This window comes from Polycladomyces abyssicola, from assembly GCF_018326425.1.
In the GTDB taxonomy this organism is placed as follows: domain Bacteria; phylum Bacillota; class Bacilli; order Thermoactinomycetales; family JIR-001; genus Polycladomyces; species Polycladomyces abyssicola.
In genome coordinates this window covers 1398089-1455759 of the sequence record NZ_AP024601.1, presented here as the reverse complement: position 1 = coordinate 1455759, position 57671 = coordinate 1398089, and the positions used below count along the sequence as shown (strand labels likewise).

The following is a 57671-nucleotide window of genomic DNA, read 5'->3' as shown; positions in this document are numbered from 1 at the left end:
CTCGTCGATTTACTATTAGACCAGGCGAAGTTTTAGTTGTTATTTGTGCTAGAACAAGACGAGTATTCGTTTTCTTCTGTAGAGGATTTAGAATCAGAAGAACAATTGTAGGAGTTGTACCTGAAAACACGGTTGTTACCGTTAGATGTTTATAAAATCAACACTGAATCCCCAAGCGAATCCTAGGCTTTCTGATCCGGCTAACCAATCGTAACCGCGATTGGTCTTTTTACTTTTAACGTTTTCGATATGCCCGCTGGCGGTAAGCGTTCGAACAATATTTTGCGTCTCTTCGAGTAGGAACAAACTCACGGGCACATTCTTTGCAAACCATTAGATCCCCCAACCAAATACTCACATCCCGATATATTACCGTTTCCCGTATACAAATAAGGTTTTTTTAGCAGAACAACTCTGTAAAGAAGAGGTTTCTCTTGTCTCAAAAAGGATCGTTTTTGAGACTTCTCAACGGAGCCCCTTGTGTTACCGTCAAACAGGCTTTCTTTCGGTCTCAAAACTCAGTATCAAAATCAAAGTCTCAATAGCGACTGTTTCAACGAGTTATGAGACATCCGCTAGGTTGCAAGCCCTAGACGGGTTTGCTGGCGGAGGGAAGTTCTTGGAAACCTCTCTTTGGAATCGGTATGAAAAACCAGCGACATAGTCGCTGAGTTGGGTTATTTTTTAAAGGTTTAAGATACACTTAATAACCAAAGACATAAAATGGAGAGTGCAACCGAAAGAATCGCTTGGAAAAGTTTCCATTTCTTCTCTTTTTCTATTTTTGAAAGAATTGATTGGAAAAGTTTCCATTTCTTCACTTTTTCTGCTTTATTGTAATAATCCAACCAATAAAAGATTGCAAGTAAACCCCAACCAACTGAACCGAACCACAAGCGTTTCGCGTCTGTAAAGATAAGAGAAGCTAGCAAAAATAGTAGAGCGAGAGTTTTCATTAAGATATTCCTCCACATTATAAAGCTCACTTTCACTACTATCATAGTTGGATAGAAAATAGTTTACAACAATAGTATTTTAAATAAAGTGTACTTTTACTCTGTTGATAACCTTTATCATTCATGCCGATGAACTTAGAAAAGGCGCCGGGAACTTACCCTACGATAAACCTCAGATCAACGAACAATGTTTTCCAACGTTTTAACTCCGGTGGTTAATACAAAGATCTATGTCCCATATGGGCATGGTCTATTGATACGCTAAGCGCAGAACGGTAATATCAGATTAGCAAGCGCCCCAATAACATGTCCCAAAAATATATTACAACAGGAGGATACAAATGACGGTTTACGGCTATGCCCGTATCGACCAACCACCAAGACATAACGCCGCAGATCGCGGAATTGAAGCGGTATGGTTACGAGGTAATCTACCAGGAGAAGGTGAGCGGTAAAAACGCGACGGGTACCGTCCGCGTATCCTCAAGTTAATTGCTTACCCAGAGTTGAGCCTATAATATTCAACCAAACATAGTTACGTTTCTTCCATAGTGAAAATAAAAAACGCCACTTTTGTGGCGTGAAACTGCTGACAAAGGTAGCAGGTCAGCAGAGAAAAAAGAACACCTCAGTTGTGGGAAACAATTTTTTGGATCTATATTACACCCTAATTACAAGAGATATTCACCTTAACCCATCACCTAGATGTGAAATGGTAGGACCTAGCAGGTTTCTGAACATGCAATGCAAGAGCTAAGTTCGCATTTTTTTCAAACAGGAAAAACCCCTTTATGAGAGAAAAGACTATAATGAGGGATGGTCTTCTGGTTTTTCTATGAAAGGGGGAAATAGATGAGAAAAATCAAGCTGGCTTCTCCACTAAGGTGGAGTTTCTTTTGTATAATCTTGACATTTGGATATTGGCTTCTTCCTTGGTCTTGGACTCATGATAACGTATTATTTAGTCTACTATCCCTGTTCATCGCTACATTTTTCGCATATGTCATAGCAAAAGAAAGAGAAGTTTCTCTCATCCAAGCTATTTGCATTGTAGGATGTAGTTTTCTTTTCGGAGTCGTAGTTGCTCTCCTCTTTGGTCCTAAGTAAAAAATTCCCCAAAAGTTTATCGCTTGCATCCATTCTTGGTTTGTTGGCACCATGTTACACGCCAAGTCCCTGGCACGAATAGCCCCCGTCCTCTTGTTGACGGCCCGGGCTTCTCCCGCTCAGCGAAGAAAGGTGATTTATAGTCAGTGTCAGGTTAAGGGGCATATCTGCTTTAGCTATGGGGGTGAGAGCGAGCATCGGACGAGGTTGACCCTTTTGCAAGTTCGACTCTTCTAAGCCTTTGTTTTCCCAGCCAAACATTCGGCTGGGGGTTGAGCTTGGTCTGTAAGATTTCGCAGTTTTCAATTAAGACTAATTTTCCTAATTAATGAAAAGAAGCAGTTGAGTAAGGGATTATTCGGGAATCCCCTGTCCTTGAGGATGGGGGAGTGGTCAAATTTAACGAAAGGAAAATGAAGTATGAAACAGGAAAAAATAAATCAATTAAAATGGGGAATTTGGAGTATTTTATCGTTCATGATCGTGTTCTTTGGTATTTTAGCTTGGGTGTTACCCAATGTCATAGCGAAATTAGATTATGGTTTTGATCAAGGTATTCCTCTATGGGCCTTAACAATCTTTGTGAATCCGGTCGGAGTTATTTTCGGGGTCATTGGTGTAATAAGAAATAATCGCTTTTCCTTATTATGGACAATAGTAAATGCTTTTTTAACTATAAGTTTTATACCGATGTTTTATCTTATTACTTGGCTTTATGGACCTTAATCCATGTTGAGGGTATTGAGGGATTACTCTCAACTCCTTGTTTAAGCCGTACAGTTTCAGTCTGATAGGCTGCCGCTTTGGCGCAGTGTTCCCGCGCCTTTTTCTTTATCGTGTTCGGATGATGTTTCTGCAAAAGTCCCGGACAAAATCCCCTGGAGTGTACACCGCTAAATACTCTTTGATTTCGTCCGTATGAACATCCTTGTCCCCTGAGATCAAAATATCCGGCTGGGCGAGAATTGCGGAGGCTAAAATAGGCTTGTCCTTTTCATCCCGAATATGTGGTACAGGAAAGTCAATTTCTTGCGGAGTGTAGATTAATTCAAAATCCATCCTGGTAAAAAGACGGTCCCAGGCAGGTAAAGCCCGGGGGAATTCTCTTTTAAGAACGTTAAATACCTCGTGTATGGCGTCCTCTGATAAAAGAATGTGGTGACAATCCATTAGACAGTTTAGGCATTTTCGTGCTTCGGAATTCGGCCAAACAACTGCTGAGATCAAAACATTGGTATCGAGAAACACACGGAAATGATTATTTCCCGTATCGCTCACGATACCGCTCCTCTCTCACACGCTCCAAGGCGTCTAAAAGCTGCTGCTCAGTGATCCCCTCTTCTTCCGCCATGCGCGCAATCTCATTGGCTATACTGTTGAACGCCAGGGTGCTGGCTTTAGTAATGGTGATTTTCCCGTCCTCATCCTCTACAAAAGCGACTTTATCCCCTTCCTTTAGGTTCAATCGCTCCCGAATACTTTTGGGTATGGTCACTTGTCCCTTGGCGCTCATCCTGGACATTTCCATACTGATACCCATTTATCTACCCTCCTTAACCGTCTTTACCTTCTTTACTTTTACAACTAGTATACCAGATCCAACCGAAAATATCCATGTCACGGAAGAAGTCTGCATTCAAACCTCCTCTAAAAAAAGCTTGGACGGAATAACTATCACAATCAATCCGACAGCCATCTATCCTCAAGTTGCTGAAGGTATTGCTGTGGATTCTTTTTAAAACGCAAGTGTTTCCGATGCTCTTGTATTCGGTTGTGCCAGCATTCCCATTCTTTATGGTAGTCTCGATAGTTGACAGCCTGTAAACGGGCCATCAAGTTGGGAGCTTGGATGGCATTTTCCACAAAGACAATCAGTTCTCCGTATCGCTGGATATATCGATTCCATTGCCGCAAGCCGGTGATCCTGCAATGCTTTCGTTTAATTCCTTTGATAAACAACTCTAAATCATTGTTGGTTCGCGGAATTAGGGAGTGATCGTACCAGGTGAACAATCCTTTCCAAAATCCCTGACTGTATCGTTTGAGGTTGTCGACAAAGGGTTGATCAAACGGCTGGGTAAGGATGGCTTCCGTTTCGATGAGGTACCGGGACAACTGTTGTTCCACACTTTGACTGGTCTTATGAGGCGTTGGTTCCAAGATTCGTCTGATGTCGAGGGATGTCGACCCTCACCATTTCAGTAGTGCACCGACGCCGAATCTTCAGGCTAATGAAGATCCGGCCTGGGTCCGGGTGGGGTTGCCGTACAGGATCGGCGCGGGTCTCGCCGGTGGTGACTGGGAGGAGATCCGGACCATGCTGGAGCGTTGTTCGGAGGAGTTTGGAATGGAGATCGAGCTTTATCGGTTGAACTGGGACAGGTGGGGTGACGGCAGCAGATTCGGATGTCCGCTAAATATCATTAGCGGACATTAAAAGAGGACTTTGCTCGTTATTCCCTTCTGTGACAGTCGATCATTAGTTATGCGATCACTGCCCACGCAAAGTGTACATGTTCGAACGCATGATAACCATCCGTGCGTCCCTGAAAGTAGCGTGCTTCGATGTCGGATGGACCTAAATTCTCATGAAGATGTAAACCAATACTTGCGAGGTCTGCGGCAAGCGTGGACGGATCAAAGCCTGTTTTCATCGGTTCGCCTGCCCGTCGTACAATCTCCTGCATCCGTTGCACACGTTTAGCCGCTCTCTCGGGGACGAAAGCGTCAGTATCCAGGTAATCGAAAATGATCGTGCTACCCACAGGTGCGATATCGGTAAGAGAACGCAACGTGTCGAACACCACGTCGCGGGTCAAGTAATAGGTGACGCCTAACCAGCTAAAGAAGCTTAATGTATGCTGATCATACGATGAACGCTTGAGTGCCGTTACCAGACTCTCCTTCGTGAAATCCACCGGAACGAAGTGCAGTTGCGCTGGATATTCCCAGCCCAACCTAGAGAGGCGATGACGTTTTAAGGCTTGTGTGGCGGGGTGGTCAACCTCGAACACCTGAAGCTGCCTTAACATCTCCGGTCGCCGAAACGCAAAGGTATCCATTCCTGCCCCGAGGATCACATATTGCTGCACCCCCTGTTTGACGGCTGTCTCAAGGCTATCTTCCGTGTATCTCGCTCGACTGAGGGTTATGGGTGTGCTCTGGGTTCGCATTACCCACGCCAAGGCGGTCTCCTGGTCAGGGCACGATGCAGCACGTTCAGGGTCAAAAAACTTGAGAGCCCCCGCCAGATTCCGTCCCATATTTGTGAACTCCTCATCCGTAAACAAATGATAGGCGAGAAAGTCATTAAAGATCTTTGGGGAATCGTACATAGCATGATACGCACGAGCGTAGGCAGATATCAGTGCGGTAAGGCTAACTTGGTTTTCTTCCATCGAAAATCCTCCTTTTTAGAAAGGTCGTGATCTGGAAAAAAGCATCATCTTTATCTGATTAAATCATCAGATGTAATTACATATAATATGTATCACATTTTTTAATTTTATGTCAATAAAATTTTTATTATATCATAATTTTATATATTTGTCAAGTATTACTTTCATGTTTGCTGTGACCAAGTGTAAATAACGAGAAACTTATGGTTGATACTTAGTATTACTTAATGTCCGCTAAATACCATTAGCGGACATTAGCTCCCCACAAAATCACCTCTCAATGTCCGCTAAGGTTTCGGATATCCTCAAAATATCATGTCCACTAAGGTAACAGCAAAATCAACGGAGCGATTTTGTGTTCGGTACAATTGCTGGCCGAGGCCAGCCACCAAACCGGCGTGGCTTCTACCGATAATTATCCCCATTATAAGATGCAGCTTGTACTTAGGCTTCATCGAGTTCGAGTCTACGATCTACCGTACATTAGAGGAGTTTTAGGTCACTTAAATAGAACGGAGGAATCAATCTCCCTTGTTTAGCGTAGGATTTTTTTAAATTACCATCGGTACCTTTTATGGCGGAACAATCGCTTATAAGTATTAATTTTAAATGTAAAGGGGAATGGAAAAATGGCGGGAAATCGAGCAGTGGTTTATACAGGACCGGGAAAGGTTGAAGTTCAGACAATTGACTATCCTGAACTTGTGTTGAGGGATGGTCCAGGAGTAAATCCTTTGAATGTAGGACGAAAATGTGAACATGGAGTGATTTTAAAGGTTGTTTCAACTAATATTTGTGGCAGTGACCAGCATATGGTCAGAGGACGCACAACAGCTCCTTCCGGGCTTGTTCTTGGACATGAAATTACGGGTGAAGTCATTGAAGTAGGACGGGATGTTGAGTTTGTCAAAAAAGGCGACCTTGTGTCGGTTCCGTTCAACATCGCTTGCGGTCGTTGCCGTAATTGTAAAGAACAGAACACACACGTGTGCTCGAATGTTAATCCCGACCGACCGGGATCGGCATATGGATATGTTGATATGGGTGGGTGGGTCGGTGGACAAGCGGAATACGTAATGGTTCCTTATGCAGATTTTCAACTGCTTAAGTTTCCGGACAAAGATCAGGCAATGGAAAAAATTCGAGACCTCACAATGCTTTCTGATATTTTCCCGACCGGTTATCACGGCGCATTAAGTGCAGGTGTCAAGCCGGGCTCAACGGTTTACGTGGCTGGAGCCGGACCGGTAGGACTTGCTGCAGCACATTCTGCTCAACTTCTAGGAGCTGCGGTAGTCATCGTAGGCGACCTTAATGAACAAAGGCTGGCCCAAGCACGCAGCTTTGGATGTGAGACGATTGACGTAAGTAAACACGATAATATTGCAGAGCAAATTGAACAGGTACTTGGCGTTCCGGAAGTGGATGCTGCTATTGACTGCGTAGGTTTCGAAGCACACGGGCATGGGCCGAATCATACGGAAGCGCCAGCCACCGTATTGAATTCAATAATGGATATTACCCGTGCCGGTGGTCGTCTCGGCATCCCCGGTTTGTATGTAACAGGGGATCCTGGTGCTGTGGATGAAGATGCCAAAATTGGCACGCTGAAAATCCGCTTCGGTCTCGGTTGGGCCAAAGCCCATACCATTGTCACTGGCCAAACACCGGTGATGAGATACCACAGGGATTTGATGATGGCTATTTTAAGCGGAAGAGCGAAAATTGCCAAAGCTGTCAATGCAACTGTCATTTCGCTTGATCAAGCTCCGACAGCTTACCGGGATTTTGATAAGGGCGTTTCCAAAAAATTTGTCATTGATCCGCATGGAATGATTAAACAGTAATCTTCTTTGGAATGGAGACTGTTTTCAATTTGAGTAAAGGTTTGGGTATGTAATGGTCGAAAAAACACCGCTGATCTGTTAGCGCAAGGTGGTGGGCGGTAGGTGCAGTAGCGCAGTGGCTAGCATGCTCTTTTTTACAGCCACCCTCTTTTAGGGTGGCTTTTTGGTTCAATCAACTCCCAAGTAGTCCGACAAAGGTAGTAGGTCAACAGTATTACTACTTTTTTCATTGCTTCGCATATCCCCAATCACCGATGGCGGAACCGGCGGGGAGAACTTGTACCGGTGAAGGATTGGCCAAGTCCATCGTGTAAGTTCCGTCACTGGGACTCGTAAAGGCGATTTGATTTCCGTTGGGATTGACCGCCATCCGTGTAATCCAACCATTTCGGCTGTACAAAGGAGATAAAGTTTTTGTAGTCAAATTAAATTGATAGATCCCAAACTGATAATTGGGAGAAGTGACCGTATCGTCACGGATAAAGAAAATCGTATCATTTGCTGTCCACTTGGGATGATACTCATGTTTGTTATCGATCATCAAAGGTTGAGGATTGGTTCCGTCGGCATTGGCAATGAACAGATCCCATTGGTTGCTGGCGAACTGACCCGGTTTCCAATACGCTGAATAGACGATTTTTGTACCGTCAGGTGACCAGTCTGCCGATTCCTCATATACATCGGGCGTGTTTGTGAGATTGGTAAACGTGTTGGTATTGATGTCGTATACCCATAAGTCGCTGGACGTATCCCCTCCGGAACAATGTTCGAAGTCGGTACCCATGCATGCGCTGGAAAACAGGATTTTGCTTCCATCAGGTGACCAAACTGGCTCCACATTTCTCATTCCGTTGTGTGTAATTTGTACTTTGTCGCTGCCGTCGACATTCATGACCCAGATTTCGTAACTTCCCCCGTTCCAATCGGAAACATAGGCGATTTTCTTCCCATCGGGAGACAACACGGGCTCATCTGCCTGATTGTGGGTCTCATCCAAACTAGGGGTTTGGGTCAACTGTTGTTCACCGGTTCCATCAGGATTGGCAATAAACACCTCTCTGCCACCCATATCCCCCACTGCTTTGGAATACACGATCTTCTCCTGAAGGCCCTCGGCCGATGCGGGTGACGCAAAGGACATACCCGTCAACAAGGTCAACAGCATGACCCATGTCCCCCACCAAATTCGACGCTTCATCCTCTCATCCTCCACGTTTTGATGTGAACAAAACAAAGTCTTATATTCTACGAAATTTTTTCATTTCCTCCCGAATGAACAGGTATATGCATGTGGTAAAAGGGAGTTAAATGAAGATCCGGCCTGGGTTCGGGTGGGGTTGCCGTACAGGATCGGTGCGGGTCTCGCCGGTGGAGACTGGGAGGAGATCCGGACCATACTGGAGCGTTGTTCGGAGGAGTTTGGAATGGAGATCGAGCTTTATCGGTTGAACCGGGACAGGTGGGGTGACGGCAGCAGATAGATAAAAAAAGACCTGGCATTATGTGTTGGGGAAGAGGGGAAACCCTCTCTTTTTTTGTGTGTGGATGATGTTTACTTTGCGAAATACATCACATATTATTTATAGGTTGTAGAAAATAAGATTTGGATAACAGCGCGATATAAGAAAATCACTGTCATAATATCGTCACTTATTTTGTGCAATTTATCACAAATTCTTTTACAATCCTTTTATATACTGAAAATGCAAGACATCTTCCAATGGAAACTCTTCAAAGTCCAATGTCGACCCTCACCTTCCCTAGTAGTGCACCGACGCCGAATCCGTGAAAACGCATTGTGCCCGCCTTCATTTTCTGAGCCGGGGTTTTCCCCGGCTTTCAACACCTTCACAGCCCCAAAATTTTGGCCTCTGACGTCATCAATGCGTATTTTCGTGCTGAGATTCAGCTCGTTGACAGAAAACGCTAGGATTCACTTGGGGATAGTTTTATAAACATCTCACGGTAACAACCGTGTTTTCAGGTACAACTCTTCTGATTCTAAATCCTCTACAGAAGAAAACGAATATTCGTCTTGTTCTAGCACAAATAACAACTAAAACTTCGCCTGGTCTAATAGTGAAGTGACGAGTACGAAGTGATGTCCTTTCACAACGTACTGTTCGAGTTTCTCCATGACGTTATTGCCTGTTCCACAGATACTTCCTCTTCCTGAGAGGTAATTCTTGTAGGATTTGTCATAGAATCCTTACTTCCAATCTTTGGTGATATATTCTATTAATCTCGAAATATTTTGTTTGTGTTAGAAAATATATTTATATCCCGTGGGGTAGGCCTCCCACGGTGATGAGATAGGCTATTTTGGCGATAGAGGACAGAAAAGAACCCAGCATAAAAGCCGGGCACTATTGAGACTAAAGCCCGTGAGTTTTCGTTCTTAATTAACAAAAAATTCATTGATTAATGAATTGGGAAACGGGTATAAATGAGGGGAGACTAAGAAATGGAGGACCATTCATGGACAAACAATTCAACTTTGATTTGTTTGCGCCGGATTACAAAGATTTTGCCTACTCGTTGTATGAGGAATTACGCGAAAACGCTCCGGTTTACCGGATAAGGATGCCAAACGGGCTGGATGGCTGGATTATCACTCGTTACGAAGATGCAGTGAATGTGTTGAAGGATCCTCGTTTTCTGAATCGAGGTCGCACCGTGCTGGGGGAAGAGCGATTTTCGCAGTTGATTGCTGCCCCGGAGATAGAATTGTTGCTTCACCATATGTTGGCGATGGACCCGCCAGATCATACGCGATTGCGCGGCTGACCGGATCCAAGCCATTGCGGATGAACTTTTGGATCGGGTGCTAGAGGCGGGGCGTATGGATTTGATCCATAATTATGCCTTCCGCTTCCGATTATCGTCATCAGTGACATGTTGGGAATTCCACTTGATGACCGCATGAAGTTCCGTGATTGGTCCAATGCTATCGTGGATGCTTCCAACCATCCGGAAAAGATGCGGCAAGCGGTTCCACAGATCAAAGAGTTTGTAGCGTACTTAAGTGATTTGATCGAAAATCGCCGGCGATACCCGGCGGAAGATTTGATTTCGGGCCTTGTGCATGCGGAAGCCGAAGGGGAGAAGTTGACGGAAAAAGAGTTGTATGCCATGATTTTCCTGCTGATCGTCGCCGGCCATGAAACAACGGTGAACCTGATCGGAAACGGCGTGTTGGCCTTGTTCGAAAATCCTGAGCAATTGGAGCTTCTCAAAAATCACCCTGAATGGATGCCATCGGCGGTGGAGGAATTTTTGCGTTATTACAGTCCGGTCGAATTTGCCACCAACCGTTTTGCGGGTAAAGAGGTCACCATGCATGGCCAGACAATCAAAAGGGGCGATATGGTGCTTGTGGCACTCGCTTCGGCTAACCGGGATCCGAGACAATTTGCCGATCCGAACCGTTTGGACATCACCCGCAAGCATAATCCCCATATCGGGTTCGGTTATGGCATCCACTATTGCCTTGGGGCTCCGCTTGCCCGATTGGAAGCAAAAATCGCCATTTCCACCCTTATAAAGCGCATTCCCGGTCTTGCGCTTGGCGTGCCACGAAAACAGCTTGAGTGGCGATCCAGCTTTTTGGATGCGAGGACTGAAGATGTTTCCGGTGGTTTACTGAGGGTACTGGCTCCTTTCAACAAGGGGCTCTGTTGGGAAGTCTCAAAAAACGATCGTTTTTGAGACTCGAATTAGACCAAAAAGCCCAGCAATAAAGGCTGGGCAAAATCCACAATGTTATGTCCAATCAATTTACTATTGGAAGTTACGTACGGGGATACGAACGCCCAGATGACATGCTCCTTTAATACACCATATCGACTTCTACTTTTGGCAAGATATCTCGAATCGTCTTACCGTTGATCCTCACCGTTTCCAAGAGCTCTTTGGGCGTTTCGAAATTCTGGGGGTGATCACTGCCGAACAAACAGAACTAAGCAAATACTTAATACGAAATGGCTCATAATCTCAGTTGTCCGTAGATTTGATGTTTATGACCATTACCCAAGGATTAGCTAAAACATAAGGTTCGCCGTCCAAACCAATGAACCATACGAGATCATGGGAATGAGAATGCTGATCACGATAAGGATCCAGTTTCTGATTTCGGATCTGAGCAGGAATTTAAACACAGCATTGATCAAGAAGATCACTAGAGCGGCTATGAAGATGAGATAATATACATGATATTGTGAATAATCGGTCCCCTGTTCAAAATGCTGCATGAAATAAAAATAATCAAATGCATTAATAAGAATGCCCGAAATAAAGAGAAAAACAGCATTCAAGATCAAAAATGCCCCATAACGTTTGATAATCTTCATGCTCTCCTCCATAAAGGTATCTACCAGATATTGTCCTACAAACACCTCAGATTCCCTTCAAATTTCGCCTCTGAGGTGCTTATTGTCCTTTTCAAGAGGGGCCAGGAGATCCCAGCACCAAGTTGTTACGGGAATGGAAGGAGTGGGATGCGAGGTGAAGAACGAAACCAGCTGAAAGTGGTGGCCATCTATGACATCCACGGCAATCTGCCGCCACTATGTGGCTTGGGACCGGATCCTGACCCTGCCGACAATTCGCCCGTCAATCCTGGGAGAATTAGGCAATACAAGGGGTGTCCCCTGCTCTTATGTAATTCAGGGCTTCCTCCAATACTTTACGTATGAATTCCCTCCACTTTACCGTAAAGTCTCAAAAACGACGCGGCTCCATCAAAACCGGATTCACCCCGAAATCAGCTCCCGCTCCATCACCCAGACGACCCGTTCTCCCGCATGATCTTCCGGCAGGTTGAAGAGTTCCTTCATCTCCACCTTGCGGAAGCCGAGGCGGGTCCAGGCGGCTTGGGCGGGGTGGTTGCCGAGCAGGACGCCGAGGCGGACGGAGGTCCATCCAAACCGGCGGCGAGCGAGATCCAGGAAGTGTTCGGTGACTTCACGGCCCAGGCCTTGGCCGTGTAGATCCCGCCGGAAGATGAGGAAACCGATCCAGGGGAAGCCGTCCCTGGGGTTACGCTTCAGGTAGGTCAGAATGCCGGCGGCCGTTTCCGTCTTCTTTTCAAACAGGCCTAGCATACATTCATCTGGGTTCTCGTTCGCTTCTTTCCAGTCTTTCTCCAGCTTGGACAGGGGGTAGTCGGGGCAACCTTCCGTCACTTGCAGGAAAAAGCGGTTGCTGCGGATCACGTCGAGGAAGGCGGGCAGTTCATTCTCGCGAATGGGTCTGGCCAAGATACGTTCGGTTTCAAACTGATCGATCATGGTGTCCTCCGAATTTCCCCTTTTTTTGTAAAAAACGCCGGGAGCCCCGGCGTCGAGGCTGTTGACAAAAATCTCGTAATGCCGCTGGACACGGTTTCCGACTTGCTCCTCTACTCGTGACACAAAGGGAGCGAACTTCCAACCGTGCCGGCCTATAAATCGGGTTTGTCATCGGTACCGACTTCGTCCCTCATAATTGACTTTCTTCACTGCTTCCCGCTGATCTGCGATGGAGTACCACTGCCAGCGTCCCGCCTATTAAAAAGGCAAGCAACAGGATATTCCAATGGAACTCAGCCTCCATATTTGTTGGAGCATACACATTTAACTCCATCCCATTCCACGTGACTGAAGGCCAACCATATAAGCTACCTACCATCGTATATAGGGTACCTATTGCAATAAATAGAAGAACGACACTAATACCACCTTCGAAGAAGCGTTTCACTACTTGTTTCATGAAACTCTCCCTTTCTTTTGGAAATAGGATTACATCTAATTATTCGAATGTTACCATAATATCTCTATCCAATATAGCTGTACGTAGGCCTATGAGTAGTAACGAAACCAAAATTTGGATGTCGGGTAGATCAGGCTCTCGACGGTTCGTTGCCTCGCCGCCGATCTGCCTAGGAGATCGGTGTCAATCGCCTCTTGCCAGTTGCTTAGCGTAGGATTTTGTCAAATTGCTGGCAGTACCCTTATAAGTGTACCCCTATTGGGATACCCCTTTGTGAGGGCACTGGGCGGCCCAACCCACCACTCCAGCCCCATCAGCAACAATCTAATAGGGGTCACCGGACTAAAAAAATTGGCCCTATAGGCTCCCAGGACATCACGCTCAGGACCCCCAAAAGCTTTTGGATTGTAAAAAAATGAAAGAATAGCTGTCAAAAGGCTTAATACATTACTAATATTAGAGTGTTAGTGGTATCTGGCCTTTTCCAAGATCACTTGATTAAATTTTTGTGCTTCCTCGAAGTGGGGCGAGTGAGCGGAGTGCTCAAACCAAATCCATTTCTTCTCTGGTGCCTCCAGCTTTTGATAATAGGCTTCTGCCAATTCAAAAGGAGCAATATAATCGTGACGTCCCTCGCAGAAGATGACGGGAACTTGAACTTTTTGAACTTCTTTTTCTAAATGGAGATTGCGCATTTCTTCTTGCATCAGTTTCAAACTGAAGTATTGTCCGTAAAGGTGCCTGACAACGTCAAAGAGACGGTACTCAGGAGCAAGCAGTATCTTCATGAAAATGTTTCCGACCATCGCCGGTTTGCGAGATAATCCCACTCCAAATTCGTTTATCCATTTTTGATGAACCCGATCATATCTAAGATTATTCCAAGGGGGAGCTCCAATGGCTTGAAGTTGTTTGAGCGCTTTTGCATGGTTCGTCTCTTTTGCCCGCTTTAACAAATATTTGTATGACAGCCGATCGCTTTCCAAGTAACTCACTACTTGGCTCACTCCATAGTATGCATAGAATAAATCAGGCCGTTTCTGAATTGCCAGCATTCCCAGCAAGGTCCCCCATGAATGACCCACTAAATACACTTTTTTCTTCTTCAGCGACTGGCACACCCATTCAACCACTTCTAATGTATCAGAAAGGAATTGCTTGATATTCATTGTCTCGCGCGCTACCTGTTTTGAATAGGACAAGCCCGCCCCCCGTTGATCCCAGTTAACCACGACAAAGTTTTCTTCCAACGCCTCCTGGAAAGGGCGAGCAAAACCGATCTGAGCCGCACCGGGACCACCGTGCAGGAAGAACAAAACCGGATGAGTTTTGTTTGCTCCACGGATCATCACCCATTGATCCACTTTACCGATTTTTATCTTGTCTAGGACATAAATTCCTTCAGCAGATTTTTTTGCGGGCGTTCTTCTCTTCAGCATCGTCTATGTTACCCCTCAATCTCATTTATTTATGTCGTTAAGGAAGGACTCTAAAAGAGAGTAGTGAACCGGCTTTTTGTTTCGCTTTTCAAAGTTGAAGCCTCATTCAGCCCCAACTATCACCTTATATCGTCACTATCACATTTTCAACGGACAACAAGGCCTGGTTTTCGGGAAGGATATGTCCGCCTTAGAACTTGTTCCTATTCAGCACCCCGTTTTTTATCTTCCTCTCCCCAGCCTCGCCAAGTCGGCCGATCGCGGCACCGCCGTGGCCACCCGTTCTACTCCACTGAAGGACCAGCTCCGAAATAAGCCCTCCCTATCCACCACCTCGAACAAAGCTCCAGATTTTTACATGAATCTCTATCTGAAGAACTCCCTTTCTTCCCCATCTTCAGGAACCCATACTCCTTCTATCAACCCTTGATCAGCCAAATCACGTTTCAATTCCTCTCTTGTTAACAAACAGTGGTTCCACACCTCCATATGAGCCACAGTGATCTCACTGTTTGGGACGGCCTGACGCAACTTGCGAACATCCTCTTTTGCCATCGTAATCGGGTCTCCTGTTAGAAATTGGGCCGCTCCTGCAAAGACGACGACCACCTCTGGCCGATAAGTCATAAGCGCTGTCTCAACCTCGGGACACCAGATCGTATCCCCCGTCAGATACAGGCTTGGCTCCCCCTGTGCTTGTAATACAAATCCAGAAACAGGTCCCATCTTTTGCCCGATCTCTCCCGTCGCATGCTGACCACCTGTGCGACTAAACCGAATTCCCTTATAAGAAACTTGTTTGTTGATTGGCCGCACATCCATAAATCCTTTCTTATGTAGACTTTCTTGATCAGGCGGTTGGCAAAGTATGGGTATATGCTTAGGCAAACGATTAACTGCTTCATCATCAAAGTGATCCCGGTGCAAATGAGTTAGCAAAATCACATCGGGATGTAGAAGTGACACTAATGGATTGGATCGTTGGTTGGGGGTATTAGTTGTAGGGGGGAGCGATCCTGCCTTGCTCAACATGGGGTCTACGAGAAGCTCAACCCCCGCATATCGGATCTGAAATGTCGCATGACGAATCAGCTTGATTTTCATCTTTTTCTCTCCTTCGTCACTGCCACGGTAGGCATGTCCTTATTCATCCTTTCTGGGCCAACGATATGCGACTTTTCTTAAAAAAACCCTGAGCCCTTAACGCAGGGCCAGGTTTTTGGTGTCCGTCGATTGCCTCCTAACCCTTTCTAATCCGGCTGACCAGTCAACGAAGCCACGACTTATCCAGGATCCGGTCCCAAGCCACATAGTGGCGGCAGATTGCCGTGGATGTCATAGATGGCCACCACTTTCAGCTGGTTTCGTTCTTCACCTCGCATCCCACTCCTTCCATTCCCGTAACAACTCGGACTCCCGTTCACGACTCATTCCTGCCTTGAGTGCCGTCTCCTGTGGACGTGTCTGGTCCCATCGAAGGGTTTCCATAATCGTTTGTAGGAGAGGTCGGAAAGTCAGTCCATGAGCATTCGCCCGATTCACGTTTATCGTCAGAAATCCCGGATAATTCTTCTTATCTGAAATCCAGAGCGGCAACTCAGTCCACTCCTTTACACCCTTGTCCCAGAGGAAGTCTTCACTGACCCATGTTGCTCTCCCGGACAATGGGATACTATTCTCCAATTCACGAACAAACTCTTCCATCGTGAACTTTTCCTTTGGCCCGGTTGCATTGAAAATACCGTTTGACCGTCGCTCTACCATCGTGATCATCCACTTGGCTAAGTCCCTAACATCGATGAATTGAATTGGTCGATCCCGACGCCCCGGCACCAAAACCTCTACACCTTGTGAAAACCGTCGAACCCAATACGTAAAACGATCTGTAGGGTCGTATGGTCCAACAATCAGCCCCGGCCTGATCACAAGTGCTCGCTCGCCGAATACGGATTGAACTTCACGTTCGCAGAGCGCCTTGAGCGGACCGTAGAACCGGTTTACGTCCTCGTTCGTTTCGTCGTCTAACTTCCCAACCGATGCGTTCTCATCCATACCGACCTGGGTGAAGTCAGCATAGACGGAGATACTCGAAACAAAGGTATAGTGGCCCACGGCGTCTTCTAACAACTGGACCGATTGCCGAACGATCCGTGGCACATAGCCGCTCGGGTCAATCACTGCATCCCAGTACCGTCCACGAAGCGCATCCAAGTTTCCGTCCCGGTCGCCCCGCAGCTTCTCCACGTCCGGAAACAAATGTGGATTGGATTTTCCTCGGTTAAACAGCGTCACTTCGTGCCCCTTCGCAAGTGCCGCTTCAACCAAGTGACGTCCTAAGAACTCCGTGCCGCCCAAAATCAGAATTCGCATATCCGCATCTCCATTTCTATTTGTCTATCAAACAATCACATCGTCGATCAGGCCGTAGGTCTTCGCATCCTCTGCACTCATGAACCGATCCCTATCCGTATCCGTCGCAATCCGTTCCACTGTTTGCCCAGTATGCTTCGCCAGGGTCCGATTGATTTTCTCCCGAGTTTTGAGCATCCAGTCGGCATGAATCTTAATGTCAGAAGCCTGACCTCTCGCCCCGCCGAGTGGCTGGTGAATCATGACCTCACTGTTTGAAAGTGCAAACCGCTTGCTCTTGGCGCCCGCTGTCAGTAAAACGGCACCAAAGCTCGCCGCCATCCCGACACAGATGGTGGATACGTCGGGTTTGATGTGCTGCATCGTGTCGTAGATGGCGAAGCCGGCTGTGACCAACCCACCAGGGCTATTGATATACATTTGAATGTCCTTTTCTGGATCATCTGCGGCAAGGAATAGCAGTTGTGCCACGACCGAGTTTGCCAGGTCATCATCAATGGCTGAGCCCACGATGACAATCCGGTCTTTCAGAAGTCGTGAGTAGATATCGTAACTTCGCTCACCTCGGCTGGTTTGCTCGATCACGTACGGAATGAGTCCCATAAACAAGCCCCCCTTTTGATGCCAGACGTTACGCTGCTGCCAAAATGGACATCTGAGTTCCGCCGTTTGTCCTTCTCGCATTCGTTTGTCTTTGAGCGAATGTCAGGACTTTGCTGGTTGCATGCACCGGATCGAGTATCCCACCCTGGCATAGATGCATTAGTGTCGTTATGTCGGCTGCATAAAATGCTGCAACGTACGCTTGTAGAATCTCATTCTGCACGCCGTCGTCTCTTTCAGGCAGGAGCTCTTTCATAGAAATTAATCGTACTTTCGCACGATGTAGAGTCGCTTTCACGGCACCTCGGTTCATTCCGAGGAGTTCTCCGGCTTCTCTATCCGTGTACTCGAAAACCTCACATAAAAGAAAGACAGCTCGCTGCTGCGCAGTAAGTTGTTGAATCACTTGTAATGCCGCTTCCACTTCCAATCGATCCTCTGGTGGCATGGAACCGCAGACTGCGTACAGTTCCATAGGATTGTATGGCCGAAACTTTCTCTGTTTACGAACGTGATCCAGCCACGTGTTTTTTGCGATACGCCGTAGCAATGCAGAAACATTTGGATGCTTTTCTGCCCCTTTTAGGACCGGAAGTGCTTTGATTAGAGTCGTCTGAACCACATCTTCTGCCTCGTGACGGGATCCGCTTAGGAACTCACAGTAACGGAGCAAGTGGTCACGAAGGGTCGAGAGGCGTTCATGGACATCCGATTCAGATCCTTCAGACGACCGCATTGAGTCATTAGTGTTAAACACTTGATCGCCCTCCTTTCCTTTGACACCATATAAACGATTCAAATCGCCAAAAGGATACGGATGAAGTGAAAACAGTTTTACAGGTCTCTTTTCAAACGGATCGTGTGTCCCTGTATCCGATCTCATTCTCACCATCTCCTATCCTACTTGTCGGCACTTTGGCCCAGGGCTGGAACGGGTTCGCCCTTTCATTCCTGGTGGAAAAAGAGATTGTACCCGAAGGAATCGGGGAGTCTCCATCACCTTGGTCAAAATGGCACCCAAACCCTCAATCAAAAAGATCATCCACATCGCGATCAAAGAACACATTACACCGACAAGAGAACGGGTCGGGACATTTCGGTAAAAACATCAGAAAAAGTGTATGGATACACACGGGTGTCCGCGGTGCATCAGGACTTGGAAATTCAGATAAAGGAGTTAGAAAGGTTCGGGGTAGATGAACTATTCCGAGAGAAAGCATCCGGCAAGAACATTACGGACCGCTCCGAGTTTCGCCGGCTGATGGATCTGATACAGCCGGGGGATACCGTCGTTGTCTCGATCCATTACGGACGTGGTATGCACATATGAGTTATTTCAAGATTGGGAAATTCATCTAGTCAGTCTTTGTCATGGGATCGATACTCGACTGAGTAACGACATTATGACCAAAGCAATGGTCACCATACTGGGGCTGTTTGCGGAGATGGAGCGGACTTTTATCGCTGAACGGACTATGGCTGGTAAGATGACCGCCAAGGATAAAATGATCGATTTTTAAGGGGAGCCATCCCCTTTTTTCTCATGGCATCCATTTGTGAGGATATCCCGTGAGCATCTACGATTTACTGCTGTCACGTAACAAAGGCTAGATGTATAGAGGAGGCGCAAAGATGTCTCGGCAAACGAACGCTTGGAAAAACGGAGTGATCGGGCTTGTGATCGTCGCCGCGCTGATCGGGGCCTTCTGGCACGGCGGGAAAAAGGATCGTTCCGATCAGTCGGCGCAAGCATCGTCCTCGACGCAAGTACAGAAGCCAAAGATAAATCAAACGCCCGCCCAGGAGGAGCCAGGTTTGCAAAAAGGCGATCGCGCTCCCGTCTTTGCTTTGCCAACTTTGGACGGACATAAGATGGACCTGTCCAAGCGGAACGGCAAACCCGCCCTGATCAATTTTTGGGCGACGTGGTGCCCACCGTGCCGAGAGGAAATGCCTACGTTGCAATCCATATACCAGCAATACAAGAATCGGGTGGACTTTTTTATCGTGAATTCCACGTATCAGGAGGGCAGTGAAGCCGATGTTTCTGGCTTTCTCAAACAATATGGGTTGACCTTTCCCGTGCTGAAAGACAAGACGGGAGAAGTGACGGAAAAATATGTTGCCTTGGGGCTCCCAACAACCTATATCGTGGACGCCAAAGGCGTGATCGTATGGAAGAAAACAGGGCCCGTCACTTCGCAGGAAGTGAAGCGTGTACTGGACTCTTTAACCCGACCGGAGGGATGAGAAAATGTCGGATTTGTCTTGGTGGCTGGCTTTTGGCGCGGGAGCGCTGTCGTTCATCTCACCATGCTGTCTCCCGCTGTATCCGTCGTATCTGTCTTACATCACGGGAATCTCGGTAAGTGAACTCAGAGAAAATCGGACGGCCAATGTTCGGCGGGCAGTGGCCTCACACACATTATTTTTCATCTTGGGCTTTTCCATCATTTTTTACGCCCTTGGTTTTTCAGCCACTCGGCTTGGACAGTTTTTTGAGGATTACAAAGAAACCATCCGCATGCTGGGTGCTGTATTGATTGCGGTGATGGGCTTGTTCCTGATGGGAGTGTTTCAACCCGCTTTTCTCATGCGGGAAAAACGACTGGAAATCTCGAGCCGCAGGATGGGCTACCTCGGTTCCACGTTGATTGGCATCGGTTTCGCCGCCGGCTGGACACCGTGCGTCGGGCCAATTTTCGCTTCCGTGTTGATGCTGTCCGCCTCCAACCCCAGTGCGGGACTGAGTTACATTACTGCATACACGCTCGGTTTTGCCATCCCGTTTTTTGTCATGGCTTTTTTCTTAGGCCGAACACGTTGGATCCTGCGCCACTCCGCACGCATCATGAAAGTAGGCGGAGGTGTGATGGTCATATTGGGAGTATTGTTGTACTTCAACCTGATGTCTAAGATCACGGTTTGGATGATTCAACTGTTCGGCGGTTTCGTCGGGGTGTAAGACCAGTGGGAATTACCCGCCTAATTGCTGACAAACCATGATCAGGAGCCGGTTTCTATTTGCCAGGGAAAGCTGTTCCTTCCCCATGCCTATCAAGTTAAAGTTTTATAGTACCCCCAGAACGAAATTTTGGGCTTTCTTGTAACAAAGAAGCTCATTTTCTCGTTTTGGGGGTATCCATTTTGCTTAGCTTGATGGGCATGGGTACTACCCCACCACGGGAGTTAGATAAAAAACAAAAATAATTATTCTGAGCCTCTATAGGGGTTCGGGGGAGATACATGTAATTTTAGGACATAAACTTTTCTATATCTGAGTACATTTATCGGTGGGTACTCCTTCTGGCCGCATGTGATACTATGTTGTAACTATCAATTTAATTTTTAGTCGTTACATATTTTTATTTCAGGAGGAATCGTATGGACAAGAAAGCATTTTTACTGCACGGATGGGAAATTGGTTACGACAAAGAAGACTGGTATCCGCCGTTGGCCGATACGCTCAAAGGCGTTACGGCGGAGCAAGCGAATTGGAAGCCTGAAGGCGCGCCGATCCATACGATCTGGGAGAACGTTCGCCATTTGACGTTTTACAAGGAATGGTTCCTGAAGTTTCTAACGGGTGAAGAAACCGAGTATCCTCAAGGCTTGACAAACGACGACACATTTGCCGTCACTTCCGTGGAACCGTCCGCTTGGGAAGAATCTGTTAAGAAACTGGACGACGTACATCAATCGATTCGCAACATCATTGCTGGGTACAGCAGTTACGACTTGGAGCGCGAAGTTTCGAAACACCCTGTCGGCATGTGGTTATACAGTCTCATTCTTCACGATGCGTATCACACCGGACAAATCATACAAATCTGCAAACTTCAAGGATCTTGGCCGGCTAAGCGGTCATACGGACAATCCTGAAATAAATTCACGGCGATAAACAGAATCCTGGGACAATAATCCCAGTAGAGGAAAAGTGAAGACGCTGAGGGGCTGCCTTGCATCTGGCCCTATATTTCGCTTTTGGTTGCCATACCCCATCGCCATCAAGCCAAGAAAATAGAATAGTCTTAACATCAGAAAAACGCTATTCTTTCTATAGGAATATAGGAAAGGATGGCGTTTCGCAATGAATCTTCCGATTCAACATGAACTAAACCTATTTGCGGAAGAATTACAAAAACATTTATCATCAGCTGCTCTTGAGCAGTTGGCAAAAGAAAAGGGATTCGTTCAAAGGAAGAGTAAATACCGTGCAATAGACTTAGTGACTTTGTGTGTTTGGGTGAGTCGAAATATTGCTAGCACTTCCCTAAACAAACTATGTAGTCAACTAGAAGCTTCGAATGGAGTACTGATGAGCCCTGAAGGGCTCAATCAACGTTTCAAAAGTCATGCAGTGAAATTTCTTCAAAGCCTGTTTACTCTTTTGTTGAAATCAGAAATAGGATCAATAACCCCCATTTCAAGCAAGCTTTTATCACTGTTTCAGCGTATCCGCATTCTTGATTCGACGACCTTTCAAATACCAGATTCGTTTAAGGAAGATTATCCAGGAGCAGGAGGTTGTGGTCATACAGCAGGTGTCAAAATTCAATTGGAATATGAGTTACACAGTGGTCAGTTTCTGAATCTTCAAGTGGAACCTGGAAAAAATAATGATAAAACATTTGGTACAACTTGCCTAGATACTCTTAGACCTGGTGACCTATGTATCCGTGACTTAGGATACTTCTCACTCGTGGATCTGGATCAGATGGATCAAAGGGGTGTTTTCTATGTGTCCCGTCTAAAGCTCAATAACAAGATATACAAAAAGAATCCAGCTCCCGAGTATTTTAAAGATGGATCGATCAAGAAACAAACGGAATATATCCTACTAGATTTAGAAGAGATCATGAATGACATGCAACCAGGTGAAACACTGGAGATTCCAAATGCTTATATCGGCAGGGACAAGAAACTACCTGCTAGAGTCATCCTCTATCGACTAACGGAAGAACAAGTCAAGAAAAGAAGAAAGGACCAAGCCTATAAAGAGAAGAAAAAAGGAATGACATACTCAGAGCGTAGCAAACGTTTGACTGAAATCAATACATATATCACCAACATCCCTTGGGAACTTGTTCCGAAGGAACAAGTTCATGACCTATACTCGCTGAGATGGCAGGTCGAGATTCTGTTTAAAACTTGGAAATCGATTTTCAAGATCGATCACTGTAAAGACATTAAAAATGAACGAATGGGATGCTATCTCTATGGTCAGCTGATCGCTATCTTCTTATGCTCTTCTACCATGTTTCGCATGAGAGAACTCTTGCTTCGCAAGAAGCGTAAAGAGTTGAGTGAATACAAGGCCTTCTATATGATTCAAAGCTATTTTTTATTGATTCATCAGTCGATACAAGAAAACACCCAAGAGTTATCAAAGATTCTGATTCGCCTCTTCTATTTAATAGAAAAGAATGGGCGAAAATCTCACCGCTATGAGAAAAAAACAGTTTTTGATATTCTGGGTGTCGTATACGATTATACTAAAAAGACCGTCAAAGCTGCTTGATTAAAAAAACAATCCCTCCGGTTTGTTCGGCACATTCAACTACTGTATAAATTAAACTTTTATAAAAGTAATATCCATTCATCTTTTTTGTATCAGCTTAACCTTGATGGGTATGTGTTCCTTCCCCCTTAGGGGGAACTTTTTTGGTTACTTAATCAACTTTTATGTTTACAAATTATAAAAATGGAGTTACGATATACTCGAAACCCAATTGAGAATGGGGGATACGCATGAAAGAGGTGCTTTTCGACCGGAACTTTCAGAAGCTGTTTTGGGCCAATCTGTTCTCCGGTTTTGGCCAGGGCATGACCATGATCGGGATCTCCTGGTATTTGGTAACGGAGACTGGTTCGGCAAAACAGTTGGGAACCACAATGTTCGTCTCAGCCGCCCTGATGTTTTTGCTCGGACCTTACTTCGGCACGCTGATCGACCGTTTCCCCCGCAAAACGATCTTACTTGTGGAAAGCGCCGTCGGGTTTGTGATTCTGCTCGCCCTTGCCCTGTGGGGATTCTACGCTCCTTACGGGGAATGGATGTTGATCGCACTGTTTATTGTGACCACCCTCATTTTTCAGGTTCATTATCCGACACAGTCCGCTTTGGTGCAGGAGAAGTTTGAGGAGCGCCACTACCGGTCGATCAACAGTCTCTTGGAGATCGAAAGCCAGACGGCCAGCGTCATGTCGGGCGGGGCGGCAGGCCTGGTTCTCGGATGGTACGGCCTCCCAGTTGTGCTGCTGTTTGACGCCCTCACCTATCTATTGGCTTTGTTACTCATCAGCCGGATGGAGTACGTGTTTACGTTGGAAAAGCATGTACGTGAAAACCCCGGTGTGGACTGGCTGGTGCAATTCGCAGAAAGCTGGCGGTACATAAAGAAAAAACGCGGGTTTCTGCTGTTCGGCGTCTCCGTGTTCATGCCCTTTATCGCCGTGATGGTGGGCAACCTGCTCTCTCCCGTGTTTGTAGCACAAGCGCTTCATGCCGACGCCATCATCTACTCGTTGCACGAGATGACCTACGCCATTGGAGCAGTAGCGGCCGGGTTTCTCATAAGCGGAATGACAAAGCGGCTTGGTGAGATTCGTTCACTCGTCGGCAATATGCTTGTATTTGCCGCAGCCATGATCATTGTTGTCGCATTCCCCTATGGCTGGGTGTACGTTGCATTAACCACACTGTTCGGCTGGTGCAATGCCTCCGTCCGCCTCGTCCGGCAAAACCTGTATATGGTGATGGTCCCCAAACACCTAATGGGACGAGTGCTCAGTTTTTTCCAATCAGTGGGCATGATGAAACGGCTCGCCCTGATCGGACTGTGTACGCTGGTCATCGACTACACCGGCGCAGGAATAGGTTATTTGGTGCTCGCAGGGCTGTTGTTGTTGGCGGCGTGGGGCGCCTACACGTCGTCTCGGCTGCTCTTACCATCATCGGTGCAACCGGCCGTAACGCCATCAGTGAAAGCAATTCACAGATCGTAAAATTCAGCAAACAGGAAGGTTTCTCGCGCAATAACAGAAGGTCCTCCCGAGGGAGGACCTTGAGCGTTTCATCAATGTTTCTCCGCGACCGTCTGGATGATCGCCACAACCAGTTCAGCCGCTTTTTCCAGCTCGGCAATCGGCATCCGTTCGCTGGTGGTGTGAATGTTTTCATAACCAATGCCCAAATTGACGGTCGGGACACCGTAACCGGAAATGACGTTGGCGTCGCTGCCGCCGCCACTGGCGAGAATCTTCGGATCGCGCCCCACCTTTTTGACCGCGGCGATCGCCGTTTGCACCACCGGATGAGATTCCTCAAACTTGTATGCGGGATACATTTTCTCCGTTTCCACTTCGACTCGGGCGCCCGCTTCCCGAGCTGCCTCTTCAAAGGCTTGGACCATTTTTTTCACTTGCGCTTCCAGTTTGGCTTCATCGCGACTGCGTGCTTCTGCCACGATCTCCGCATGTTCCGCGACCACGTTGGTAGCCGTTCCGCCTCGGAACATGCCGATATTGGCCGTCGTCTCCTCATCGATCCGACCCAACGGCATTTTGGAAATGGCGCGGCTAGCCACTTGAATGGCGCTGATCCCATCTTCCGGGTTGACGCCGGCATGAGCCGCCCTTCCGTAAATGGTCGCTTTGATGTGATACTGCGACGGGGCGGATGTGATGATTTCGCCCACCGGTCCGTTGGAGTCCAATGCAAATCCGAAATCCGCCTTCAACAGCGAACGGTCCAACGCTTTGGCTCCGACCAAGCCAGACTCTTCCCCGACGGTGATCACCAATTGAATCGTGCCGTGGTCGATGCCCCGTTCCCGAACCAGGCGGATGCCTTCAAACAGTGCGGCGATTCCCGCTTTGTCATCACTGCCCAGGATAGTGGTACCGTCGGAGACGACATAACCGTCCTGAATGGAAGGTTTGACACCTTTGCCCGGTTTCACCGTATCCATGTGACATGTGAAATAGACGATGGGGGCATCTTTCACCGTTCCCTCCAGTGTTGCCACCAAATTGCCGGCACCGTGGCCGGTTTTCTCTGCCGCATCGTCTTCCACGACGTGAAAGCCGAGCTCTGTCCACTTTCGTTTCAACAGATCGCAGATTTGTCGTTCCTCTTTTGTTTCGCTGTCTGTTTTCACCAGTTCGAAAAACGTTTCCAACAATCGCTCGCGATTGACCAACCGTCTTTCCTCCCGTCTACCGTTCTCCGGTCGCGAAACCGCTCGGCGCGATGCATGACCGATCGGTCCGTCCAAGAGGAGGAACCCGGCACCGTCATCTGCCGCTCTCTGCCCGCCAACCGCCATTCGCTCACATCGTTCGGATTGAACAGGAAGCGGGTTTCAAATGCCCCCAGCAACTTTACCCGACTCGGCGACTCTTCCGGTTCCAACCGGACGATTGGGTTGCATCCTTCCCCCGCTGGTACAGGTTTGCCCACCTTTGCACGATTGAATACATGTACAACCAACGGGATCGTTTTATCGATAGCCATTGTTTCCTTCCCCGCCTTACAACGGAATATTGCCGTGTTTTTTGGGCGGGCGGCTTTCCCGTTTGTTTCGCAGCATCTCCAGGGCTTCCCGCAGCTTTTTTCTCGTCTCGCGGGGATCGATCACATCGTCCACCATGCCCATCGAAGCGGCCACATACGGGTTGGCAAATTTCTCCCGGTATTCAGCGATACGCGCAGCCCGCGTCGCCTCGGGATTATCGCTTTCCCGGATTTCCTTGCTGAAGATGATGTTGGCCGCCCCTTCCGGTCCCATCACCGCCACTTCAGCGCTGGGCCAAGCGTAGACAAGATCGGCACCGATCGCTTTACTGTTGAGTGCTACGTATGCGCCGCCGTACGCCTTGCGCGTGATGACGGTAATTTTGGGAACAGTCGCCTCCGAGTAGGCATACAGGATTTTGGCACCATGCCGGATGATACCACGGTGTTCCTGGTTGACGCCGGGGAAAAACCCGGTCACGTCGACAAACGTGATCAGCGGGATGTTGAAACAATCACAGAAACGGACAAATCGGCTCAGCTTGTCGGAAGAATCGATGTCCAACCCACCCGCCATCACCTTGGGCTGATTGGCGACAATGCCGACCGTCTGCCCAGCGATCCGTCCGAAACCAACGACGATGTTGCGGGCGAACCGCTCCTGCACTTCCAGAAACGATCCCTCGTCCACCACGCGCCGAATCACTTCCAGTACGTCATATACTTTGGTTCCTTCCACCGGGACGACCTCAGCCAATTCCTCTACCCATCCGTCGTCGTCCGGTGCGTAGACGCGCGGCGGATCCTCCATGTTGTTTTGCGGCAGATAACTGAGCAGTCGGCGCACTTGATCGAGGGCTTCCGCCTCCGTCGGCGCCGTGAAATGCGCATTTCCGCTCACGGATGCGTGGACCCGTGCCCCGCCGAGATCCTCCGAAGTGATGGTCTCGCCTGTCACTGTTTCGATCACTTTGGGCCCGGTGATAAACATTTGGCTCGTTTTTTCCACCATCACCACGAAATCCGTAATGGCAGGCGAATAGACCGCACCGCCGGCACACGGACCCATGATGACCGAGATCTGCGGAATCACGCCGGAGTAAATCGAATTGCGGTAAAAAATATGTCCGTAACCGTCCAGTGAGACGACCCCTTCTTGAATCCGGGCGCCGCCAGAATCATTCAATCCGATGATCGGCGCTCCGTTTTTGGCCGCCAAGTCCATTATACGCGCGATTTTCATCGCATGCATCTCACCCAGGGCACCGCCGAAGACCGTGAAGTCCTGAGCAAACACATATACGGGCCGACCGTTGATTTTTCCGTACCCTGTGACCACCCCTTCCCCCGGAGCGGACACCTTGTCCATCCCGAAATGAGTCGCCCGGTGCTCCACAAACGGATTGAGCTCCACGAACGTACCTTCATCCAACAGCAGATCGATCCGCTCCCGGGCGGTCAGCTTCCCCTTTTCGTGCTGGGAGCGGATTTTTTCTTCGCCCCCACCCATCTCCACTCGACGTCTTTTTTCAGCCAATTCCTCAATTTTTTCGTGCACGGTTTCTCCCCCTTCCATTGGAGATGCTGATCCCGTTTTATGGACCAACACATCTCCTGTCCAACCCATCATCCTGTATATACTGGGTAGGTCAGTTTCCCGCTCGCTCCTCGTTCGCCAAGCTCAAAGGCCGCTACCGGAAAATGTCCACCCTTCACTTGGTTCCAAATCCCTTATTTCGGTGAATCCGTCTCATGTTCACATAACTCGAACAGGACACCGCCCGTCGACTTGGGATGGAGGAAAGCTACTTTCGCATTGTGCGCCCCTTGCTTGGGCTGTTCGTGAATGAGCCGGACGCCCTGATCCTCCAACTCGGACAGGCGCCTTTCGATATCATCCACCTCCAATGCGATATGATGAATACCCTCTCCTCGCTTTTCCAGGTATTTGGCGATGGCGCTTTCCGGTGACAGGGGCTCCAACAGCTCGATCCGGGTTTCACCGATCCGGAAAAAGGCGACGCGTACTTGCTCACTCTCTACCGTCTCCGTTCCTTCCCATGCCAAGCCCAATATATCGCGATACAATGGAATCGCCTCATCCAAACTACGCACAGCGATGCCGATGTGACTGATCTGGCGGGGTGCCTGCCAGCGATTCATGTTTGTGCTTCCCTCGCTTTCACCGCTTGACGGATAAATGCTGCCGTCTCCTTAGTGGTGGTGCCGGACGTGAATACCTCCGCGATCCCGTGCTGTTTCAGAAACGGAATATCCTCCTGCGGAATGACCCCGCCACCGATCACGATGATGTCGTCAGCCCCTTGTTCCTTCAACAGTCTCGTTACTTCCGGAAACAACTCGTTATGCGCTCCGGACAAACAGGAAAGTCCGATGACGTCCACGTCTTCCTGGATCGCCGTTGCCACGATTTGTGCGGGCGACTGGCGCAAGCCCGTATAGATGACCTCCATCCCTTCATCGCGAAGCGCCTGCGCAATGATTAACGCGCCACGGTCATGTCCGTCCAATCCCGGTTTGGCCACCAACACGCGAATAGGTCGATTCATACTGATTCACCGCCTTCAGTCTTTTCATTCGTGTTACACCGGTTGATACTCGCCAAACACGTCGCGCAACGCATGGCAAATCTCCCCTACCGTAGCGTACGCCTTCACACAAGCGAGAATGTGGGGCATCAGGTTGTCCGTTCCTTCCGCCGCCCGTTTCAACGCGGCCAATGTCTCTTGCACGCGTTGCCCGTCCCGTCTTGCACGCAATGACTGCACCCGTTCCACCTGTTTCCGCTCCAAAGCGGGATCGACGCGATGCAAAGGCGGCTGGGGTTCGTCTTCCAATCGGAAACGGTTCATACCAACCACCACTTCTTCCCCGGACTCAATTCTGCGCTGCGTCTCCAATGCGACGCGGTGGATTTCCCGTTGCATGTACCCTTGCTCCACTGCAGACACCGCGCCACCCAAATCATCAATTTTTTGAATGTAGCGAACCGCTTCTTCTTCGATCCGGTCTGTCAGCGCCTCGACAAAATACGAACCGCCCAACGGATCGACCGTATCGGCCACCCCGCTCTCATAGGCGATGATCTGCTGGGTGCGGAGGGCGATCCGGGCCGATTCTTCTGTCGGGAGTGCCAAGGCTTCGTCGCGCGCATTGGTGTGCAGGCTTTGCGTACCGCCCAACACCGCCGCCAGCGCTTGCAACGTGACACGGACGATGTTGTTGTCCGGTTGTTGCGCGGTCAATGTGGAACCGCCGGTCTGCGTGTGAAAACGCAGTTGCCACGACCGAGGATCGCGGGCACCGAATCGCTCGCGCATGATGCGTGCCCACAAACGGCGCGCGGCGCGGAACTTGGCAATTTCCTCGAAAAAGTGATTGTGCGCGTTGAAGAAAAACGACAGTCGCGGCGCGAACTGATCCACGTCCAACCCCGCTTTTACCGCCGCTTCCACATAGGCGATGCCGTTGGCCAGCGTAAATGCGACCTCCTGTACGGCCGTCGATCCTGCCTCCCGAATATGGTATCCGCTGATACTGATGGTGTTCCATTTGGGCACGTGCTCCGCACAATAGGCAAAGACGTCCGTGATCAGCCGCATCGACGGTTGGGGTGGAAAAATGTACGTTCCACGGGCAATGTATTCCTTCAGGATGTCGTTTTGAATCGTGCCTCGCAACTGGTGGGAAGGAACACCCTGTTTCTCACCGACGGCGATGTACATCGCCAACAACACGCTGGCCGGTGCATTGATCGTCATGGAGGTGCTGACCTGATCCAGGGGAATCCCTTCCAACAAGCGTTCCATATCTTCCAACGAATCGATCGCCACCCCGACTTTGCCCACTTCCCCTTTTGCCATGGGGTCATCGGAGTCGTACCCGATCTGTGTGGGCAGATCGAATGCGACGCTCAATCCCGTTTGACCTTGTTCCAACAGATAACGGAAACGCCGGTTGGTCTCCTCCGCCGAACCGAATCCCGCATACTGGCGCATCGTCCAGAGGCGACCGCGATACATGGTCGGCCGGATACCGCGGGTATACGGATATTCGCCGGGAAACCCGATCCGTTCCCAATCTGACGGGTTTTCGGCGTTACCGACATATAATCGATCCACTTCAATTCCGGAAGGGGTGACGAAAGATTGCTTTCGTTCCGGAAATTTTGTCAAAGAAGATTCGGTTTTCTCTTTCCACTCCTGGTAAGCGTCATCAAATGTCCGCTTGGTCACCGCTTTTCCTCCAATCTTTCTTTCATTGGGTGATCTCTGTCAAATCCGAAAGGAATGAATGCGCTATCACCTTTTAATATACCAAAAAATCTTTCATATGGGTGAGTTCAGTTCGATGGACAACAGCTGAAAAGTGGGCTACAATGTACACTTGAGGTGATGGTAATCGTGCGACCGTTTTGGATCAAATTCGTCGCTTACCTCATCATAGTTACGATGGTGGTCAGTACGATATTGCTGAGCGTGTTATCCGCGATTTGACAAAACATCACGTTCAAGGGTCTGTGTATTTCGGCGGGAATTGATTATACTGAGAGTGGGTAACGAAAAACGAGGTCGGAGATCATCGTAGGAAAGCGGGTGTAATCGGTATGTACATGGTCGTCATTTTGGTCTTGATGTGCATCCTGGCCGTGCGCGGAGTCCTGTACAACAAGCGCACTCAAAACAAAAGCGGTTTCATTATCGGCGGTATTTTCACAGCGGGACTGATTGGGGTCACCCTGCTCGCCCTTTATGATACGTTTGTGGGATTGCAGTGAGGATATGCAAACCGTTCCCCGGCCGAACACTCCAGCGAAAAGAAGAGGCGGGGAACGGCTCTCCAGAGAGTAAGTGTCAACTATTTCGGCTTCTGGTGGGAAGCCGTTTTTTGTACGCTTTCTTTCGTCAGTGCGATAGCCCCTGCATCCCGGAGAAGCGCGGGTCGAATGTGCAGGTTCACTTTCCCCTCTTCCTTTCGGTTCTTTCTGGAGTCTGCTTTTTTCTGCTCGGTCGCCGATAAAAATGCACTTCCACCTTTCGATCTCCTGCGGTCCACTGATCCCGCAACAAAGTAACGGCAAAATAATCCGTTTGGTCGAATTGCACATAATCCATGAAAGGGTGATGAGTAGAAAACAGCAGTCGTCCGTTCGGCTTCAACACCCTGGCAAATTCGGCCAATAAAGACGTCCAATCAGGCAAATAGTGCAACGTCAGCGAACAAACAATCCAATCGAATTGTTCCGTTTCAAATGGAAGTGAATCTTCCAGATTGTGTAATCGCACGTCCGCTCGGGCGCCCACTCGCCTTTTTGCCGCCTCCACCATACGGAGGCTCGCATCGACGGCCGTCACGCAGGCTCCCTTTCGAAGCAACTGCTCACTGTACCACCCCGCAGCACAACCGGCATCCAACACATGCAACCCGGACAGAACGTCCGGTATCATCCTCATCATCGCTGGCCGCTCGTAAAAGGCGTTATACGGTCGAATCCCGTCGGTCTCTTTTTCGTAACGATCGGCCAATGCATCGAAAGCTTCTGTCACTTGCCTGTTCAATCCACATCCCCTCCCTTTCTCTTAATGATTGGCGTGCAAACTCCGGGTTCCCTTCTGGATAACCTGAAAGGTTTATATCCCGCCTGACCAGCCAATGGCATAAAAAAAGAGGGGAAACCTCCCCTCAAAATCTGTCTTCACCCGGCTTCGTTCCGACGTTCTCCTTCTTCGACGGCCGGCCAGCCGAATACTTGGCTGAAACCACGCACCACCTGATTCATCACTTCTGCCATATCGATGCGTTTACCGAGGATTTTTTCCATCGACGTAACGCCGTATTGTTGAATACCGCACGGGACGATCAGATTGAAATACCGCAGATCGGTATTGACGTTAAGCGCAAATCCGTGACTGGTGATGTAACCTTTCCGTTGGCGTCCCCGGTTGAACTTCACCCCGATCGCGGCGATTTTTTCATCTCCCACCCAAACACCGGTGTACGGCGGTTTGCGGTCGCCTTCAATGCCCCAGTTGCGAAGGGCAACAATCAATGCTTCCTCCACGTCGCGCAAATACGCATGGGCATCATTGCCCCGCTCACCGAGATAAAACAGCGGATATCCCACCAATTGTTCCGGACCGTGATAGGTGACGTCGCCACCGCGGTCGATCTCCACCAGTTCCACACCGCGTTCGGCATACTGCTCTTTGGTTAGCAGCAGGTTTTCCATATGGCTTCCGCGCCCCATCGTCACCGTATGCGGATGCTCCAACAGCAACAATTGATTGGACGCGTTCCCTTCATCGATCGATTTTACGATCTGTTTCTGCATATCCCACGCCTCGTGATATGGCACGAGACCCAATCGCTTCACTTCAAACAACGGTGATCCCTCCCGCCATCTACAGACAAACATGAAGGCACCCCAAGGGGCGCCTTCATTGTACCACAGATCAGATTTGCGTGTCGGGACCGTAAGCTTCCAGACGCTTTTTGACCGCTTGCAGGAAGCGTCCAGCCATCAAGCCGTCCAGAATGCGGTGATCCAGTGACAAGCACAAGTTGACCCGGTCACGAACCGCGATCATGTCATTGAAGATGACCGGTTTTTTGACGATCGCTTCCATGGAGATGATCGCCGCCTGCGGATGGTTGATGATCGGCATCGAAGCGATCGAACCGAAGGAACCGGTGTTGTTCACCGTGAAGGTACCACCTTGCAGATCCTCCAGAGACAGCTTGCCCGAACGCGTTTTTTCCACCAATCGGTGTATTTCCTTGGCCAGGCCCAGGATGCTCTTCTCATCCGCATCTTTGATCACCGGCACGTACAACGCATCGTCGGTGGCCACAGCAATGGAGATATTGATCCGTTTTTTCAGGATGATTTTGTCGCCGCCCCAGACAGCGTTCAAATACGGGAATTCCTTCAGCGAATCGACGACCGCCTTGATGAAGAACGGCAGGAACGTCAAGCTGACACCCTCGCGTTTTTTGAATTCGTCTTTCAGTTTGTTGCGCAATTGGACCAACCCGGTGACGTCGGCTTCCATCATGGTCCATGCATGCGGCGCTTCGTGCTTGCTTTGCACCATCCGCTGGGCGATCGTTTTGCGTACGGACGTGACCGGCACTTCTTGGTCACCTTCTTCCAGCGTGATGCCAGCCGTCGGTTTTCCGTCAGATACAGCAGGGGCGGATACCGGTGCGGTGGCAGTGCGGGCGGCTTCCGCGGCCGGTGCCTGTTGCGGTGCCGCTTCTTGTTTGGCCTTCTCTGCTTTTACCGCATCAACCTGCCCGGATTCGATCACGCGCAGGACATCTTTGCGGGTGATGCGACCACCCGCTCCCGTTCCTTCGATTTTTTCCAGGTCGATGTTGTGCTCCTGCGCCAGGCGCAAGACAGCGGGCGAATACCGCCGCTTCATCGAGGTTTCACCTTGATCCTTCTTGGCGGGTGCTTCCGTTTTGGCTTCTTCCGCCTTCGGTTCTTCTTTTTTCTCTTCAGCAGGGGCCTCCGTTGCCGCGGCACCTTCTTCTTCAATCCGGCAGATCAATTGCCCCACTTCTACCGTTTGCCCTTCCTCGGCGATGATCTCTTTCATCGTGCCGGAAATGGTGGCGGGCACTTCCGCATTCACCTTATCGGTGGCCACCTCACAGATGGGTTCATACTTGGCAACGGGATCACCCGGTTTCTTCAGCCATTTGGTGATGGTTCCCTCGGTTACGCTCTCACCGAGCTGGGGCATCGTCACATCGGTCGCCATAGTCAACCTCCTATCTGGTACATCCTAGAACTCGGCCAACTCGCGGATCGCTTTGGCCACTTTATCGACGTTCAGCATGAATTCCTTCTCCATCGGCGGGCTGTACGGCATAGCCGGCACATCCGGTCCGCACAGACGGCGGATCGGCGCATCCAACTCAAACAGCGCCTCTTCGGCGATGATGGCCGAAACTTCGCCGCCGACGCCGCCGGTTTTGTTGTCTTCGTGGATGATCAGCACTTTACCCGTTTTAGCCGCCGCTTCCAAGATCGCTTCTTTGTCCAGCGGCAGCAGCGTACGCAAATCCAACACGTGCACGCTGATGCCCTCTTTTTCCAACTGTTCGGCCGCTTGCAGGGCGAAATGCAGGGTCAAACCGTAAGAGATCACGGTCACGTCGGTACCTTCCCGTTTGACTTCCGCTTTTCCGATCGGCAAGGTGTAATCGTCCTCCGGCACTTCCCCTTTGATCAAGCGATAACACCGTTTGTGTTCAAAGAAGAGCACCGGGTCTTCGTCACGAATGGCTGCTTTTAACAACCCCTTGACGTCGTACGGAGTGGACGGTGTCACGATTTTGAGCCCCGGAATGCCGTTAAACATTTTTTCCACGCTCTGCGAGTGATACAACGCACCGTGCACACCGCCGCCGTACGGAGCGCGGATCACAAGCGGGCAGTTCCAGTCACCGTTGGAGCGGTAGCGCAGTTTAGCTGCCTCACTCACGATTTGGTTAATGGCGGGCATGATGAAGTCGGCAAACTGAATCTCCGCCACCGGACGCATCCCGTAAGCGGCCGCTCCGATCGCCACACCGACGATGGCCGACTCTGTCAACGGGGTATCCAACACGCGGTCTGCCCCGAATTCCTCGTACAATCCTACCGTAGCGCGGAACACGCCGCCCCGGACGCCGACATCTTCACCCAGCACAAACACGCGATCGTCGCGGCGCATCTCCTCGCGCAACGCCATGGTTACCGCATCGATATACGAAATCACCGGCATGTTGTTCTCCTCCTATTCCGCATAAACGTGTTTGTAGGTATCTTCGGGTTGCGGGTACGGCGCCTGCTCGCTGTACTCCGTCGCTTCATCCACTTCTTTTTGGATCGCGGCGAGCAATTCTTTTTCCTTATCCTCGGTCAATACACCCACATCCAACAGGTATTGACGGAATTGCACAATGGAATCCTTCTTCCGCGCTTCTTCCACTTCTTCACGGCTTCGATAGGTCCGGTCGTCGTCGTCACTGGAGTGGGGAACCAACCGGTACGACTCGGCTTCAACCAAAGTCGGACCTTCGCCGCGACGGGCACGCTCCACTGCTTCTTTCATCACTTTGTACACTTCCAGCGGGTCGTTTCCGTTCACTTTCACACCCGGGAAACCGTATCCTTGTGCACGCGCGGCCACACTGCCGCCGGCGACCTGCTTGTCGAGCGGCACGGAAATAGCGTACTTGTTGTTCTCCACCAGGAAAATCACCGGTAGCTTGTGTACGCCGGCGAAGTTGCACGCCTCATGGAAATCACCCTGGTTGCTGGAACCTTCGCCGCAGGAGGTAACGGCCACCAGGTCTTCTCCTTTCAGTTTCGCGGCATATGCCACGCCTACCGCGTGCAGCATCTGTGTGGTCACCGGGCTGGAACCGGAGAGAATTCGGTATTTCTTGCCGCCGAAGTGGCCCGGCATCTGCCGACCGCCGGAGTTGGGGTCTTCCGCCTTGGCAAACGCGGACAACATCTGGTCCCTTGCCGTTTGTCCGAAGACCAGCACCATCCCCAGATCACGGTAATATGGGCAGAGAAAATCTTTTTCCTTATCCAGTGCGAAAGCGGTTCCAATTTGAATACCTTCTTGCCCCTGACAGGAAATGACGAACGGGATTTTTCCCGCGCGGTTCAACAGCCACATGCGCTCGTCGATTTTGCGGGCGAGCACCATGTAGCGATACATTTCCAATACCTGCTCATCGCTCAAACCCAGTTCAGCATGACGCGATTTCGCCATCGTTGGGCCTCCCATCTGCAAACGGAAATTGTAGTCGATCAAACATCACCCAGCGTGGATGGCCGCTCCATCGATCGCCATCGCCACTTCTCCAAACACTTCCGACAATGTCGGGTGCGGATGGATCGTATGGCTTAACTCCCACGGCGTGGCATCCAGCACCTTGGCCAATCCCGCTTCGGAAATCATGTCCGTGGCGTGCGGTCCGATAATGTGCACACCCAGAATGTCATCCGTTTTCTTGTCGGCGATCAATTTGATAAAACCGTCCGTTTCCCCGAACACAAGGGCTTTGCCCACGGCCCGGAACGGGAATTTGGCCACTTTGACATCGTAACCCTGTTCTTTGGCCTGGTCCTCCGTCAGGCCGATACTGCCGATTTCCGGCCGGCCGTAGGTGCATCGGGGCACCATGTTCGGATCGAGCGGATGCGGGTGCTTGCCCGCCATGTGTTCGACGGCAATGATCCCCTCATGCGATGCCACGTGCGCCAACTGATAACCGCCAACCACATCGCCGATGGCATAGATGTGGGATTCTGCCGTTTGCATGTATTGGTTAACCTGGATGATGCCTCTTTCCACTTTAATCGACGTGTTTTCCAGACCGATGCCTTCCACATTGGCTTGTCTTCCGACGGAGATGAGCACCTTCTCGGCGGACAGTTCGATCGTTTCCCCGCCCTTTTCCGCCTTCAATGTCACCGAACCGCTTTCAGCCTTTACGCTTTCCGGTATCACTTTGGCGCCGGTGTGGATTTTCACTTTCCGCTTTTTCAGGATGCGCGTCATTTCCTTGCTGACGTCGGCATCTTCAAACGGCAGGATGCGGTCGGCAAACTCCACGACTGTCACGTCCACACCGAAATCATTCAGCATCGACGCCCACTCGATGCCGATCACACCACCTCCGATGATGACAATGGACTTCGGCAGTTGGTCCATTTGCAGGGCGTGATCGGAGTTCATCACATAAACGCCGTCCATCTCCAGACCGGGTAAACTGCGCGGACGAGAACCGGTTGCAATCAGTACGAATTGCGGTACCAGCATCTCCGCTTCCCCGCCGTCATTGCGCTCCACAGCGATGGTTCCCGGCATGGGGGAGAAAATGGACGGCCCCAGGATACGACCCGTTCCTTCGTAAACGGTGACACCGTTTTTCTTCAGCAGATGCTGTACGCCTTTGTGCAGTTGATCCACTACTTTCTGCTTGCGGGCCTGTACCAGATTCATATCCAGCTTCACATCACCGACGGAAATGCCGTAGCTTTCACTGTTTTTCATATCATGGTACAGTTCCGCGCTGCGAAGCAGTGATTTGCTGGGGATGCACCCCTTGTGCAGACAGACACCGCCCACCTTTTCCTTCTCCACGACGGCCACTTTCATTCCCAACTGTGCAGCCCGGATCGCGGCCACATAACCTCCGGGCCCCGCTCCGAGAACAACCAAATCGTAGTTTTCCGCCATCGATTCATTCCACATCCTTTCTAACCGGTTCAGGCGGATATGTGAGAGCTTCCTCCTCGCCGCGCACCACGCGGAGCGCACCTTCTGCCAACGCCTGCAATTCGTTTTCACCCGGAACGATGTGCACTGGTGCAATCCAACCGATGCGTTCGACGATTTGATCTGTAAACATCTTCCCGTATGCCAATCCGCCGGTCAAGATGATCGCGTCCAGTTTGCCCTCCAAAACAGTGGCGTAAGCGCCGATCTCCTTGGCCACCTGATACGCCATGGCCGAATAGATCAATGCCGCCTGCTTGTCACCCTTCTCGATCCGCTCTTCCACTTCACGGGCATCGGTGGTACCGAGATATCCCATCAGTCCACCTTTTCCGACGATCATCTTCATGATTTCACCGGCGAAATATTTTCCCGAAAAACACAATGCAACCAGATCTCCTACCGGCAATGTACCCGCGCGTTCGGGAGAAAAGGGACCTTCGCCGTGCAATCCATTATTCACATCGATCACGCGACCCTTTTGATGGGCGCCGACAGTGATTCCGCCCCCCATATGCGCGATGACGAACCGACACTCCTGGTAGGTTTTACCCAATTTAGCCGCTACACGCCGTGCGACCGCCTTTTGGTTCAACGCGTGAAAGATACTGCGCCTTTCAATCACCGGCATCCCGGAGATCCGAGCGATCGGCTCCAGCTCGTCCACCACAACGGGATCGACGATAAACGCAGGAATATTCAGTTTGGAAGCGATTTCATAAGCGAGTATAGCACCCAAGTTGGAGGCGTGCACCCCGTACTCCCCGGAGCGCAAATCATTCATCATCGCTTCGTTCACCCGATACGTGCCGCCGGGGATGGGACGGAGCAAACCACCCCGTCCCACCACGGCGCGCAGACGTGTCAGGTTGATGCCTTCTCGGTCCAGTGTGTCCAAAATCAGCTGTTTGCGAAACTCGTATTGATCAAACAGATGATCAAACTTGCTCAGCTCTTCCGGGTCGTGCCGCAACGTTTCTTCCAAAATCTGCTTCTCGCCGTCAAACACGCCGATTTTGGTCGAGGTCGAACCCGGATTGATGGCCAATACCCGAATCGGTTCCTGCACGTCCATACACTCCGTTTCCTACAACTCGATAGCGATGTCTGGCAGTCGAGAGAGTCCACTGTTTGACAATGGATCACCAGACACCCTTTAATTGTGATGCGTCATATTCAAGGTGTGGCGTTCATTTTGCAAGAACATGCTGCGGGATTGGCGCAAGGTGGCGATACGTTCCTCCGCCATCCGGTCAGCTGCCTTGTAGGTCGGGATGTTGTCCCGCTCGGCGATTTCAAATACCTTCATGATGTTGTCGTAGATGCCTTCCACTTTTTTCATCGCCCGATCGCGGTTGTAACCCAACAATTCGTCAGCCACGTTGATCAGACCGCCGGCGTTGATCACGTAATCGGGTGCATACACGATGCCTTTTTCTTGGAGAATGTCACCGTGGCGTTCCTCTTTCAGCTGGTTATTGGCGGACCCGGCGACCACTTGGCATTTCAAGCGGTCAATCGTTTCGTCGTTGATGATCGCCCCCAACGCACACGGAGAGAAAATGTCGCACTCGACATCGTAGATTTTGTCCGGAGACACCGCTTCTGCCCCGAAATCACGAACGGCGCGATCCAAATTTTCCTGGTTGATGTCGGTGACGATCAACTTGGCTCCTTCTTTATGCAAGTATTTGCAGAGCTCGTATGCGACGCTGCCGACCCCCTGCACCGCCACCGTTTTTCCGGACAGCGAATCATTGCCGAAAGCTTTTTTGGCCGCCGCTTTCATTCCAACATAGACACCGTAAGCCGTCACAGGAGAGGGGTTGCCGCTGGAACCGAATGCCGGGGACACCCCCGTCACGTAGCGGGTTTCCTGATGGATGATGTCCATATCTTCCACGGTGGTGCCCACGTCTTCGGCGGTGATGTAACGACCGTTCAGGCCCTGGATAAACCGACCGAACGCTCGGAACATCGCTTCGTTTTTGTCCTTACGCGGGTCACCGATGATGACTGTTTTCCCCCCGCCCAGGTTCAATCCGGCCGCCGCTGCTTTGTAGGTCATGCCACGGGCCAAACGCAGGGCGTCAATGATGGCATCTTCTTCGGAATCGTAGGTCCACATCCGGGTACCACCCAAAGCGGGGCCAAGCGTGGTATCGTGAATGGCAATGATCGCTTTCAAACCGGATTCCCGGTCCTGGCAAAACAGCAGTTGCTCGTAATCATATTTTTGCAGGTAATCGAACAGCTTCATGACGGAGCTCCTCCTTATGCTTGACGTTTATTGAAATCCGCCTGTAACACCGCCATCGCGATCGAGTTCAGTTTGGCTTCGTGCGTATCCGCTCGCGAAGTGAGGACAACGGGTACCTTGGCTCCCAACACCAGACCACCGATTTTGCTGCGGGCAAAGTAGACCATGGATTTATAGAGCATGTTACCCGCTTCAATATCGGGGACCAAAAGCACATCGGCACGACCCGCCACCGGGCTTTTAATTCCTTTGTGCTCGGCTGCTTCCACCGATACGGCATTGTCCAGCGCAAACGGACCGTCGACGACAGCCCCCTTGATTTGTCCACGACGGTTCATTTGTGCGAGTGCCGCCGCATCCAGTGTAGGTTGCATGTTGGGATTGACTACTTCCACCGCTCCGAGTACGGCCACTTTGGGTTCGGCAAGGTCCAGCGAATGACACAACCGGACGACGTTTTGCACGATTTGCACTTTCTCCTGAAGTGACGGAGCGATATTGAGCGCCGGGTCGGTTACGTGAATCAACCGGTCGTACCCCGGTACCTCAAACGTCGCCACGTGGCTCAGCACGCCGGAACCACGCAAGCCCGCCTCTTTGTTGAGTACTGCCCGCAGGAAGTCTGCGGTTTGGACCATCCCCTTCATCACTACATCCGCTTGTCCTTCGCGAACAGCCTGAACCGCTTCCCGACTCGCGAGAGCAGGGTTCGGTTGATCGGTCACCATGTCCGGGTTCAGCGACAAACCAATTTCATCCGCAATCGCCCGGATTTTGTTCCGATCACCGAACAGGCGGAAATCGGCGATTTGCCGTTTTTTCGCGTCGGCGACTGCTTCCAGCACCTCCCGGTCATCCGCTGCGGCTACCGCGACAGTAACAGGTTCCAGTGCTTCAGCTTTCGCCAAGATTTCAGAAAAAGTACGAATAGCTTCCATGATTCCACCTCTTTTTTCCGACCTTGTCTTTTTTTGCTGGATCTTTGCTCCATATTGTTCTCGAAATGGTCGGCCCTCATGCAGTTAAGTGCAAATCCCGTGCCAATCCATGTCATCAGATGGACAACTGCGGAAAAAAATTGATTTTCCGCTTCGATCCGTGAAACTCGACAAAAGAGAGCCAAGAATATCTCTGCAATTTTTTGCATGCATATGATGGATCTTTCCTGCAAAAAATTGCAGAACTACATATCCATCTCCGGATCCGAATCCAACTGATAACGCTCCAACTTGTAATAGAGATTGCGCACGGAGATGCCCAACCGCCGGGCCGTTTCCGTCTTGTTGCCGCCACATTGACGATAGGTGCGGAGGATGGTCTCCTTTTCGACGCGGGCCAACACTTCCTGGAGCGTTTCCCCTTCCGTCCCATTCTCCATGTCCGGGAACACCGCACGGGACTTCGCTTCCAACGGCGGCAAATGCTCTAACCGCATCGTTCGTTCGTGATAACCCATGTTAATCATCGCCCGACCCAACACGTTCTCCAGCTCCCGCACATTCCCGGGCCATGAATAGGATTGCAAGGCCTGAAGCGCCCGCGGATCGATCGTCTCCACATTGCGCCCGTATTCTAGGTTGAACCGCTTGATCACATGCAGGGCCAAGTCAGGTAAATCCTCTTTTCGTTGACGCAAGGGCGGAATGTGGATCGGCAAGACATTGAGCCGGTAGTACAAATCTTCCCGGAAGCGTTTTTCCCGGATCGCCTTTTCTAAATCGACATTGGTGGCGGCAATTACCCGCACATCGACGGGGATTGGTTTGGTTCCCCCGACACGGAGTACCTCCTTCTCCTGCAGGACACGCAAGAGTTTGGCTTGAATGTTGGGGGCCAACTCTCCGATTTCATCCAAAAAAATGGTGCCCCCACTCGCCTCCTCAAACAATCCCTTTTTGCCGCCGCGACGCGCCCCGGTGAACGCCCCCTCGACATATCCAAACAGCTCGCTTTCCAACAGCGATTCGGAAATGGCCGCACAGTTGACACGGACGAACTGATGGTATTTCCGGTCGCTGTCATTGTGGATCGCATGAGCGAACAGCTCTTTTCCGGTACCGGATTCCCCCCGCAACAGAACCGTCGCCCGTGTTTTCGCCGCTTGTCGGGCTTGTTCGACCGCATAGGTAAACGCCTCGCTTCGGCCGATGATGTCGTCGAACGTATACTTCGCCTCCAGTGTGCGGATGATCCGCCGGGCCCGCTCCAACTCCTGATTCAGCTTTTGGATCTCGGACATATCGTGCAAAATGCCGACACTGCCCTTCAATTCCCCATCGACGATAATCGGGGCAACATTGACGACGACATCCTTGCGGTGCGGACCCACTTTCATCGGCACCCCGCGAACCGGTTGCCGTGTCTTCAGCACCTTCATGTGCATGCTTTCCCCTTCGGAGATGTCGGTGTCAGCCGGCTTCCCGATCACCTCCTCCGGCTTCAGGCCGGTCAACCGGGTATAGGCGGGGTTGATCAGAATGCCGATCCCCTGCGCATCCACGACGGAGATGGCATCGTCGGAGGAGTCGATAATGGCTTGTAGCAAACTTTTCATGCTTTCCAGGTTGGTCACTTGCTGACTGAGGGAGGCCACTTCCGTGATGTCCCGAAAAACGGCCACGGCGCCGATCACATTGCCATTACGGTCTGTCACCGGCACGCGGTTGGTCACGATTCGCGTACCGTCGGGCAATGTCTGTTGGCGGTTCAGCTCCCGTTTGCCGGTTTTCAGCACATAATCCAGACGGGTATTGGGGATCGTCTCCGTTACAGGTTTGCCCATCACGTCGGACATGCTCATTTTCATCAATCGTTCAGCCGCCCGGTTAAACAGCGTGATTTTCCCCTGTTTGTTGACGGCGATCATCCCGTCATGCGTGGAATTGAGGATCGCGTCCAATTCCCGTTGCCGGGACCGCCATGCCTCAAACCACGTTTCTTTCTCTTCGATCAACTGCAACATGAGATTGGCGACGGCACCCGAGATCACGAGGGTTCCCTGCTCCGTGAGACGACACAAACGGTCGTAAACGGCCGGGTCTCCGGTCACCTCTAAGATGACATCGGGCCGCTCGCGCAGAAAGGGAGTCACATCCGTACCGGTCGGAATCCCCTTTTCCCGTGCCAAACGAATGGCGGGAGCCTGATCGTTCACATCGACCACACCCATCACCGCCACTCGGTCCATTTCGGACAAGGTTCGAAGAAGTGCCGTTCCTCCCTTTCCCCCACCCACAATCAGAAACCGTTTCACGTTCTCCCCCCTTTTGTGGTGTGAGGTGTCAATCCGGTATCATCTTACCATAACCGGAAGATTTTCATGTAAGACCAAACCGTGGAAAACAGACATGAATTAAGATACCATTATGGAGAGAGGAAAGGAAGGCGGTTTGGACATGTTGTACCAACGATTGCTCGCCATCGTCGTACTGTGCATCCCCGGAGCGCTGGGTGTTTACGGCTGGACGATCATGCGTGATGTTTTCTTCAATTATTTTGCCAGTGGGCGTTTTGCGTGGCTCCCTTTTATGGGGGGACTGGCGCTGTTTTTGTTTGGATTGTGTTTTCTCGCCGGTTTCATTTTCTACCGCGACCTCAAACGAAACCAAATCCAACCCAAACTGCGGAAATGGCTTGAGAGAAAATAAATATGGAATCCCCCACTATTTCGGTGGGGGATTGGTCTTAAAATTGTGATGAATATTTTCAGCACACGGCAACGGCCGCACATCAGGCACTCTCGCCACGCAAGATTAGACCACCTCTCGTAAAACAGAGGATTGATCTTCCCCGCCATCACAACCAAGTTCTGATTTACCAAAAGCAGTGGAAGCTCGAACCAAAATAAGCAAAATCCATGGCATTGCGCCTTCAGAGGCTCGTAATCCGGGCGTTAGCCTGAAAGCTTTTCCCCGCATCACCTTTCATCTGTCACTGAAGGGAGACAAAGAAATGGATTATCGAATTGTGGAGAAAGAAGCCTTTACGGTCATCGGCAAGTCTATTCAAGTTACGTGTGAGGATGGAGAACACACGCGACAAATCCCGAATTTCTGGGAGAAATGTCAGATGGCGCCATTGCCAAGCTAACCTCCATCGGAACTGGTGAGAACTTGCTTGGGATCATCTTGGATATGCAGCCGGGTAAGGGAGATTTTACTTATATGATTGTAACTCAAGCCGATCTAACATCATCGGCGAAAGGATTCTCCGTGAGTACGATCCCTGCTTCCACTTGGGCTATATTTACCTGTGTCGGTCCGCTCCCCGGATCCATACAGAGCGTGTTTGGCCGAATATTTCAAGAGTGGTTTCCCGCCACAGGATATGAACACTCCGGAGCGCCCGAGCTGGAGGTATATCCTCCGGGGGATACAATGGCGGAAGACTATCGGTGCGAGGTTTGGATTCCCATTGTAAAAAAATAGTAGGCGGGTCCTTCGAGCGTGGGGATTTCGTTGCGGGCCATCTCCTCTTAAGCAAAGAACTCTTGGCTCGCATCCCCCGCTTGATGGATTGTAAGCAGATCTAGCGAAGCGGTTTGCCGGGAGACGAGGCACACCTCCCCGAAAGATCACATATCTTGTGATCATAGCCCATACCCGAGGAGGAACGTGCATGTCAGCTTCGTACAATCGTTACTGGACTACTTCCCTTCGTCACCAAATTTTGTCCCTCACCCGGCAAGGACGGCAAAAAATCGCTTCCGTTCATCCCTCCACCCGTAATCCCTCCCTGTTGAAACGACTGGACCAACTTGATCGGGCATTTCAATCATTGGAACAGTTGGCCACCGATCCGCATTGCACTGCAGATCAGTTGTATGAGGCGATGCATCAAGCGCATCATACCCATCAGCAATTGCTGACGGTTCTGTTCCATTATCCACCCCATCCCGCATCTGTTCACACTTTGCCCGACGAACCATCCGACGATAGGGAGACATCCTCCGATACCACTTCCGAAACCGAAACCCAATCCAACCCCGTCCCCCCGGGAAAACACACGCTGCCGCCGCTCCCCTATCCTTATAACGCGTTGGAACCGTACATCGACGAAAAAACGATGCACCTGCACCATGACGAGCACCACAAAAGTTATGTCGACGGATTGAACAAAGCGGAATTGATGATGGTACAAGCGAGGAAAACCGGCAACTTCGATCTGATCAAACATTGGGAGCGGGAAGCAGCCTTCAATGGGGCCGGTCATTATCTGCACACCTTGTTTTGGGAAACGATGGCTCCGCATGCCGGTGGAAAACCCAAAGGTCCGATTCGAAAGCAAATCGAACGGGATTTCGGTAGTTTCCAAGCCTTCAAGAAGCATTTCTCGCAAGCCGCCGAAAAAGTGGAAGGAGGAGGCTGGGCGATTCTCGTCTGGGCGCCGCGCGCCCAACGGTTGGAGATCCTGCAGGCGGAAAAACACCAAAACCTGTCACAATGGGACGTGATTCCGCTCTTGCCTTTGGATGTGTGGGAACACGCCTATTATTTGAAATACCCCAACAAACGGAAGGACTACATCGAAGCCTGGTGGCACGTCGTCAACTGGCCGGCGGTCAACCACCGTTTTGTCCGGGCGCAAACGATTCGATGGCGACCATATTGAAAAAAGGACCGATCGTCCGTCGATCGGCCTTCCATACATATGTGACGGAAAATCGGGCCCTCCATTGGGACAGATATTATGTATCCCGGTCGTCGTTTTTGTGGTGGTCCGGTTCCTTTTCTTTGCGTATGTTTCCGACTTTACGAAACAATCTTGCCGGCGCCTCCCGAAAAATGATCGCTTCTTCCCGAAGCTTCTCCTTTTTCACACGTCCTTTTTGCGAGCGGGTTTCCAGCCATTCGTATTCGTCGTCGTATTGATTGTTGCGTTCGGACATTCCCGATTCCTCCCGTGATTCATCTGGAAATGAACAAGAACCAACCGTACGGCAGACAAGCCAGAACGGCCAGCGCCAGCGCAATGATGAGTGCCTGCATGCCATGGGCGAAATCATCGGCTCTGCGGTCGTTGATCCGCGAGTTGATATCCGCGCACTTGGCGTACTTTTTGATCAATGCCTTTCTCAAAACCGCTTGTTTTTCGGGATATTGCGCTTGGATATCCCACGCCCGGGGCATCCACTCATAGTTGACCGGCCACAAAAATTTGGAGAAAAAGACCATACTCACACAGATCGACAAAAATGAACCACCCAATAAAAACAACAAAATGCCGGATGTAAAAGGGGAAGTCATGGAAATGGCGGATACCAGTTTTTTGGCCAAGTAATAAAATCCGCCCATCATCGCCGTGATCATGGCAATCGGTATCTGAATGCGCATTTCCATCGTTTCTTTTCGCGTCATCTCTTTGTCATACATTTCTTTCATCAACTCGTACAGTTCTTGTTCTGACATTGATTTGCCTTGTGATGGATTCTTCTGCGTCATCCTATTTCTGCCCCTCACGACTGTTCATCCGGCATAAATCATTTTTATTTTAGCAAAAAATCAACCCGTCGGGTGACTGTTCACCGTTGATGCCAGAGATGCGCAGCAAAGAGTCATTCCCGGATTCGTGTGTATTCCTCCGAACCCGGTCATTCCGTCAAACGGAAACGGTGGCTAACATCGATCCACACTCCCAAATATTCATTGGTCTTTCGTTAGATCGGACATCCCGGTTTTTCGTCAACGAATTTCACACCTGCGTAAAAAACGCAAACAGCCTCCGGAATTGATTTCAGATTCCGGAGGCTTTTTCCTTAATCCAGCGATTCCAAATACAGGGTCAGCGCCCGCAGGTCAGCTTCGGACAAACCGGAGACATTGCCGTGTTTGCCCTGTCCGTTGCGCGTGACCAGCACGTCCCGGATCGTCTGAGCGGAGCCGTCGTGCAGGTACGGCGGAGTTGCAAACACTCCCCTCAACGTGGGTACGTCAAACAGATACGGAGGACGAGGGTTCTTCATTCCGGCGCGTGGATCGCCCGGATTTCCTCGGTCCAACGGGTTTTTGGTGCCCACATCATACAGATGGGACAGCGTAAATACGGTCAGCTTGCCGTTTGCGTCCACGGCCATGGCGCTGTCGGTGAAGTTACGACCTGCATGGCACTGGATGCACCGGCCCTTGCCTTCAAAGATTTCCTTGCCCCGCTTCCACTCTGCCGTTTGCTCCACGTTGTCCGGGATATCCGGATTTTTCGGTACCGGGATGGTTTTCAGGTATTCGGCCAATGCCCGGTACATTTCCTTCACTTTGGGCGGAAGCGGCTTTCCCGGGTCGTACTTCAGCATTCCGCCCATCTCGCCCTGCACGGTAAGGATGTAATCCTCAAAGTCGTCCCGGCTGCCATCCCACAAGAAACGGCCTGTCTCCATCGCCAATACGTTGGAAGGAGTGTTCCTGGGACCTTTGGGCGTCATCATGGTAAGGCCGTTCGTTTCTCCGTTTGCATGGCACGACGCGCAGCTCATCCAGTTATCCTTGGTGATGTCCGCGGCGTATTCGTCACTGTTGGCACTGAAAAAGAGCCGCTTGCCCTGTCGCACAACCGGGCTGAGCGAGTCCTTTTTTACCAGCCGCAGATTGGAACCGTTCACCGAAGGCCCACTGTACGGGTCGGCGGCGTTGGTGTCAATAAATGCCATATCAAGGCTCATGGCATTGTGCACGTAAAGCCGCGCTCCATCCCGGCTGATCGCCAGTCCCCGCGGGTTGTCGCCAGGAACCCGGCGCAAAATCGATGTGGCGTTACCGCCCCGGTCCAGATCAAAGACTACCAGGTCTTCGCTGCCGCCCATCAAGACATACACTTTCTTGCCGTCCGGATGAAAGACGATGTCGGATGGGTTGGAGACGATCATGGTAACATTGTTGGTGTCCTTCACGTTAATCTCTTCAAACAACTCTTTCCGCTCGTCCGGAATCTCTTCATCCCGGGTCAAATCCAGCACGGAGATAGCAGGAAAGATCGTCTCGTCAAACTTGATGGGCGTGTCTATGTTGGTCAGCAGATGGGCAACCCACGCTCTCTTCCCGTCCGGGGAAATCGTGATCGCTTCCAGGGTGTTCGGCACCCCTTGGCTTTTCTTGCGATCGGACTTATCCGGCGAAGGAGACAAGGCCACCACTTTGCGAGCCTGTTCACTCCGGGTGTCGATCACACTGATTTTGCCGGACAAGTAGTGAACCGTGTACAATTTGCCTCCGTCGGCGGTAAGTGCCATGGCCCGCGGACCATCAGAGACCGGAATCTGTTTCGTGATCTGCCAGGTATCAGTGTCGACCACATCCACTTGGTCCGCCCGGTAAGCCGAAACATACAGCCGATTGCCATCAGGGCTGAACAGCACGCCATAGGGCTCTCCCTTGACCTTCAATTGCTGTTCGACTTCGCCTTCTTCCACATCGATTACGTCGACGCGATCCGCTCCCGTACAGGCGACCGCCAACTTGGATTCATCCGGACTGAGCGCCAGCGTGGCCGGATCCTTGCACACCGGGATCTCTTTGACCACTTTGCGCGTTTTGGCGTTGACCACCGTGATCGTAGGGACATCGATGTTGGCGACATATAATGTGGAGCCATCTCTATTCATGATCACGTTGCGGGTGGATACCGCTTCATGCCGAACCGGATCGGCCTCTGTTTCACAGCCGGCCCAGACAGCGGCGCCCATGAGCAGCACAGCCAACCACAGCAACCGCTTTCTCTTACCCATAGCAAGGCAGCACGTTCCCCGTGTACGGGAAACGTGCTTTCTCTCCTCTCCTTGTTTATTTTTTCTTCAATTCCACTGGCAGCAGCACTGGGGAGATGCCGTACTTTCCGTGTCCTGCCTGGATTTGCGGCACATTGTCGCGATCGGTGTTGCCTGACTTGTCGTTCTCCTTGTACAAGTCTCCCGTATCCCAGAATTCGCTGACCTGCATGCCATCCGGCAGATTCGGACCGTCAATGATGCGGTCATAGAAGTCCACGTACCGGGAGATGATCGTCTTCCGGTCCAAAGACGCCGGTTTCTCCCGATCCTGCGGAGTGTTATACAGCGTCTGGATTGCGTTTCTCAATCCCCCGCTCACCGCACCAGCCAGGAAGGCATCATACCGGTAAGCGTTGGCTTCAGTCTTGTACGCTTTGACCGACTCATCCCAGAACGTTTTGTCCATCGCCGCGTACACCTTACGGGCAGCATCGCGATACTTGGCGTCCTTGGTGGCTAGGTACGCTGCCGTCAGGCCGCGGATGGCTCCGAGTTGGGACTGGAGCGTCGGAGCGGAAGAATCCTTGCCTTTACCAACGATCCAGCCGTTTAACACGAGACCGTTTTTGTCCATCAGCTTCCCGATGATGAAGTCCGCCTGTCTACGAATCATGTCCACCGCCAGCTTACCTTCCGGTGTGTTCAGGCCTTGAGCGTCTTCACCGCTGGCGTAGCCGACAGGCAAACCGTCGACCGCCCGCTGGAAGATCCTCAGGGCTTCCATTGTGTAACCTGCTTGGAAAGTGTCCACACGATCGCCTTGCTGTTTGCCGTTATGCACGGTGACAAACGCACCTTCTTGGTCGTTCCAATGCATGGCCCGGATGTTTTTGAACACTTGCAGCAAAATGTCGCGGTTCAGCGAATACGGGTCATCCGAGCGCACGTCATTGCCCTGGTTTTTATCCAGGTTTGCCGCGGGCGCAGCCGGGAACGGGTCACCGTCAGTCAAAGCACGAAAAGCGGGATTCACGTTTTTGCTTTCCGGACGCTGGTCCGTCACTCCATAAAATTCAGCAGCCGGCCAGAGCATCAGCCATTGGTCCTGCAAATAGCTCTTCGCGTCGGTCACTTTCAGTGAAGCCGGTGCAGCTCCACCCGCTTCTTCCTTCTCCGTCACTTGGACGGCGTGGGGCAGATACTGGAGACCTTTGGACGGGTCATACCCACTACCCTTGCCGGGTTCCAACTTACCTGTAGCCGGGTTGTAGAACAGATTTTCACGGATGAAGGCCAGTTTGTTCCAGATTTCTTCCGCCAGGATCATGCCCTGCATGCCATCCGCCGAGCTGACACCCAGCGCAATGTTTGGATCCTGGTCATCTTTCGCGCTTTTCGCTTCCACTTCTTCATCTTTGTCCACTGTATGCATGCCACCGAGGAAATCGGCCGTCCACAGGGCCTGTTTCAGAAACACTCCTCCAAAGGCGGAAGGTGTGAGTGTTTTGTCCATTTTTCCCCTGTCCCAGCGCAGGGTAGCAAAGTCGACTTGATATGCAGGCGTGTAGCTGCCGTTTTCACCGTCACCGAATTTGGAGGTGTCCACCTTTTGTATGTAGTGCGGATCTCCTTTGGCGTACTCGATCATCGTCGGGTACATGTTCCGGAAGATCTGGTCACGCGGATACCCCACCGCGTCGGCCAGTTTGTAAAAGCGTCCCGCCAATATTTCGTTGGACTGTTTTTTTGACGACTCCGCCATCTTGCGGATGACAGGCCCGTGCGTCAGATGAAGCCCCAGCCCTGATTTTTCCACCACTTCATACATGGCTTCTTCCGAATACTCATATGACTCGATTCCCGCCGTGTAATCAAACTTGGACGGTTTGTCCGGCTTGGCCGGGTCGAGCAGGTCCAGGTTGAGCCCGAGCCCTTCTACCATCGGCTCTCCAGACAGTTCGAACTCACTGTAGGCCAGCATGTTACCTGCGGTGTCAAACGTATAGTCCGTCACCGGAACCGAAAATTTGTGTTCCGATCGTGCTGAATGCTTCACGGCTTCCGGTGTACAAGCGGTCAGCGTGAGAGACAAGCTGAGCAATCCCGTCAGTGCAGTCCATGCTGCTTTTCGTTTATGCATTAACAGCACCTCTTCACTCAATTGAAAATGATTATCGATTACCAATGAGAATTATAATCAGTAATAACGGAATTGGCAATGCTCTTTTTTTACCACAGCCTTCTTTCGCACCGTCCGCAAGATTATCCAAAAAACAGAAATGGCTGGTATCCGGATGGAATAATCCAACCGAAATACCAGCCAATCATGAAGTGTGCCATCGACACTCAGTGACTTGCTCCACCTTGGACTTCTCGCTTTATCTGACGTATCAACCCACTTTGTGTTCGATACGCAGTTTGTCCGCCACCATCGCGATAAATTCGCTGTTGGTAGGTTTTGCCTTGGTCACGTTGATGGTGTATCCGAACAGGTTGCGTATGGATTCCATGTTGCCCCGGCTCCAAGCCACCTCGATCGCATGACGGATCGCCCGTTCAACTCGGCTGGGAGTGGTGTTGTACTTCTCCGCGATCCGCGGATACAACGTTTTGGTAATGGCGCCGAGTAACTCCACTTCGTTATAAACCATCGTAATGGCTTCCCGGAGGTACAAATACCCTTTAATATGTGCCGGTACGCCGATTTCGTGGATCACATTCGTGATGTTGGCGTCCAGATTATTGGTTCGATTCGACTGCGGATTCATTGACTTCATCGTGGTCGGAGCACCCGGTTGTCCTTTCATTTGACGGATCCGATGCGCCAATACATCCATGTCAAATGGTTTGAGTATGTAATAGGCCGCTCCCAATTCCACCGCGCGCTGGGTGATGTTTTCCTGTCCGAAAGCAGTTAACATCATGATTTTAGGAACCGGTTTGATTCCCCGTTCTTGGATTTGTTCCAACACACCCAATCCGTCCAAGTGTGGCATGATGATGTCCAGCACCAAAACATCCGGCACATCTTTCTCCAATTTTTCCAACACTTCATTACCATTGTAGGCAACACCGATCACGTCCATGTCGTCCTGGGAAGCAAGATATTCCCGTAACAATTCGGCAAACTCCCGATTGTCGTCGGCCAACAAAACGCGGATTTTGTTCAAGGCAATGTCCCCCTGTCCGCTTCTTTGATTGTGTCAAGGAGTTTTTCGACATTTCCAAGGGTCATTCCTGCTTTTGGTTCAAAGCACAACCATACTTTTCCTTTAATGATAAAAAAGAGAACGGGTCTCTTGGAGACCCGCCACCTGTAGTACCCCCGCATCCTGCAACATCCATTCAATCAGTGTGCCGTACCCGGAAGTGGGATCGTTGACAAAAACGTGTGTCACTGCTCCGATCAGCTTGCCGTTTTGCAAGATGGGACTGCCGCTCATTCCTTGAACGATCCCACCCGTACTCTTTAACAACCTCGGGTCGGTAATTTTGATGATCATCCCTTTAGTCGCTGGATATTTTTGATGAACCACATGTACAATCTCAATGTTGTACCGCTCCACTTTTTGCCCTTCCACTACCGTCAGAATTTGGGCCGGTCCTTCTTTCACCTCTTCTGCCAACGCTACAGGAACCGTTCGATTATACAGGCCCTTGTCGGGCGATCGTTCCATTTTGCCGAAGATCCCGAACGGCGTATTGCGTCGAATGGAACCGAGAACGTGATGCTCTTGGAAAAAAATCGCGCGTTTTTCCCCGGGTTCACCCGACTCTCCTTTTTGGATGGAGGTGACGCTGGAATGAATGATCGTCCCCCCTCCGACTCGAATCGGCTGACCGGTATCCATATCGGATATGACGTGCCCCAACGCACCATACACTTTTCGAACCGGATCGTAAAACGTCAATGTGCCCACTCCCGCAGCGGAATCACGGATATACAGGCCGATACGATAGATGCCCTCCCGTTTGTTAAAGACCGGTGTCAATGTCGTCTCCCGCTCACGGTCACCTCGTACCACCGTCACTTTTAGCGGTTGACCAAATGTCTTCCGGACAATGGTTGACACTTGGTTGACGTTTTGGATGGGTTGATCGTTGATGCGCACGATATAATCACCGACGCGGATATCCGCTTTTTCCCCGGGTGAAATCGCCTCATCTCCCTGCGATACCAGATGATGACCGACGACCATCACCCCGGCTGATTGCAGTTTGACACCGATCGATTGTCCGCCCGGAATCACGCGGATTTCCGGCAAAACCCGCACTTGCAAGGTCTTGATCGGAATGCGTCCAAACAATCGGAGGGTCAACCGCGTCTGTCCACGATGTTTCGTCATGACGGTAAACGGATGATGCAAATCCAGTTGCGCACGGCTTTTCCCGTTAATCGCCGCTACGTGCGGATCAGCAATGTCGGCCATCACGGTGGCCGGCATTGTGAGTCGAAGTTGTTCCTGATCACCGGAAATCAAGCGCAATTCCCGGGGGAACGAAGTGAACTGTTGAAATGTCGGCGTCATGCTGGCCCAGATAAGGAAGCCAACCAGTACAATACCCCACCATTTTCTTTTCTGTTTTTCCCGCAAAACGGATCACACTCCCGCGCTCCTGCCTGCACCTCCATCGCGTTGATACCCAGTGTTGACCGTCGGTACTGTTACATTGCCCGCGGCTCGGGCCTTTTATGTTACACAAATGATTCCTGACAATCCGAATGACACTGACTTGAGCAGTACGGAAAAGAAAAGCCGCCTTTGGGAACGAGACTCCCAAAAACGGCTTGCTACTTCTTTTTCAGATCGCTTTTTTCATCTGTTCGGCCATTTGAAGCATCTCCTGCGCATGTTCGCGTGTGGTATCCGTCACTTCCACACCGCCCAGCATCCGGGCCAGCTCCAACGTTCTTCCCTGCCTGTCCAGCTTTTCGACATGGGTTTGGGTATGTCCTGATTCTGCTTCTTTGTAAATGTAAAAATGCGTGTCCGCCATACATGCCACTTGCGGCAAATGTGTGATGCACAAGACTTGGCTTTTTCGTCCCAATGCGACCATTTTCTCGGCAATCGCCTGGGCAGCGCGTCCGCTGACCCCCGTGTCGATCTCATCAAAAATCAGGGTAGGGATGTGGTCCACATCGGCAAACAGGGTTTTCAATGCCAGCATAATCCGGGATAATTCCCCGCCAGATGCAATTTTAGCCAATGGTCTGAGCGGTTCGCCAGGGTTGGGCGCAATTTGAAACTCGATACGATCCTTGCCGGTCGGCGTCAATCCGTTCGGTGTTTCAGAAGAATAAAAGGCAACATGAAACGTGGTAGCGCCCATATTGAGATCGGCCAGCTCTTTTTCCACCCGTTCCTCCAGACGCCTGGCCGCTTGTTTCCGCAAAGCGGTCAGTTCGTCCGCCTTTTGATCCAATTCCGCGCGAAGCTTCCTCATTTCCGCTTCCAGCGCTTCCTTGTTTTCATCACGGTTCAACAATCGCTCCAGCTCTTCCTGTACGCGCTCACCAAATGACAAAATGTCGCGGATCGAATCGCCATATTTTCGTTTCAGTTGGTGAATCAGGTGGAGACGGTCTTCCACCTCGACCAGCCGGTCGGGGTCAAATTCAAGTTGGTCACGATATGTTCCAAGCTCCCGCGCAGCTTCCTCCAACTGATAGTATGCGCTTTGAACCATTTCCCACACGGATCGGATCGACTCGTCCACCTGTGCAATCTCTTCCAGCGCTTGCAACGCGTCATGCAGGTGTTCCAATCCGCGCCGTTCCCCGTACAACGCCTCATATGCTTCCGAGGCGTTTTGAACGATTTTCTCGGCATGCGCCAACCGTTTGCGCTCCAACTCCAGTTCCTCTTCTTCGCCCTCCGTCAACTTTGCAGCGGCGATTTCCTCCTGTTGAAAGCGAAGTAGATCGATCCGTTGCGCCATCTCTTTCTCGTCCACCGTTAAGCGTTGCCATTCACGTTCAAGATCACGGTATTTTCGGTAGACAACCTCGTACTCCCTGCGTTTGGCCAAAACCGTTTCGCCGCCGAACGCATCCAGCCATTCTACGTGCTCTTCCGGTTTGAGCAGGGATTGATGCTCATGCTGACCGTGGATGTCCAGCAATCGTTCGCCCACTTGTTTCAACATGGCCAAGGTCACCATGCGTCCGTTGATCCGGCAGGTGCTTTTTCCGCTCGCCGCGATTTCCCGACGGATGATAAGGACATCCTCTTCCGGTTCGATGCCCAATTCGGACAAAACGTCTCTTACGGGGTGTTCGGCCGGCACCTCAAACAATCCTTCAATTTCCGCCTTCCCTTTCCCGTGACGTACAAAATCGGCGGAACCACGTCCCCCAACCAAAAGACCGATAGCATCGATCAGGATTGATTTTCCTGCGCCGGTCTCCCCGGTCAGCACATGAAATCCGTTGTCAAACGTCAGACGGACATGGTCGATGATGGCAAAATGGCGGATGGACATTTCCCGAAGCATCCCTATCCACTCCCACAACCTACAGCATGTCGAGAAAACGTTTCACTACCTCCGGGACGACTTCTTTATTGCGGCAGATCATCAGGATCGTGTCGTCCCCCGCAATCGTGCCGATAATCTCCGGCCAATCCAAATGGTCGATCAATGCTGCACATGCATGCGCATTACCCGGCAGGGTTTTCATGACGATGAGGTTCTCGCTGTGATCCACACCGACAAACGACTCAACCAACATGCGTTTCAGTTTTTGCAACGGATTGAAGCGTCTGTCAGCAGGCAACGAATATTTGTAACGTCCATTGTTCGTCGCTACCTTGACGAGATGCAATTCTTTAATGTCGCGGGACACCGTGGCTTGGGTCACATTGAATCCCGCTTTTTTCAGTTCATCAACCAATTCCTCTTGTGTTTCGATATCCTTGCTTGCGATAATCTCACGAATCTTGATGTGACGCTGAGCTTTCATCGTTTGCCCTCCAACCCAGGATCCTCATCCGTATCTCCCTGAAGCTTTTTTCTCACGACTTCAAAAAAGGAGCGTTCCTGCCATTTGATCAGCAAGGTATTGTACGGAGACCGGCGTATACGGATCACATCATCCACATTTAACCGAAACCCCAGTTGACCGTCAATGGTCAAACCGATATCTTGATGCGTGGCACTGACCCGCACTTCCAACACGCTTTCAGCCGGCAGCACCATTGGCCGGGCGGTCAGCGTGTGCGGACAGATCGGGGTGAGCAATATCGTTTGTAGTCCGGGCCATACGATCGGCCCGCCGCACGATAACGAATAAGCAGTGGAACCGGTCGGAGTGGAGACGATGACACCGTCCCCCGAATAGGTGCCCAAATACGAATCGTCCATCCACACTGAACAAGTGATCATTCGGCTGAACGATCCTTTGGCGATGCCCACGTCATTCAATGCCACACTCCGTTCCAGCACCTGCCCGTCCCTCACCACCTCCGCATCCAGCATCAATCGTTCTTCTATGTAATAGTCCCCTGCGATCACACGGTCAACTGCATCAGCGAGATTGTCCGGTTCCGCTTCGGAGAGAAATCCGAGGTTACCCAGATTGAACCCCAATATCGGCAACGAATGCTGCGCAAACCGGCGCGCAAACCCCAACAGGGTGCCGTCTCCACCCAAGACGAACAGGATGTTGGCACGTTCGGGAAAACGTTCCAACGGGAGACCGAGGTCGGGACGACCGATCTCCTGTGCGATATCCGGCTCCAGTACCACACCGGCATTTCTCTCTTCCAACAATCGCACCAATTCACGCGTGACGATCCGTGTCTTGGGTTTTCCTTTGTTGACGGATATGCCAATCGTTGTCAATGACTTCACCTCGGTGATCCATGGGTTACCGGATGAAGAATGCCAAGAGCATGCCCAGAACCATGGTTATCAGATAGGATACCCACGAGCGGCGTCCGGGAAACCGGATCCCTGCAATATCAAAATGAATGCGGTGAATATGCGCCCGTTCCGGATCAACATATAAAATCCCTGTAGGATGCAACGCCAAAAAAAGGGATAAAAAACGATCCCGAATTGCGGCACCGGTCATAGACAGCGGTTTTTTCGGTCGCGCAATCATCACCAGGTATACGTCTGAACCCTGTTTGGCCACATAGTCCACATATAACCGGCTTTCAAACGATTGTGAGCCCACATGCACATAGACGGGAAGCTTTTGCTTGGCCGCCACCACGTCATACCCTTCCTCTCGCAACATGTCGGGTACTTCGCCCCGAATGGCAGAACTTGAATCGGTCCATTGCCATGTGGCAGTGACGGACCGATCACGTTTACGCCATTTGTGCGCCAACAACCACAACCCCGCTCCGATCAGTAGGAACAGGACCAACAGGTCCCCGGGATGAAGCAACAGTTCTCCCTCCTTTTTCCTACTTAATTCGAAGAGGGGTTCAGTAAATCCTCTCATTTTCCTATGCATGACGCCGGTGCGCTTCCGCTACGGCTTCCGTGATGGCTTCATCCGTCACGATCCCTGAGGAAGAACTTGTATCGCTTTTGGTCAAACGAGACAAAAACTCGATGTTGCCTTCCCCACCCGTTATGGGAGAAGGGATAACGCCCATCGGTTGAAAACCGCAGGATGCAGCCATGTCCAACACAGCTCGGATCACCTGCCGGTGAATGGCGGGATCGCGCACGATCCCTTTTTTACCCACTTGTTCCTTACCCGCTTCAAATTGCGGTTTAATCAGTGCGATTACATCCCCGCCCGTTCGCAATATCGGGTAAAGTGGCGGCAGAATATGACTCAATGAGATGAAGGAAACGTCAATGGTCGCCAAATCCGGTTGCTCGCCTGGCAAATCCTCCGGTTTCATATAGCGAAAATTGGTTCGTTCCATCACGACGACACGTGGATCTTGTCGCAATTTCCAAGCAAGCTGTCCGTAGCCGACATCGACGGCATAGACGCGTTTGGCACCGTGTTGCAGAGCACAATCCGTGAAACCGCCGGTAGAAGCCCCGATATCGATCACCACGCGTTCCGTGAGATCCAGTTGGAAAGCCCGAATCGCCTCCAGCAGTTTCAGGCCGCCACGACTGACGAAGGGATGCACTTGACCGGTCACTTCCAGCACGGCATCCGCAGGAATCTTGGCCCCCGGCTTGTCTACCCGTTCCTGATTGACACGAACCAAACCGGCCATAATAGCCCGCTGCGCTTGTTGCCTGCTTTCAAAATATCCTTTTTCCACCAATAGTACATCCAGCCTTTGCTTGCTCAACACGAACCTCCTACGCCCGTTGTCGCTTTCGCGGCATCGCCGGTGCCACACTGCGCACTGTCTGCACAATGTTTTCCACTGTGAGACCGACTTCCTGCCGCTGTTCTTCCACACTTCCATGTTCGACGAAGTAGTCC

The 57671-nt window shown here is 50.7% G+C and carries 55 protein-coding genes and 2 pseudogenes (1 of these 57 cut by a window edge); 16 read left to right on the top strand and 41 right to left on the bottom strand.

Annotation, left to right across the window (positions count from 1 at the left end; all coding sequences use genetic code 11):
* Positions 1-692: 692 nt before the first annotated feature.
* Positions 693-956: a hypothetical protein gene (locus tag KI215_RS07195; RefSeq protein ID WP_212774853.1), complete on the bottom strand. Its 264-nt coding sequence runs from the start codon at positions 954-956 to the stop codon at positions 693-695.
* 1527 nt (positions 957-2483) lie between these two features.
* On the opposite strand from KI215_RS07195, the gene KI215_RS07190 reads away from it, so the two are divergent.
* A complete protein-coding gene (locus tag KI215_RS07190; RefSeq protein WP_212774852.1) occupies positions 2484-2789 on the top strand; it encodes a hypothetical protein in 306 nt (101 codons plus the stop codon).
* Between the two features lie 105 nt (positions 2790-2894).
* On the opposite strand, the gene KI215_RS07185 is transcribed toward KI215_RS07190, so the two are convergent.
* From KI215_RS07185 to KI215_RS07175, 3 genes are all read right to left on the bottom strand, one after another.
* Complete coding sequence (locus KI215_RS07185; protein WP_212774851.1) at positions 2895-3341, bottom strand: putative toxin-antitoxin system toxin component, PIN family; 447 nt, start codon at positions 3339-3341, stop codon at positions 2895-2897.
* Entirely contained in the window at positions 3322-3603 is a 282-nt protein-coding gene (locus KI215_RS07180; protein ID WP_246512237.1) for an AbrB/MazE/SpoVT family DNA-binding domain-containing protein, read from the bottom strand. The genes KI215_RS07185 and KI215_RS07180 overlap by 20 nt, the downstream gene beginning before the upstream one ends.
* A gap of 140 nt (positions 3604-3743) precedes the next feature.
* Positions 3744-4223 (bottom strand): hypothetical protein, encoded by a 480-nt coding sequence (locus tag KI215_RS07175; protein ID WP_212774850.1) that lies wholly within the window; start codon positions 4221-4223, stop codon positions 3744-3746.
* Between the two features lie 10 nt (positions 4224-4233).
* Here KI215_RS07175 and KI215_RS07170 point away from each other — a divergent pair, with 10 nt between their 5' ends.
* Positions 4234-4500, top strand: coding sequence for a hypothetical protein (locus tag KI215_RS07170; protein ID WP_212774849.1), 267 nt, complete (start codon positions 4234-4236; stop codon positions 4498-4500).
* A 46-nt stretch (positions 4501-4546) separates the two neighbouring features.
* Here KI215_RS07170 and KI215_RS07165 read toward each other — a convergent pair whose 3' ends face one another.
* On the bottom strand, positions 4547-5461 hold the full coding sequence (locus tag KI215_RS07165; RefSeq protein ID WP_212774848.1) for a class I SAM-dependent methyltransferase: 915 nt from the start codon (positions 5459-5461) through the stop codon (positions 4547-4549).
* Between the two features lie 629 nt (positions 5462-6090).
* Here KI215_RS07165 and fdhA point away from each other — a divergent pair.
* Positions 6091-7308: a formaldehyde dehydrogenase, glutathione-independent gene (gene fdhA / locus KI215_RS07160; protein ID WP_212774847.1), complete on the top strand. Its 1218-nt coding sequence runs from the start codon at positions 6091-6093 to the stop codon at positions 7306-7308.
* A gap of 226 nt (positions 7309-7534) precedes the next feature.
* Here fdhA and KI215_RS07155 read toward each other — a convergent pair whose 3' ends face one another.
* Positions 7535-8506: a TolB-like translocation protein gene (locus KI215_RS07155; RefSeq protein WP_212774846.1), complete on the bottom strand. Its 972-nt coding sequence runs from the start codon at positions 8504-8506 to the stop codon at positions 7535-7537.
* 139 nt (positions 8507-8645) lie between these two features.
* Between KI215_RS07155 and KI215_RS07150 the strand changes: the two genes are divergently transcribed.
* The 3 genes from KI215_RS07150 to KI215_RS15910 all read left to right on the top strand — a co-directional run bounded on the left by KI215_RS07150 (position 8646) and on the right by KI215_RS15910 (position 11016).
* Positions 8646-8789, top strand: coding sequence for a hypothetical protein (locus tag KI215_RS07150; RefSeq protein WP_212774845.1), 144 nt, complete (start codon positions 8646-8648; stop codon positions 8787-8789).
* A gap of 997 nt (positions 8790-9786) precedes the next feature.
* Complete coding sequence (locus KI215_RS15915; RefSeq protein WP_246512236.1) at positions 9787-10095, top strand: cytochrome P450 family protein; 309 nt, start codon at positions 9787-9789, stop codon at positions 10093-10095.
* A 135-nt stretch (positions 10096-10230) separates the two neighbouring features.
* Positions 10231-11016 (top strand): cytochrome P450, encoded by a 786-nt coding sequence (locus KI215_RS15910; RefSeq protein WP_246512235.1) that lies wholly within the window; start codon positions 10231-10233, stop codon positions 11014-11016.
* A 1043-nt stretch (positions 11017-12059) separates the two neighbouring features.
* On the opposite strand, the gene KI215_RS07140 is transcribed toward KI215_RS15910, so the two are convergent.
* The 7 genes from KI215_RS07140 to KI215_RS07110 all read right to left on the bottom strand — a co-directional run bounded on the left by KI215_RS07140 (position 12060) and on the right by KI215_RS07110 (position 18351).
* Positions 12060-12596, bottom strand: coding sequence for a GNAT family N-acetyltransferase (locus KI215_RS07140; protein WP_212774844.1), 537 nt, complete (start codon positions 12594-12596; stop codon positions 12060-12062).
* 190 nt (positions 12597-12786) lie between these two features.
* The gene (locus tag KI215_RS07135; RefSeq protein WP_212774843.1) at positions 12787-13056 is read right to left on the bottom strand and encodes a hypothetical protein; all 270 of its coding nucleotides are present in this window, start codon (positions 13054-13056) and stop codon (positions 12787-12789) included.
* A 464-nt stretch (positions 13057-13520) separates the two neighbouring features.
* Complete coding sequence (locus KI215_RS07130; RefSeq protein WP_212774842.1) at positions 13521-14495, bottom strand: alpha/beta fold hydrolase; 975 nt, start codon at positions 14493-14495, stop codon at positions 13521-13523.
* A 366-nt stretch (positions 14496-14861) separates the two neighbouring features.
* Entirely contained in the window at positions 14862-15599 is a 738-nt protein-coding gene (locus KI215_RS07125; protein WP_212774841.1) for an MBL fold metallo-hydrolase, read from the bottom strand.
* Positions 15600-15866: 267 nt separating this feature from the next.
* Complete coding sequence (locus KI215_RS07120; RefSeq protein WP_212774840.1) at positions 15867-16865, bottom strand: NAD-dependent epimerase/dehydratase family protein; 999 nt, start codon at positions 16863-16865, stop codon at positions 15867-15869.
* A 27-nt stretch (positions 16866-16892) separates the two neighbouring features.
* Positions 16893-17468: an ATP-dependent Clp endopeptidase proteolytic subunit ClpP gene (gene clpP, locus KI215_RS07115; RefSeq protein ID WP_212774839.1), complete on the bottom strand. Its 576-nt coding sequence runs from the start codon at positions 17466-17468 to the stop codon at positions 16893-16895.
* A gap of 28 nt (positions 17469-17496) precedes the next feature.
* The gene (locus tag KI215_RS07110) at positions 17497-18351 is read right to left on the bottom strand and encodes an RNA polymerase sigma factor (protein ID WP_212774838.1); all 855 of its coding nucleotides are present in this window, start codon (positions 18349-18351) and stop codon (positions 17497-17499) included.
* Between KI215_RS07110 and KI215_RS16190 the strand changes: the two are divergent.
* The 6 genes and pseudogenes from KI215_RS16190 to KI215_RS07080 all read left to right on the top strand — a co-directional run bounded on the left by KI215_RS16190 (position 18328) and on the right by KI215_RS07080 (position 24476).
* Positions 18328-18988, top strand: a pseudogene (locus KI215_RS16190) (recombinase family protein). The gene KI215_RS07110 and the pseudogene KI215_RS16190 overlap by 24 nt on opposite strands.
* 112 nt (positions 18989-19100) lie before the next feature.
* Positions 19101-19718, top strand: coding sequence for a TlpA family protein disulfide reductase (locus tag KI215_RS07100; protein ID WP_212774837.1), 618 nt, complete (start codon positions 19101-19103; stop codon positions 19716-19718).
* Positions 19719-19722: 4 nt separating this feature from the next.
* Positions 19723-20433 (top strand): cytochrome c biogenesis CcdA family protein, encoded by a 711-nt coding sequence (locus KI215_RS07095; RefSeq protein WP_212774836.1) that lies wholly within the window; start codon positions 19723-19725, stop codon positions 20431-20433.
* 419 nt (positions 20434-20852) lie between these two features.
* Positions 20853-21350 (top strand): DinB family protein, encoded by a 498-nt coding sequence (locus tag KI215_RS07090; RefSeq protein WP_212774835.1) that lies wholly within the window; start codon positions 20853-20855, stop codon positions 21348-21350.
* Positions 21351-21558: 208 nt separating this feature from the next.
* A complete protein-coding gene (locus KI215_RS07085; RefSeq protein WP_212774834.1) occupies positions 21559-22989 on the top strand; it encodes an IS4 family transposase in 1431 nt (476 codons plus the stop codon).
* Between the two features lie 230 nt (positions 22990-23219).
* Complete coding sequence (locus KI215_RS07080; protein WP_212774833.1) at positions 23220-24476, top strand: MFS transporter; 1257 nt, start codon at positions 23220-23222, stop codon at positions 24474-24476.
* 71 nt (positions 24477-24547) lie between these two features.
* On the opposite strand, the gene KI215_RS07075 is transcribed toward KI215_RS07080, so the two are convergent.
* The 6 genes from KI215_RS07075 to KI215_RS07050 all read right to left on the bottom strand — a co-directional run bounded on the left by KI215_RS07075 (position 24548) and on the right by KI215_RS07050 (position 30242).
* Entirely contained in the window at positions 24548-25672 is a 1125-nt protein-coding gene (locus tag KI215_RS07075; RefSeq protein ID WP_212774832.1) for a M20/M25/M40 family metallo-hydrolase, read from the bottom strand.
* Positions 25627-25986 carry a hypothetical protein gene (locus tag KI215_RS07070; RefSeq protein WP_212774831.1) on the bottom strand — a complete coding sequence of 120 codons (360 nt, stop codon included), beginning with the start codon at positions 25984-25986 and terminating at the stop codon, positions 25627-25629. Before KI215_RS07070 ends, KI215_RS07075 begins: the two co-directional genes overlap by 46 nt.
* 16 nt (positions 25987-26002) lie before the next feature.
* Complete coding sequence (locus KI215_RS07065; RefSeq protein ID WP_212775106.1) at positions 26003-27562, bottom strand: acyl-CoA carboxylase subunit beta; 1560 nt, start codon at positions 27560-27562, stop codon at positions 26003-26005.
* Between the two features lie 155 nt (positions 27563-27717).
* Positions 27718-28149, bottom strand: a complete 432-nt coding sequence (gene mce, locus KI215_RS07060) for a methylmalonyl-CoA epimerase (RefSeq protein WP_212774830.1) — start codon at positions 28147-28149, stop codon at positions 27718-27720.
* Positions 28146-28556 carry a cobalamin B12-binding domain-containing protein gene (locus KI215_RS07055; RefSeq protein ID WP_212774829.1) on the bottom strand — a complete coding sequence of 137 codons (411 nt, stop codon included), beginning with the start codon at positions 28554-28556 and terminating at the stop codon, positions 28146-28148. Before KI215_RS07055 ends, mce begins: the two co-directional genes overlap by 4 nt.
* A gap of 33 nt (positions 28557-28589) precedes the next feature.
* Positions 28590-30242 (bottom strand): acyl-CoA mutase large subunit family protein, encoded by a 1653-nt coding sequence (locus tag KI215_RS07050; protein WP_246512234.1) that lies wholly within the window; start codon positions 30240-30242, stop codon positions 28590-28592.
* A gap of 371 nt (positions 30243-30613) precedes the next feature.
* Between KI215_RS07050 and KI215_RS07045 the strand changes: the two genes are divergently transcribed.
* The gene (locus KI215_RS07045; RefSeq protein ID WP_205495107.1) at positions 30614-30784 is read left to right on the top strand and encodes a hypothetical protein; all 171 of its coding nucleotides are present in this window, start codon (positions 30614-30616) and stop codon (positions 30782-30784) included.
* 178 nt (positions 30785-30962) lie between these two features.
* Here KI215_RS07045 and KI215_RS07040 read toward each other — a convergent pair whose 3' ends face one another.
* The 10 genes from KI215_RS07040 to KI215_RS06995 all read right to left on the bottom strand — a co-directional run bounded on the left by KI215_RS07040 (position 30963) and on the right by KI215_RS06995 (position 42814).
* Positions 30963-31565, bottom strand: coding sequence for a class I SAM-dependent methyltransferase (locus KI215_RS07040; RefSeq protein WP_212774828.1), 603 nt, complete (start codon positions 31563-31565; stop codon positions 30963-30965).
* 137 nt (positions 31566-31702) lie between these two features.
* Complete coding sequence (gene lipB, locus KI215_RS07035; protein WP_338048338.1) at positions 31703-32380, bottom strand: lipoyl(octanoyl) transferase LipB; 678 nt, start codon at positions 32378-32380, stop codon at positions 31703-31705.
* A gap of 79 nt (positions 32381-32459) precedes the next feature.
* Positions 32460-33776, bottom strand: coding sequence for a dihydrolipoamide acetyltransferase family protein (locus KI215_RS07030; RefSeq protein ID WP_212774826.1), 1317 nt, complete (start codon positions 33774-33776; stop codon positions 32460-32462).
* Positions 33777-33800: 24 nt separating this feature from the next.
* The gene (locus tag KI215_RS07025; protein WP_212774825.1) at positions 33801-34784 is read right to left on the bottom strand and encodes an alpha-ketoacid dehydrogenase subunit beta; all 984 of its coding nucleotides are present in this window, start codon (positions 34782-34784) and stop codon (positions 33801-33803) included.
* Between the two features lie 12 nt (positions 34785-34796).
* The gene (locus KI215_RS07020) at positions 34797-35789 is read right to left on the bottom strand and encodes a thiamine pyrophosphate-dependent dehydrogenase E1 component subunit alpha (RefSeq protein WP_212774824.1); all 993 of its coding nucleotides are present in this window, start codon (positions 35787-35789) and stop codon (positions 34797-34799) included.
* 45 nt (positions 35790-35834) lie between these two features.
* Positions 35835-37262 carry a dihydrolipoyl dehydrogenase gene (gene lpdA / locus KI215_RS07015; RefSeq protein ID WP_212774823.1) on the bottom strand — a complete coding sequence of 476 codons (1428 nt, stop codon included), beginning with the start codon at positions 37260-37262 and terminating at the stop codon, positions 35835-35837.
* Positions 37263-37266: 4 nt separating this feature from the next.
* Positions 37267-38370, bottom strand: a complete 1104-nt coding sequence (gene buk / locus KI215_RS07010; RefSeq protein WP_420830174.1) for a butyrate kinase — start codon at positions 38368-38370, stop codon at positions 37267-37269.
* A gap of 87 nt (positions 38371-38457) precedes the next feature.
* On the bottom strand, positions 38458-39561 hold the full coding sequence (locus tag KI215_RS07005) for a Leu/Phe/Val dehydrogenase (RefSeq protein ID WP_212774821.1): 1104 nt from the start codon (positions 39559-39561) through the stop codon (positions 38458-38460).
* A gap of 14 nt (positions 39562-39575) precedes the next feature.
* A complete protein-coding gene (gene ptb, locus KI215_RS07000) occupies positions 39576-40499 on the bottom strand; it encodes a phosphate butyryltransferase (RefSeq protein WP_212774820.1) in 924 nt (307 codons plus the stop codon).
* Between the two features lie 245 nt (positions 40500-40744).
* Positions 40745-42814 carry a sigma 54-interacting transcriptional regulator gene (locus KI215_RS06995; protein WP_212774819.1) on the bottom strand — a complete coding sequence of 690 codons (2070 nt, stop codon included), beginning with the start codon at positions 42812-42814 and terminating at the stop codon, positions 40745-40747.
* A gap of 142 nt (positions 42815-42956) precedes the next feature.
* Here KI215_RS06995 and KI215_RS06990 point away from each other — a divergent pair, with 142 nt between their 5' ends.
* The 3 genes and pseudogenes from KI215_RS06990 to KI215_RS06980 all read left to right on the top strand — a co-directional run bounded on the left by KI215_RS06990 (position 42957) and on the right by KI215_RS06980 (position 45171).
* Entirely contained in the window at positions 42957-43208 is a 252-nt protein-coding gene (locus tag KI215_RS06990; protein ID WP_212774818.1) for a DUF2627 domain-containing protein, read from the top strand.
* 202 nt (positions 43209-43410) lie between these two features.
* A pseudogene (locus KI215_RS06985) lies at positions 43411-43988 on the top strand (GyrI-like domain-containing protein); the annotation flags it as partial.
* A 190-nt stretch (positions 43989-44178) separates the two neighbouring features.
* Positions 44179-45171 (top strand): superoxide dismutase, encoded by a 993-nt coding sequence (locus KI215_RS06980; protein ID WP_212774817.1) that lies wholly within the window; start codon positions 44179-44181, stop codon positions 45169-45171.
* A 76-nt stretch (positions 45172-45247) separates the two neighbouring features.
* Here KI215_RS06980 and KI215_RS06975 read toward each other — a convergent pair whose 3' ends face one another.
* From KI215_RS06975 to dxs, 12 genes are all read right to left on the bottom strand, one after another.
* Positions 45248-45448 carry a hypothetical protein gene (locus KI215_RS06975; protein ID WP_212774816.1) on the bottom strand — a complete coding sequence of 67 codons (201 nt, stop codon included), beginning with the start codon at positions 45446-45448 and terminating at the stop codon, positions 45248-45250.
* 19 nt (positions 45449-45467) lie between these two features.
* A complete protein-coding gene (locus KI215_RS06970; RefSeq protein WP_212774815.1) occupies positions 45468-46001 on the bottom strand; it encodes a hypothetical protein in 534 nt (177 codons plus the stop codon).
* Positions 46002-46315: 314 nt separating this feature from the next.
* Complete coding sequence (locus KI215_RS06965) at positions 46316-48277, bottom strand: beta-propeller fold lactonase family protein (protein WP_212774814.1); 1962 nt, start codon at positions 48275-48277, stop codon at positions 46316-46318.
* A 55-nt stretch (positions 48278-48332) separates the two neighbouring features.
* Positions 48333-50399, bottom strand: coding sequence for a hypothetical protein (locus KI215_RS06960; RefSeq protein ID WP_212774813.1), 2067 nt, complete (start codon positions 50397-50399; stop codon positions 48333-48335).
* Between the two features lie 250 nt (positions 50400-50649).
* Entirely contained in the window at positions 50650-51429 is a 780-nt protein-coding gene (gene spo0A / locus KI215_RS06955) for a sporulation transcription factor Spo0A (protein WP_212774812.1), read from the bottom strand.
* 102 nt (positions 51430-51531) lie between these two features.
* Positions 51532-52854, bottom strand: a complete 1323-nt coding sequence (gene spoIVB / locus KI215_RS06950) for a SpoIVB peptidase (RefSeq protein WP_212774811.1) — start codon at positions 52852-52854, stop codon at positions 51532-51534.
* A 208-nt stretch (positions 52855-53062) separates the two neighbouring features.
* Positions 53063-54757 carry a DNA repair protein RecN gene (gene recN, locus KI215_RS06945; RefSeq protein WP_212774810.1) on the bottom strand — a complete coding sequence of 565 codons (1695 nt, stop codon included), beginning with the start codon at positions 54755-54757 and terminating at the stop codon, positions 53063-53065.
* 19 nt (positions 54758-54776) lie between these two features.
* Positions 54777-55223 carry a transcriptional regulator AhrC/ArgR gene (gene ahrC / locus KI215_RS06940; RefSeq protein WP_212774809.1) on the bottom strand — a complete coding sequence of 149 codons (447 nt, stop codon included), beginning with the start codon at positions 55221-55223 and terminating at the stop codon, positions 54777-54779.
* Positions 55220-56104, bottom strand: coding sequence for an NAD(+)/NADH kinase (locus tag KI215_RS06935; RefSeq protein ID WP_212775104.1), 885 nt, complete (start codon positions 56102-56104; stop codon positions 55220-55222). Before KI215_RS06935 ends, ahrC begins: the two co-directional genes overlap by 4 nt.
* Positions 56105-56129: 25 nt before the next feature.
* A complete protein-coding gene (locus tag KI215_RS06930; protein ID WP_212774808.1) occupies positions 56130-56657 on the bottom strand; it encodes a hypothetical protein in 528 nt (175 codons plus the stop codon).
* Between the two features lie 61 nt (positions 56658-56718).
* The gene (locus KI215_RS06925; protein ID WP_246512232.1) at positions 56719-57534 is read right to left on the bottom strand and encodes a TlyA family RNA methyltransferase; all 816 of its coding nucleotides are present in this window, start codon (positions 57532-57534) and stop codon (positions 56719-56721) included.
* A 10-nt stretch (positions 57535-57544) separates the two neighbouring features.
* Positions 57545-57671, bottom strand: partial view of a 1-deoxy-D-xylulose-5-phosphate synthase gene (gene dxs, locus KI215_RS06920; RefSeq protein WP_212774806.1) — the final stretch only. It continues 1769 nt past the right edge of the window; the window shows 127 of its 1896 coding nt (coding positions 1770-1896); its start codon lies off the right edge, out of view; the stop codon is at positions 57545-57547.

Coding starts and splice junctions, on each gene's coding strand:
- KI215_RS07125 (WP_212774841.1), bottom strand. CDS start 15,599: ATGAAAATCAAGCTGATTCGTCATGCGACATTTCAGATCCGATATGCG.
- KI215_RS06980 (WP_212774817.1), top strand. CDS start 44,179: ATGTCAGCTTCGTACAATCGTTACTGGACTACTTCCCTTCGTCACCAA.
- KI215_RS07170 (WP_212774849.1), top strand. CDS start 4,234: ATGTCGAGGGATGTCGACCCTCACCATTTCAGTAGTGCACCGACGCCG.
- KI215_RS06975 (WP_212774816.1), bottom strand. CDS start 45,448: ATGTCCGAACGCAACAATCAATACGACGACGAATACGAATGGCTGGAA.
- KI215_RS07140 (WP_212774844.1), bottom strand. CDS start 12,596: ATGATCGATCAGTTTGAAACCGAACGTATCTTGGCCAGACCCATTCGC.
- ptb (WP_212774820.1), bottom strand. CDS start 40,499: ATGGAAGCTATTCGTACTTTTTCTGAAATCTTGGCGAAAGCTGAAGCA.
- KI215_RS06970 (WP_212774815.1), bottom strand. CDS start 46,001: ATGACGCAGAAGAATCCATCACAAGGCAAATCAATGTCAGAACAAGAA.
- KI215_RS07190 (WP_212774852.1), top strand. CDS start 2,484: ATGAAACAGGAAAAAATAAATCAATTAAAATGGGGAATTTGGAGTATT.
- KI215_RS07045 (WP_205495107.1), top strand. CDS start 30,614: ATGTACATGGTCGTCATTTTGGTCTTGATGTGCATCCTGGCCGTGCGC.
- KI215_RS07070 (WP_212774831.1), bottom strand. CDS start 25,986: ATGGCTATCGATAAAACGATCCCGTTGGTTGTACATGTATTCAATCGT.
- KI215_RS06990 (WP_212774818.1), top strand. CDS start 42,957: ATGTTGTACCAACGATTGCTCGCCATCGTCGTACTGTGCATCCCCGGA.
- KI215_RS06960 (WP_212774813.1), bottom strand. CDS start 50,399: ATGCATAAACGAAAAGCAGCATGGACTGCACTGACGGGATTGCTCAGC.
- KI215_RS07095 (WP_212774836.1), top strand. CDS start 19,723: ATGTCGGATTTGTCTTGGTGGCTGGCTTTTGGCGCGGGAGCGCTGTCG.
- KI215_RS07065 (WP_212775106.1), bottom strand. CDS start 27,562: ATGGAAGGGGGAGAAACCGTGCACGAAAAAATTGAGGAATTGGCTGAA.
- KI215_RS15910 (WP_246512235.1), top strand. CDS start 10,231: ATGAAGTTCCGTGATTGGTCCAATGCTATCGTGGATGCTTCCAACCAT.
- KI215_RS07180 (WP_246512237.1), bottom strand. CDS start 3,603: ATGGGTATCAGTATGGAAATGTCCAGGATGAGCGCCAAGGGACAAGTG.
- KI215_RS07055 (WP_212774829.1), bottom strand. CDS start 28,556: ATGAATCGACCTATTCGCGTGTTGGTGGCCAAACCGGGATTGGACGGA.
- mce (WP_212774830.1), bottom strand. CDS start 28,149: ATGAATCGCTGGCAGGCACCCCGCCAGATCAGTCACATCGGCATCGCT.
- KI215_RS15915 (WP_246512236.1), top strand. CDS start 9,787: ATGGACAAACAATTCAACTTTGATTTGTTTGCGCCGGATTACAAAGAT.
- KI215_RS07165 (WP_212774848.1), bottom strand. CDS start 5,461: ATGGAAGAAAACCAAGTTAGCCTTACCGCACTGATATCTGCCTACGCT.
- ahrC (WP_212774809.1), bottom strand. CDS start 55,223: ATGAAAGCTCAGCGTCACATCAAGATTCGTGAGATTATCGCAAGCAAG.
- clpP (WP_212774839.1), bottom strand. CDS start 17,468: ATGGGACTCATTCCGTACGTGATCGAGCAAACCAGCCGAGGTGAGCGA.
- recN (WP_212774810.1), bottom strand. CDS start 54,757: ATGCTTCGGGAAATGTCCATCCGCCATTTTGCCATCATCGACCATGTC.
- KI215_RS07110 (WP_212774838.1), bottom strand. CDS start 18,351: ATGAGATCGGATACAGGGACACACGATCCGTTTGAAAAGAGACCTGTA.
- fdhA (WP_212774847.1), top strand. CDS start 6,091: ATGGCGGGAAATCGAGCAGTGGTTTATACAGGACCGGGAAAGGTTGAA.
- KI215_RS07020 (WP_212774824.1), bottom strand. CDS start 35,789: ATGGCGAAATCGCGTCATGCTGAACTGGGTTTGAGCGATGAGCAGGTA.
- KI215_RS07135 (WP_212774843.1), bottom strand. CDS start 13,056: ATGAAACAAGTAGTGAAACGCTTCTTCGAAGGTGGTATTAGTGTCGTT.
- KI215_RS07085 (WP_212774834.1), top strand. CDS start 21,559: ATGAATCTTCCGATTCAACATGAACTAAACCTATTTGCGGAAGAATTA.
- KI215_RS06965 (WP_212774814.1), bottom strand. CDS start 48,277: ATGGGTAAGAGAAAGCGGTTGCTGTGGTTGGCTGTGCTGCTCATGGGC.
- KI215_RS07130 (WP_212774842.1), bottom strand. CDS start 14,495: ATGCTGAAGAGAAGAACGCCCGCAAAAAAATCTGCTGAAGGAATTTAT.
- KI215_RS07120 (WP_212774840.1), bottom strand. CDS start 16,865: ATGCGAATTCTGATTTTGGGCGGCACGGAGTTCTTAGGACGTCACTTG.
- KI215_RS07080 (WP_212774833.1), top strand. CDS start 23,220: ATGAAAGAGGTGCTTTTCGACCGGAACTTTCAGAAGCTGTTTTGGGCC.
- KI215_RS07155 (WP_212774846.1), bottom strand. CDS start 8,506: ATGAAGCGTCGAATTTGGTGGGGGACATGGGTCATGCTGTTGACCTTG.
- KI215_RS07030 (WP_212774826.1), bottom strand. CDS start 33,776: ATGGCGACCGATGTGACGATGCCCCAGCTCGGTGAGAGCGTAACCGAG.
- KI215_RS07100 (WP_212774837.1), top strand. CDS start 19,101: ATGTCTCGGCAAACGAACGCTTGGAAAAACGGAGTGATCGGGCTTGTG.
- KI215_RS07025 (WP_212774825.1), bottom strand. CDS start 34,784: ATGCCGGTGATTTCGTATATCGATGCGGTAACCATGGCGTTGCGCGAG.
- KI215_RS07195 (WP_212774853.1), bottom strand. CDS start 956: ATGAAAACTCTCGCTCTACTATTTTTGCTAGCTTCTCTTATCTTTACA.
- lpdA (WP_212774823.1), bottom strand. CDS start 37,262: ATGGCGGAAAACTACGATTTGGTTGTTCTCGGAGCGGGGCCCGGAGGT.
- KI215_RS07090 (WP_212774835.1), top strand. CDS start 20,853: ATGGACAAGAAAGCATTTTTACTGCACGGATGGGAAATTGGTTACGAC.
- KI215_RS07005 (WP_212774821.1), bottom strand. CDS start 39,561: ATGAAGCTGTTCGATTACCTGCAAAAATATGATTACGAGCAACTGCTG.